51 protein-coding genes and 1 pseudogene (2 of these 52 running past the window's edge) are annotated in these 56,214 nt (G+C 73.6%); 32 read left to right on the top strand and 20 right to left on the bottom strand.

The window, feature by feature from the left end; genetic code table 11:
- A pseudogene (locus ACFVFS_RS00710) lies at positions 1-1,143 on the bottom strand (2-isopropylmalate synthase) (its annotated part extends 582 nt beyond the left edge of the window); the annotation flags it as partial.
- Between the two features lie 723 nt (positions 1,144-1,866).
- On the opposite strand from ACFVFS_RS00710, the gene ACFVFS_RS00705 reads away from it, so the two are divergent.
- From ACFVFS_RS00705 to ACFVFS_RS00685, 5 genes are read left to right on the top strand one after another with little or no spacing between them, the layout of a single operon-like run.
- Complete coding sequence (locus ACFVFS_RS00705) at positions 1,867-4,881, top strand: nitrate- and nitrite sensing domain-containing protein (RefSeq protein WP_380618559.1); 3,015 nt, start codon at positions 1,867-1,869, stop codon at positions 4,879-4,881.
- Positions 4,878-5,309, top strand: coding sequence for a roadblock/LC7 domain-containing protein (locus ACFVFS_RS00700; protein ID WP_380618557.1), 432 nt, complete (start codon positions 4,878-4,880; stop codon positions 5,307-5,309). The genes ACFVFS_RS00705 and ACFVFS_RS00700 overlap by 4 nt, the downstream gene beginning before the upstream one ends.
- A 7-nt stretch (positions 5,310-5,316) precedes the next feature.
- A complete protein-coding gene (locus ACFVFS_RS00695) occupies positions 5,317-5,748 on the top strand; it encodes a DUF742 domain-containing protein (protein WP_380618555.1) in 432 nt (143 codons plus the stop codon).
- 3 nt (positions 5,749-5,751) lie between these two features.
- A complete protein-coding gene (locus ACFVFS_RS00690; RefSeq protein WP_380618553.1) occupies positions 5,752-6,366 on the top strand; it encodes an ATP/GTP-binding protein in 615 nt (204 codons plus the stop codon).
- Positions 6,367-6,422: 56 nt separating this feature from the next.
- A complete protein-coding gene (locus ACFVFS_RS00685) occupies positions 6,423-7,556 on the top strand; it encodes an FAD-dependent monooxygenase (RefSeq protein ID WP_380618551.1) in 1,134 nt (377 codons plus the stop codon).
- A 167-nt stretch (positions 7,557-7,723) separates the two neighbouring features.
- On the opposite strand, the gene ACFVFS_RS00680 is transcribed toward ACFVFS_RS00685, so the two are convergent.
- Positions 7,724-8,512 carry a serine hydrolase gene (locus ACFVFS_RS00680; protein WP_380618549.1) on the bottom strand — a complete coding sequence of 263 codons (789 nt, stop codon included), beginning with the start codon at positions 8,510-8,512 and terminating at the stop codon, positions 7,724-7,726.
- A gap of 201 nt (positions 8,513-8,713) precedes the next feature.
- Between ACFVFS_RS00680 and ACFVFS_RS00675 the strand changes: the two genes are divergently transcribed.
- The 3 genes from ACFVFS_RS00675 to ACFVFS_RS00665 all read left to right on the top strand — a co-directional run bounded on the left by ACFVFS_RS00675 (position 8,714) and on the right by ACFVFS_RS00665 (position 16,357).
- Positions 8,714-11,095 (top strand): PKD domain-containing protein, encoded by a 2,382-nt coding sequence (locus tag ACFVFS_RS00675; RefSeq protein ID WP_380618547.1) that lies wholly within the window; start codon positions 8,714-8,716, stop codon positions 11,093-11,095.
- 213 nt (positions 11,096-11,308) lie between these two features.
- Positions 11,309-13,723: a PKD domain-containing protein gene (locus tag ACFVFS_RS00670; protein WP_380618545.1), complete on the top strand. Its 2,415-nt coding sequence runs from the start codon at positions 11,309-11,311 to the stop codon at positions 13,721-13,723.
- A 213-nt stretch (positions 13,724-13,936) separates the two neighbouring features.
- Positions 13,937-16,357 (top strand): PKD domain-containing protein, encoded by a 2,421-nt coding sequence (locus ACFVFS_RS00665; protein ID WP_380618543.1) that lies wholly within the window; start codon positions 13,937-13,939, stop codon positions 16,355-16,357.
- A gap of 81 nt (positions 16,358-16,438) precedes the next feature.
- Here the strand turns inward: ACFVFS_RS00665 and ACFVFS_RS00660 are convergent, their stop codons facing one another.
- Together ACFVFS_RS00660 and ACFVFS_RS00655 are read right to left on the bottom strand one after the other, a co-directional pair.
- Positions 16,439-17,302, bottom strand: a complete 864-nt coding sequence (locus ACFVFS_RS00660; RefSeq protein ID WP_380618541.1) for a leucyl/phenylalanyl-tRNA--protein transferase — start codon at positions 17,300-17,302, stop codon at positions 16,439-16,441.
- Positions 17,299-20,772 carry an amino acid adenylation domain-containing protein gene (locus ACFVFS_RS00655; RefSeq protein WP_380618539.1) on the bottom strand — a complete coding sequence of 1,158 codons (3,474 nt, stop codon included), beginning with the start codon at positions 20,770-20,772 and terminating at the stop codon, positions 17,299-17,301. The genes ACFVFS_RS00660 and ACFVFS_RS00655 overlap by 4 nt, the downstream gene beginning before the upstream one ends.
- Positions 20,773-21,006: 234 nt before the next feature.
- On the opposite strand from ACFVFS_RS00655, the gene ACFVFS_RS00650 reads away from it, so the two are divergent.
- A complete protein-coding gene (locus ACFVFS_RS00650) occupies positions 21,007-24,132 on the top strand; it encodes a putative bifunctional diguanylate cyclase/phosphodiesterase (RefSeq protein ID WP_380618537.1) in 3,126 nt (1,041 codons plus the stop codon).
- Here the strand turns inward: ACFVFS_RS00650 and ACFVFS_RS00645 are convergent.
- Entirely contained in the window at positions 24,129-24,500 is a 372-nt protein-coding gene (locus tag ACFVFS_RS00645) for a helix-turn-helix domain-containing protein (protein WP_380618535.1), read from the bottom strand. The two genes, ACFVFS_RS00650 and ACFVFS_RS00645, sit on opposite strands and share 4 nt — an antisense overlap.
- Before the next feature lie 97 nt (positions 24,501-24,597).
- Positions 24,598-25,260, bottom strand: a complete 663-nt coding sequence (locus tag ACFVFS_RS00640) for a TetR/AcrR family transcriptional regulator (protein ID WP_380618533.1) — start codon at positions 25,258-25,260, stop codon at positions 24,598-24,600.
- A gap of 93 nt (positions 25,261-25,353) precedes the next feature.
- On the opposite strand from ACFVFS_RS00640, the gene ACFVFS_RS00635 reads away from it, so the two are divergent.
- Together ACFVFS_RS00635 and ACFVFS_RS00630 are read left to right on the top strand one after the other, a co-directional pair.
- Positions 25,354-26,391, top strand: a complete 1,038-nt coding sequence (locus ACFVFS_RS00635; protein WP_380618531.1) for an aldo/keto reductase — start codon at positions 25,354-25,356, stop codon at positions 26,389-26,391.
- A gap of 100 nt (positions 26,392-26,491) precedes the next feature.
- Complete coding sequence (locus ACFVFS_RS00630; protein ID WP_380618716.1) at positions 26,492-26,983, top strand: GNAT family N-acetyltransferase; 492 nt, start codon at positions 26,492-26,494, stop codon at positions 26,981-26,983.
- Here the strand turns inward: ACFVFS_RS00630 and ACFVFS_RS00625 are convergent, their stop codons facing one another.
- Positions 26,984-27,217 carry a hypothetical protein gene (locus ACFVFS_RS00625; protein WP_380618530.1) on the bottom strand — a complete coding sequence of 78 codons (234 nt, stop codon included), beginning with the start codon at positions 27,215-27,217 and terminating at the stop codon, positions 26,984-26,986.
- A gap of 59 nt (positions 27,218-27,276) precedes the next feature.
- Complete coding sequence (locus ACFVFS_RS00620) at positions 27,277-27,909, bottom strand: TetR/AcrR family transcriptional regulator (protein WP_380618529.1); 633 nt, start codon at positions 27,907-27,909, stop codon at positions 27,277-27,279.
- A gap of 97 nt (positions 27,910-28,006) precedes the next feature.
- Between ACFVFS_RS00620 and ACFVFS_RS00615 the strand changes: the two genes are divergently transcribed.
- The 5 genes from ACFVFS_RS00615 to ACFVFS_RS00595 all read left to right on the top strand — a co-directional run bounded on the left by ACFVFS_RS00615 (position 28,007) and on the right by ACFVFS_RS00595 (position 32,349).
- Positions 28,007-28,903 (top strand): alpha/beta fold hydrolase, encoded by an 897-nt coding sequence (locus tag ACFVFS_RS00615; protein WP_380618528.1) that lies wholly within the window; start codon positions 28,007-28,009, stop codon positions 28,901-28,903.
- Between the two features lie 9 nt (positions 28,904-28,912).
- Entirely contained in the window at positions 28,913-29,560 is a 648-nt protein-coding gene (locus tag ACFVFS_RS00610; protein WP_380618526.1) for a hypothetical protein, read from the top strand.
- A 108-nt stretch (positions 29,561-29,668) separates the two neighbouring features.
- The gene (locus ACFVFS_RS00605; RefSeq protein ID WP_380618524.1) at positions 29,669-30,610 is read left to right on the top strand and encodes a metallophosphoesterase; all 942 of its coding nucleotides are present in this window, start codon (positions 29,669-29,671) and stop codon (positions 30,608-30,610) included.
- A gap of 51 nt (positions 30,611-30,661) precedes the next feature.
- Positions 30,662-31,024: a hypothetical protein gene (locus ACFVFS_RS00600; RefSeq protein ID WP_380618522.1), complete on the top strand. Its 363-nt coding sequence runs from the start codon at positions 30,662-30,664 to the stop codon at positions 31,022-31,024.
- Between the two features lie 233 nt (positions 31,025-31,257).
- On the top strand, positions 31,258-32,349 hold the full coding sequence (locus ACFVFS_RS00595) for a DNA gyrase subunit B (RefSeq protein WP_380618520.1): 1,092 nt from the start codon (positions 31,258-31,260) through the stop codon (positions 32,347-32,349).
- Positions 32,350-32,417: 68 nt separating this feature from the next.
- Here ACFVFS_RS00595 and ACFVFS_RS00590 read toward each other — a convergent pair whose 3' ends face one another.
- Entirely contained in the window at positions 32,418-33,398 is a 981-nt protein-coding gene (locus tag ACFVFS_RS00590; RefSeq protein ID WP_380618518.1) for a DUF4331 family protein, read from the bottom strand.
- A gap of 632 nt (positions 33,399-34,030) precedes the next feature.
- Here ACFVFS_RS00590 and ACFVFS_RS00585 point away from each other — a divergent pair.
- From ACFVFS_RS00585 to ACFVFS_RS00565, 5 genes are all read left to right on the top strand, one after another.
- Positions 34,031-34,420: a hypothetical protein gene (locus tag ACFVFS_RS00585; protein ID WP_380618516.1), complete on the top strand. Its 390-nt coding sequence runs from the start codon at positions 34,031-34,033 to the stop codon at positions 34,418-34,420.
- 42 nt (positions 34,421-34,462) lie between these two features.
- Positions 34,463-36,577, top strand: coding sequence for a HEAT repeat domain-containing protein (locus tag ACFVFS_RS00580; protein ID WP_380618514.1), 2,115 nt, complete (start codon positions 34,463-34,465; stop codon positions 36,575-36,577).
- Between the two features lie 331 nt (positions 36,578-36,908).
- A complete protein-coding gene (locus tag ACFVFS_RS00575; protein WP_380618512.1) occupies positions 36,909-37,151 on the top strand; it encodes a hypothetical protein in 243 nt (80 codons plus the stop codon).
- Between the two features lie 57 nt (positions 37,152-37,208).
- Entirely contained in the window at positions 37,209-37,739 is a 531-nt protein-coding gene (locus ACFVFS_RS00570) for a GNAT family N-acetyltransferase (RefSeq protein ID WP_380618510.1), read from the top strand.
- Between the two features lie 134 nt (positions 37,740-37,873).
- Positions 37,874-38,422: an isochorismatase family protein gene (locus tag ACFVFS_RS00565; protein WP_380618508.1), complete on the top strand. Its 549-nt coding sequence runs from the start codon at positions 37,874-37,876 to the stop codon at positions 38,420-38,422.
- Here ACFVFS_RS00565 and ACFVFS_RS00560 read toward each other — a convergent pair whose 3' ends face one another.
- Entirely contained in the window at positions 38,423-39,259 is an 837-nt protein-coding gene (locus tag ACFVFS_RS00560; protein ID WP_380618506.1) for a HEAT repeat domain-containing protein, read from the bottom strand.
- A gap of 150 nt (positions 39,260-39,409) precedes the next feature.
- On the opposite strand from ACFVFS_RS00560, the gene ACFVFS_RS00555 reads away from it, so the two are divergent.
- The 3 genes from ACFVFS_RS00555 (at position 39,410) to ACFVFS_RS00545 (ending at position 44,046) form a co-directional block, all read left to right on the top strand.
- Entirely contained in the window at positions 39,410-40,453 is a 1,044-nt protein-coding gene (locus ACFVFS_RS00555; RefSeq protein WP_380618504.1) for an SGNH/GDSL hydrolase family protein, read from the top strand.
- Positions 40,454-40,621: 168 nt separating this feature from the next.
- On the top strand, positions 40,622-42,217 hold the full coding sequence (locus ACFVFS_RS00550) for a M4 family metallopeptidase (RefSeq protein WP_380618502.1): 1,596 nt from the start codon (positions 40,622-40,624) through the stop codon (positions 42,215-42,217).
- 269 nt (positions 42,218-42,486) lie between these two features.
- Positions 42,487-44,046: a M4 family metallopeptidase gene (locus ACFVFS_RS00545; protein ID WP_380618714.1), complete on the top strand. Its 1,560-nt coding sequence runs from the start codon at positions 42,487-42,489 to the stop codon at positions 44,044-44,046.
- Between the two features lie 71 nt (positions 44,047-44,117).
- Here ACFVFS_RS00545 and ACFVFS_RS00540 read toward each other — a convergent pair whose 3' ends face one another.
- Together ACFVFS_RS00540 and ACFVFS_RS00535 are read right to left on the bottom strand one after the other, a co-directional pair.
- Positions 44,118-44,390 carry a hypothetical protein gene (locus ACFVFS_RS00540; RefSeq protein WP_380618500.1) on the bottom strand — a complete coding sequence of 91 codons (273 nt, stop codon included), beginning with the start codon at positions 44,388-44,390 and terminating at the stop codon, positions 44,118-44,120.
- Positions 44,391-44,399: 9 nt separating this feature from the next.
- On the bottom strand, positions 44,400-44,594 hold the full coding sequence (locus ACFVFS_RS00535; protein ID WP_380618498.1) for a hypothetical protein: 195 nt from the start codon (positions 44,592-44,594) through the stop codon (positions 44,400-44,402).
- Between the two features lie 489 nt (positions 44,595-45,083).
- On the opposite strand from ACFVFS_RS00535, the gene ACFVFS_RS00530 reads away from it, so the two are divergent.
- Positions 45,084-45,716 carry a hypothetical protein gene (locus ACFVFS_RS00530; protein ID WP_380618496.1) on the top strand — a complete coding sequence of 211 codons (633 nt, stop codon included), beginning with the start codon at positions 45,084-45,086 and terminating at the stop codon, positions 45,714-45,716.
- A gap of 146 nt (positions 45,717-45,862) precedes the next feature.
- Positions 45,863-46,468 (top strand): hypothetical protein, encoded by a 606-nt coding sequence (locus ACFVFS_RS00525; RefSeq protein ID WP_380618494.1) that lies wholly within the window; start codon positions 45,863-45,865, stop codon positions 46,466-46,468.
- A 325-nt stretch (positions 46,469-46,793) separates the two neighbouring features.
- Here the strand turns inward: ACFVFS_RS00525 and ACFVFS_RS00520 are convergent, their stop codons facing one another.
- Entirely contained in the window at positions 46,794-47,870 is a 1,077-nt protein-coding gene (locus ACFVFS_RS00520) for a hypothetical protein (protein ID WP_380618492.1), read from the bottom strand.
- Positions 47,871-48,446: 576 nt separating this feature from the next.
- Between ACFVFS_RS00520 and ACFVFS_RS00515 the strand changes: the two genes are divergently transcribed.
- Both ACFVFS_RS00515 and ACFVFS_RS00510 read left to right on the top strand, forming a co-directional pair.
- A complete protein-coding gene (locus ACFVFS_RS00515) occupies positions 48,447-48,905 on the top strand; it encodes a hypothetical protein (protein ID WP_380618490.1) in 459 nt (152 codons plus the stop codon).
- A gap of 104 nt (positions 48,906-49,009) precedes the next feature.
- Complete coding sequence (locus ACFVFS_RS00510) at positions 49,010-50,281, top strand: hypothetical protein (RefSeq protein ID WP_380618488.1); 1,272 nt, start codon at positions 49,010-49,012, stop codon at positions 50,279-50,281.
- A 146-nt stretch (positions 50,282-50,427) separates the two neighbouring features.
- Here the strand turns inward: ACFVFS_RS00510 and ACFVFS_RS00505 are convergent, their stop codons facing one another.
- The 5 genes from ACFVFS_RS00505 to ACFVFS_RS00485 form a co-directional block, all read right to left on the bottom strand.
- A complete protein-coding gene (locus ACFVFS_RS00505) occupies positions 50,428-50,664 on the bottom strand; it encodes a DUF397 domain-containing protein (protein WP_380618486.1) in 237 nt (78 codons plus the stop codon).
- A gap of 101 nt (positions 50,665-50,765) precedes the next feature.
- Positions 50,766-51,350, bottom strand: coding sequence for a DinB family protein (locus tag ACFVFS_RS00500; protein ID WP_380618484.1), 585 nt, complete (start codon positions 51,348-51,350; stop codon positions 50,766-50,768).
- Positions 51,351-51,440: 90 nt separating this feature from the next.
- Complete coding sequence (locus ACFVFS_RS00495) at positions 51,441-51,947, bottom strand: hypothetical protein (protein WP_380618482.1); 507 nt, start codon at positions 51,945-51,947, stop codon at positions 51,441-51,443.
- 161 nt (positions 51,948-52,108) lie between these two features.
- Positions 52,109-52,291, bottom strand: a complete 183-nt coding sequence (locus ACFVFS_RS00490) for a DUF397 domain-containing protein (RefSeq protein ID WP_380618480.1) — start codon at positions 52,289-52,291, stop codon at positions 52,109-52,111.
- Positions 52,288-53,175 carry a Scr1 family TA system antitoxin-like transcriptional regulator gene (locus ACFVFS_RS00485; RefSeq protein ID WP_380618478.1) on the bottom strand — a complete coding sequence of 296 codons (888 nt, stop codon included), beginning with the start codon at positions 53,173-53,175 and terminating at the stop codon, positions 52,288-52,290. Before ACFVFS_RS00485 ends, ACFVFS_RS00490 begins: the two co-directional genes overlap by 4 nt.
- A gap of 126 nt (positions 53,176-53,301) precedes the next feature.
- On the opposite strand from ACFVFS_RS00485, the gene ACFVFS_RS00480 reads away from it, so the two are divergent.
- Both ACFVFS_RS00480 and ACFVFS_RS00475 read left to right on the top strand, forming a co-directional pair.
- Positions 53,302-53,796: an ATP-binding protein gene (locus ACFVFS_RS00480; RefSeq protein ID WP_380618476.1), complete on the top strand. Its 495-nt coding sequence runs from the start codon at positions 53,302-53,304 to the stop codon at positions 53,794-53,796.
- A complete protein-coding gene (locus ACFVFS_RS00475) occupies positions 53,783-53,950 on the top strand; it encodes a hypothetical protein (RefSeq protein WP_380618474.1) in 168 nt (55 codons plus the stop codon). Before ACFVFS_RS00480 ends, ACFVFS_RS00475 begins: the two co-directional genes overlap by 14 nt.
- 40 nt (positions 53,951-53,990) lie before the next feature.
- Here ACFVFS_RS00475 and ACFVFS_RS00470 read toward each other — a convergent pair whose 3' ends face one another.
- Positions 53,991-54,383: a RidA family protein gene (locus ACFVFS_RS00470; RefSeq protein WP_380618472.1), complete on the bottom strand. Its 393-nt coding sequence runs from the start codon at positions 54,381-54,383 to the stop codon at positions 53,991-53,993.
- A gap of 72 nt (positions 54,384-54,455) precedes the next feature.
- Here ACFVFS_RS00470 and ACFVFS_RS00465 point away from each other — a divergent pair, with 72 nt between their 5' ends.
- Positions 54,456-55,385: a LysR family transcriptional regulator gene (locus ACFVFS_RS00465; protein WP_380618470.1), complete on the top strand. Its 930-nt coding sequence runs from the start codon at positions 54,456-54,458 to the stop codon at positions 55,383-55,385.
- Between the two features lie 21 nt (positions 55,386-55,406).
- Entirely contained in the window at positions 55,407-55,934 is a 528-nt protein-coding gene (locus ACFVFS_RS00460) for a hypothetical protein (RefSeq protein ID WP_380618468.1), read from the top strand.
- Positions 55,935-55,953: 19 nt separating this feature from the next.
- Here the strand turns inward: ACFVFS_RS00460 and ACFVFS_RS00455 are convergent, their stop codons facing one another.
- Positions 55,954-56,214, bottom strand: the final stretch of a protein-coding gene (locus ACFVFS_RS00455) for a TetR/AcrR family transcriptional regulator (protein WP_380618466.1). 318 nt of this gene lie beyond the right edge of the window; the window shows 261 of its 579 coding nt (coding positions 319-579); its start codon lies off the right edge, out of view; its stop codon occupies positions 55,954-55,956.

Here is a 56,214-nt window from a genome sequence, read left to right as displayed (position 1 = left end):
GAGGTCCGCCGGGTCGATCGGCAGGTACGGGACGTCCCAGGGCGCCTGCCCGGGCGGGACGCCGAGGCGTTCGGCGGTGGCGGCGTGGTGGGCCAGGCCCTTCCTGATGGCGTCCTGGTGGGTGCCGGAGAAGGCGGTGTGGACGAGGTCGCCGACGTAGGGGTGGCGCTCGGGGACGGGCAGCCGGTTGCAGTGCTCGACGGTGCGGCGGATCCCGTCGATGTCGGAGAAGTCGACCATCGGGTCGACGCCCTGGGTGTGGAGGTTCAGCGCGAGGGTCGCCAGGTCGACGTTGCCGGTCCGCTCGCCGTTGCCGAACAGGCAGCCCTCGACCCGCTGGGCGCCCGCCAGCAGGGCGAGTTCGGCGCAGGCGACGCCGGTGCCGCGGTCGTTGTGCGGGTGGACGGAGAGGATCACCGCGTCGCGCCGGGCCAGGTGCCGGTCCAGGTACTCGATCTGGTCGGCGTAGACGTTGGGGGTGGCGATCTCGACGGTGGCGGGCAGGTTGTGGATCACCGGGCGGTCCGGGCTCGCGTCCCACAGCGCGGTGAGGCCGTCGCACAGTTCCAGCACGTAGTCCGGCTCGGTCAGGTTGAACACCTCGGGCGAGAACTGGAAGCGGACGCCGGGGCGGTCGCCGGCCCGGCGGGCCATCAGCTCGGCAGCGGCGGTGACCAGCTCCCGCACCTGGGCCCGGTCGCGGCCGAGGACGAGTTCGCGCCAGGCGGGGGCGGTGGCCGTGTAGAGGTGGACGACGACCCGGGACAGGCCGGCGACGGCCTCGAAGGTGCGGTCGATCAGGTCGGCGCGGGCGGCGGTGAAGACGACCACGGTGACGTCCTCGGGCACCGCGCCGGGGGTGGTGGCGAGGTGGCGCACGAAGTCGAAGTCGGTGCGGCTGGCGGAGGGGTAGCCGACCTCGACCTCCTTGAAACCCATGGCGAGGAACAGGTCGAACATCCGGCGCTTGCGGTCCGGGTCCATCGGCTCGGCGAGCGCCTGGTTGCCGTCCCGCAGGTCGACCGGCACCCACAGCGGGGCCCGTTCGATCCGCCGGGCGGGCCAGCGGCGGCCGCCGGGCAGGGCGTCGACCGGCGGCAGCGGGACGCGGGCGTGGGCGGGGCGGTAGCGGTGGAACGGCATCGCGCTGCCGCGCTGGCGGTTCCAGGCGGGGGCGTCGGCCGGGACCGGTCCGGCGGGCGTCCGCAGGGTGGCGGAGAGCTTGACGTTCTGTGCGGATTCGGTGGAGCGCACGGGGTGCGGCGTCCTTCCCTGGTTCGGTGTCGAGGGGACGACGACCGGCAGCACGGCGACCCGCAGCGGGGTGCCGGTCTGTCAGACCCCGCTGCGGCCACCGAGAAGAAGGCTCCACGTCTGCATGATGCCGGGTACCGTAGCCGTGAACCGCCGGCCGGGACAACCTCGTTCCACTCCTCGGGACTTGCCGCTCCGCCGGGCGCGGGCGGGCGCGGGCCGGACGCCCGTCCGGAGCGGAGCGCTCCGCACCGGGCCCGGGGAATCCGGGCGGCGCGCGGATGCCGCCCTGGTGGGACCGTGAATACCGCCCTTCGGCGATGTCAAGGACTTGTGTGTGCACCGCCCGAAGATCGAACGCGCTTTCACTGCTAACACACCGTATGACTAGTATCGCCTCGTCATAAAGCCCGTGCCCCGGTCGGTGCAGCCCTCACCGGGCCGGCCGCCAGCCCCAAGGAGTCAGCTCTGCGCGCGCGTGCGAATCGGCGGCCCCCGACGCCGAAGGCCCCCCGCAGGCGTCGTCCGCGCCTGTCGCTGCGGACGGCACTGCTCGTCCTCGCCCTCGTCCCCAGCATCGCCCTGGCCGTCCTGTGGGCGGTCACCAGCGGTGTGACCTTCCTCGACTTCCTGCGTCAGGCGGACCAGGGCCTGCTCGCCCAGAAGGCGGGACAGCCGTCCAACATCGTCTACTACAACCTCCAGGAGGAGCGCCGGCTCAGCGCCGAGGCGCTCGCCCGGCCCGGCACCGCCGCCGTCACCGACCAGCTGAAGCGCCAGCGCCAGCTCACCGACGAGGCCGTGCAGAAGTTCCAGGCCCTCTCCAAGGAGACCGCCGACAGCGCGCCGTCCGAGGTGCTCACGGCCGTCGCCGAGGCCCGGCGCGCGATGGAGAAGCTGGGCGACCAGCGGGCCGCCGTCGACAAGGGCACCGCCGACCAGCAGGGCGTCTACACCTACTACACCGACCTGATCGCCGTGGACCTGCGGCTGTTCACCGCGCTCAGCCACGGCGACAACGGCGAGGTCACCTGGATCTCCAAGACCCTGGTCAACGCCTTCTGGGCGAAGGAGATGCTGGCCCGCGAGGACGCGATCCTGGCCCGCGGCTGGCCGTCCGGCAAGCTCAGCGCCTCCGACTACCAGCTCGTCCAGCAGGCGGTCGGCGCCCAGGAGCACCTCTTCACCGTCCAGGTCGTCCCCTACCTGCCGGAGGACGAGCGGGGCTCCTGGTCGGAGCTGCTGAGCGGCCCCGCCTGGCAGGCCAAGGCCTCCGTGGAGCAGGCGCTCACCCGCCCGGCCGCCGCCGACGCGACCGGCACCGTCCGGCTCCCGCAGCTGCAGGACCAGTGGCGCCAGGCCCTCGACCAGGTCAACCCGCAGCTGGTGAAGGTCCTGGAGACCCGAACCGACGGCGTGGTCGTGGTCGGCAAGGCCTCCTTCCTCTCGCTGTTCACCCGGGTCGTGCTGACCGCCGCGATCGGCCTGGTCGCGCTGATCGCGGTGGTCGTCACCAGCTGGCGGCTGACCCGCTCGCTGCGCCGCCGGATCAAGGAGCTGCACGACCAGGCGCAGGAGCTGGAGCGCACCCTGCCCGAGGTGGTCGAGCGCCTCGCCCGCGGCGAGCAGGTCGACGTCGAGGCCGAGAGCCGGGCGATCACCGCCGGCTCGCGCGCCCGCGGCGGCGACGAGCTGGCCGAGCTCGGCCAGGCGATGAACCTGGCCCGCACCTCCGCGCTGGAGACCGCCGTCCGGCAGGCCGAGCAGCACCGCGGCTTCGAGCGGCTGCTCCAGCGGATCGCCCGCCGCACCCAGCTGCTGATCGGCCAGCAGCTGCGCAAGCTGGACGCCCTGGAGCGCCGGCACGAGGACCCGGAGGTGCTGGAGGGCCTGTTCGACCTCGACCACCTGACCGCCCGCCTGCGCCGCTACGAGGAGAACCTCGTCATCATGGCCGGCGGCCAGCCGCAGCGGAAGTGGCGCAAGCCGGTGCCGCTGCTGGACGTGCTGCGCTCGGCGCAGGGCGAGGTGCAGGAGTACCGCCGGATCGTGCTGGACGTCGAGGGCCACCCGTGGCTCTCCGAGCGCGCGGTCGGACCGGTCGCCCACGTGGTCGCCGAACTGATGGAGAACGCGGCGAGCTTCTCGAAGCCGCCCACGCCGGTCGACGTGCGGGCAGCCGTCGTCGGGCGCGGGCTCGCGATCGAGATCGAGGACCGCGGCCTCGGCATGGACCTGGAGCAGTACGACGCGGCCAACGCGCTGATGGCCGCCGCGCTCGCCGACGACCCGCCGCGCACCGACATGCTCGCGCGCGGCGACGACATCCGCCTCGGCTTCCACGTGGTGGGCCGGCTGGCGGCCGCGATCGGCCTGCAGATCGAGTTCCGCCCGTCGGCCTTCGGCGGGACCAGGGTGGTCGTGCTCGTCCCCGGCGAGTACGTGCTGGACGGCGACGCCGGGCTGCCGGACGGCGCCGCGGTCACCCCGATCCCGCTCGCCCGGCGCCAGCGGCCCGAGCAGCGCGAGGAGACCGCGCCGCTCGCCTCGGTGACCGAGATGCCCTCGGCCGCGACCGTCCCGGCGTCCTCGCCGGTCGTCGCGGTGGACGAGGCGGAGGAGCGCGCGGCCCTGGCGGCCCCCGCGGCCGAGCCGGACCCGGCGGGCGGCGACTGGTTCACCCCCGGCGGCCAGCCGCCGCAGGCCCAGGCCTTCGCCCACGTCGAGTACGTGCCGCCCTCGGACGACGAGGTGCTCAAGGCCCCGGCCCGCGGCGGGTTCGACGGCTTCGAGGACGGCGCCTTCGAGGGCGCCTTCGACGGCGCCTTCGAGGACGGCTTCGCGCCCCGGGACGCCGACGGCTTCGCCCACGGCGACCCCGACGGCTACCTGCACCCGCTCCCCGAACCGGGCCGGCCCGCCGGGCACGACTCTCCCGCCGGCCCCTACGGCACCGGCCACACCACCGGCCCCGGCACCGGCTACGTCAGCGGCTCCGGCCCCGCGTACGGCGCCCCGGCGCACGGCGTGCCCGCCCAGCCCGGCCCGGCCGGCCCGCCGACCGGCTACGACGACCCCGCCTACCCGGACATCGCCTACGCGACGGTGACGCCCGCCGAGGCCCCGTACGCCGACGAGCAGTACCGGCCCGCCGACCACTACCGGCTGGCCGAGCGGCGCCGCGAGGACGGCGCGCCCGCGCCGTCGGCCTCGCTGCCCCCGCTGCCGCAGCGGGTCCGCCAGGCCAGCCTGGCCGCCGAACTGCGCGACCCCCCGCCGCCCCGGGCCCCCCGCCCCGCACGCCCCGGCGCCGACCCGGCCGCCGCGGGCCCGTTCCAGCGCGCACCGCGCCGCTCGGGCGCCACCGTCGGCGCCTTCCAGCGCCAGTCCCGGGCCGCCCGCGGCCAGGGCGGCGCCGATCCCGCCGCCACCGGGCCCGCGGAGCCCACCGGCCCCGCCGGCCCCGACCGCACCGCCGCGGACCACGCCGCGGACCACCGCGGCCTGCCCCCCGGCCCGGCCGCCCCCACGGCCGTCACCGGCCCCCCGACTCCCGCGCCGGGTCCCTCCCCCTGGGCCCTCCCGGCCGCGGACCCCCGAACCACGAGGACGGAAGAGCAGTCATGAACCGCACCATCGCCACCCACCAGGACCTCGACTGGCTGCTGGACGGACTCGTCGACGCGGTGCCCGGGACGAGAAGCGCCGTGCTGCTCTCCGACGACGGCCTGGTCGTCAGCCACTCGCGCTCGATCGACCGCGCCGACGCCGAGCGCCTGGCGGCCGTCGCCACCGGCCAGCAGAGCCTCGCCCGGGGCATCGGTCAGCTCTTCGACGGCGGCCCGGTGCACCAGGTGATCATCGAGCTGGCCGAGCTCTGGCTGTTCGTCATCGCCGCCGCCCAGGGCACCCACCTGGCGGTGGTCGCCGACCAGGAGGTGGACGCCGAGGTGATGTCGGTGGCCATGCACCAGCTCGTCCAGCAGGTCGGCCAGAAGCTCACCACGCCGGTCCGCAGCGAGTTCGACGCCTTCGCCGCCAGGAACCGGGGGTGACGCCCCGGTGAGGCCGCACTGGAGCGAGCTGCCCGACGAGGACGAGGACGAGGACTACGGCGCGGGCACCATGGTGCGCCCGTACACCATCACCCGCGGCCGGACGGCGCCGGAGCACGACCACCTCACCCTGATCACGCTGATGACCACGGTGGAGGAGCTCGCGGACCCGGTGCTGGCCGCCCGGTCGTCCGGCACCCGCGGGCTGCAGCCGGAGCACCGCCGGATCCTGGAGCGGTGCCGCCGGCCGGCCGCCGTCGCCGAGGTGGCGGCCGGGCTCGACCTTCCGGTCTCGGTGACCAAGATCCTCCTGGGCGACCTCATCGCCCAGGGGTTGCTGCGGGCCCGGGCGCCGATCTCGGTGGCCCGGGCCTCGGGGGACGGCGGCCTGGACCTCGGGCTGCTGACGGCCGTACGCGAAGGACTCCGGAGGCTCTGAACCATGGCACGACCCGTACCCCGCCCCTCCTCCCCCTCGTCCGCCCCCTCCGCCGCCGCCTCGGCCTCGGCCGTGAAGATCCTCATCGCCGGCGGCTTCGGGGTCGGCAAGACCACCCTGGTGGGCGCGGTCAGCGAGGTCGCCCCGCTGCGCACCGAGGAGTACCTGACCCGCGCCAGCGAGGGCGTCGACGACCTGTCGGGGGTGGACAGCAAGGAGACCACCACGGTCGCCCTGGACTTCGGGCGGATCACGGTCAGCCCGGAGCTGGTGGTCTACCTGTTCGGCACGCCCGGCCAGGAGCGCTTCTGGTTCATGTGGAACGACCTGGTGAACGGGGCGCTCGGCGGCATCGTGATCGCCGACACCCGCCGGCTGGACAGCAGCTTCGCCTCGATCGACTTCTTCGAGAGCCGGGGCATCCCGTTCGTGGTGGCGATCAACTGCTTCCACGGCGAGAACACCCGCACCGTCGCCGAGGTCCGGGCCGCGCTGGACCTCGACCCGCAGGTGCCGATGCTGGTCGGCGACGTGCGGGTGCGGGCGTTCGGCCGGGACCTGCTGCTCGCGCTGGTCGATCACCTGATGGAGCTGTCCACCGGCGCCCCGGTCCGCTGAAACGTTTCCCCACTCCTCCGATCCCCGCTTCCTCCCCCCTTTGGAGTACCACCACCATGACCCCACCCCTGCGCGTCCTCGTCCACGGCGCCGGCATCGGCGGCCTGACCGCCGCCACCGCGCTCGCCGGCCGCGGCCACCGGGTCGACGTCGTCGAGCTGCGCGACGCCCTGGAGGCGCTCGGCGTCGGCATCATCCAGCCCTCCAACGCGCTGCACGCGATGCGTGAGATCGGCGTGCTGGAGCAGTGCCTGGCGGTCGGCTTCGAGTGGGAGGTGCTCACCATCTGCGACCCGGCCGGCGGCGTCCTCGCGAAGATCCCGCAGCCCCGGATGGGCGACGCCCCGTCCAACAACGGCATCCCCCGCCCGGTGCTGGCCCGGGTGCTGGGCGAGGCCGCCACCGCCGCCGGCGCGACCCTGCGCTTCGGCACCACCATCGCCGAACTCGCCGACGAGGGCGAGGAGGTGGCGGTCACCCTGTCCGACGGCAGCAGCGCCCGCTACGACCTGGTGGTCGGCTTCGACGGCATCGGCTCGCCGCTGCGCCGGCGGCTCTACGGCGAGCGGTACGCGCCCGAGTACACCGGCTTCGCCAACTGGCGGGTCACCCTGCCGCGTTCGCCCGAGGTGCAGGGCGTGGTGATGTCCACCGGCAACCTCGCGGCCAAGGCGCTGCTGACCCCGATCAGCGACGACCTCATGTACCTGGGCTCGGTGTTCGCCGAGGCCGAGGACTTCCGCCCGGACCCGGAGCGCGCCCACGAGCAGCTGCGCGAGCGCCTGGCCGGCTTCGGCGGGCCGATCGCCGAGGCGCTGGCCCAGGTCACCGACCCGGCGGCGGTGGTGTACTCGCGGATCTCGCAGGTCACCGTCGAGGAGCCGTGGCACGTCGGCCGGGTGGTGCTGGCCGGCGACGCCGCACACGCCTCCACCCCGCACCTGGCGCAGGGCGCCGCGATGGCCGTCGAGGACGCCCTGGTGCTCGCCCAGAGCCTGGACGCCGCCGAGACGGTGCCCGCCGCGCTGGCCGCCTGGGAGGAGCGCCGCCGGCCGCGCGCCCTGTGGGTGCAGGCGCTGTCCCGGGCGATCCTCAAGCAGGAGACCGGCACGCCGACCACCCCGGAGGAGGACGAGCTGCTCAAGGTCGGCATCCCGGGCGCGGCGCACGTGCTCGTCAAGCCGTACTGACCCACCCGGCCCGGCGCGGACCCGGGTCCGCGCCGGGCCGCCGCCGACACCGGCTGCTTCCTGTTCGCCCGCCCCGCCGCCCGACCGCCCCGCCGCCCCGGCCGAGCGCCTGCCCGCCCCGGACGGCCGGTCCTCCCAACTCCCCGGCCGTCCCGGCCTCCTACGGGTCAACCCGCTGAACGAGCCGTCCCGGCACCGGCCCGGCTGATCGCGCGCCGCCGCTCCCAGACCGCCGCCGAGATCCGGGCCACCAGCCGGGCGGCCGGATCGGCCGCCGCCTCGTCGGCGCCCGAGGCGAGCGGACCGGTGTAGCAGACGGCCAGCAGGTACGGCGGGCAGTCGTCCGGACGGACCAGGCCGACGCAGTGCCGCACGCCGGGGAGCCAGCCGTTCTTGAACGCCACCCTGGTGCCCGGCGGCAGCCCGGCCGCGAGGTCGACCCGGAAGGCGTTGCGCTCCAGCAGCGCGAGCAACTCCGGTTCGCCGTCCAGGGACTGCAGCAGCCGGACGAGGTCGCGCGCGGTGACCCGGTTGTGCACCCCGGCCGCGCGCGCCGGGTGGTCCTCGATCCCGCGCGGACTGGCGCTGCGGGTCGCCCCGGCGCGCCGCCACACCTCGGCGACGGCCCCGTGTCCGGCCCGGGCCAGGCAGAGGTTGGTGGCGAGGTTGGAGGAGTGGGTGATCATCCGCTCGGTGAGCAGCCCCAGCGGCACGGTGGCGCCGAGCAGCGTCCAGGGCACCGGATCGCTGTCCCGGTCCGGATCGTTGGCGAACTCCCCGCCCGCCCGGGAGACGAAGGCGTTCACCACCGGCACCGGCGCACGAGGGTCCGCCCCGACCCGGTGCAGCGCGGCCAGCACGGCCACCTTCATCGTGCTCGCGGCGTCGTGCGGCTCGTCCCCGTTCCGCTCGAACACCGGTTCTGCGCCCCACGGGGCGACCACCACTGACAGCATGCCCGCCACCGTCCCCGCCCGGGGGCCCTCCGAAACCGCCGCCGCGGTCTCGAAGGGGATACCCCGTTGAGACGGCGTGAAGGGCTCGTGGATACTTGTGCCGCTCGCGCGGACGGTCCGTCTGCGAAGGGCTTCTGTCGGCGCGCCAGTTCACTTCCCGGCCCCGACCTCACACCGTGTCATTCCAGGGGGACCCCAGCCATGCCACTCTCCCGTCGTGTCGGCCTCGCCGTCGCGATAGCCGGCTCCGCGGTCGCCACCACCGTGCTGCCGTTCACCGCCCACGCCGAGAGCACCGTGCTCCACGTGGACAACCGGGCCAAGTGCTCCGACGAGGGCACCGGCACCCAGGCGCAGCCGTTCTGCACCATCCAGGCCGCGGCGGACGTCGTCGAGCCCGGCCAGACCGTCGACATCGCGCCGTACGGCTACTCCTACGGCCCGGTCACGATCAAGCGCTCCGGCGAGCCGGGCAAGCCGATCGTCATCAGGAGCGCCGTCCCCTACTACATGCCGATGACGAATGTCACCGCGTCGGCCCACGCCTTGGTCCTGAACGGCGTCCACGACGTCACCGTGTCCGGCCTCAACCTCGACGCTCAGCAGGAGGCCGTGCTCATCAAGGACTCCACCCGGATCGCTCTGGACCGCACCGAGGTGCGCGGCGGCCGGAGCGGCGCCGGCCCGGCGACCGCGAACATCCGGGTCACCGGGACCAGCGCCGACGTCACGGTGAGCCGCTCCCGGTTCTTCTCGCCGCCCGTCGCGGGCGTGGCGATCGACGCCGGGGTGACCGGCGCCGTCGTCACCACCAACATCATCGCCGAAGGCGTCGGCGGCGTACGGGTCACCGACGCCCCCGGCACGGTCGTGGTGGGCAACACCTTCGCCCGTAACTGCGGGGCCGACCTGGAACTCGCCGGGAACTCCGCCGGAGCGGTGGTCCAGAACAACATCATGACCAAGCGGCAGGCCTTCAGCTGTGGCGGCACACCCTCCACCGCGGCCCCGCTGACGGTGTCGGCTGGCTCGGTCCAGGGCACCAAGGCCGACTACAACTCCGTCGTCCCGCTCCGGACCTCGGCCTCCTATTCCTGGGGAGGCACCTCCTACGCCACACCCGAGGAGTTCCGGGCCACCGGCCAAGGCGCGCACGACAACGCCGCCGAGCCCGACTTCTACGACTCCATGATGTACGCCGTCCAGGGCCTGACGGACGCGGCCGACCCGACCGCGCCCGGCATGCTGGCCACCGACTTCTACGACAACGAACCGGCCGACAACCCCGATTTCGCCAACACCGGTGCCGGCGGCTACCGCGACCGCGGCGCCATCGAGGTACAGGACCCGCTGTGGGTCTCCATGAACGCCTCCCCATGGGCCATGGACGGCCACCCGCTCAACGCGCAGTTCCTGCTCAGTTACAACGCGAGTTGGACGCCAGGCACCGGCACCCTGGACTTCGGGGACGGCAGCGCGCCCGTCGTCCTCAAGCCCGGGCCCCAGGGCATCAACCACGACTACCCCGCGTTCGGCACGTACACCGCGACGCTCACCGGCACCAGCCTGACCGGACCGTCCCGTACGGAGACCGCCCAGCTGACCATCGAACCGGTCCCGGACCTCTCGGCGCAGTTCTCGTGGAAGCTCGACGACCGCTCGCGCGCCCGGATCACGGTGAGCGCCCCGGACACCAGCCCTTTCACGATCGAACGGCACACCGTCGACTTCGGTGACGGCACCGCGCCCGCGGTCAGCGTGGGCCACGGCGCGAACCTGAGCCTCACCCACGAGTACGGGGTCGGCGGCAGCTACACCGTCACCGAGACCTTGGTCGACAAGCACGGCCGCACCGCGAGCCACACCCGGACCATCGAGGTTCCCGGCCCGCAGGCCGGCGTACCGTTCACCGGCTACTTCGACGGCCCCACCAGCCACAACGGCCTCTTCGACAAGGGCACCTGGGCCCTGTCCTACAACAAGACCGACTCGGCGACCAGCAGCACCTGGGGCTTCGGCAACCCCGGCGACATCCCCGTCGTCGGCAACTGGGACTACACCTGCCAGTGCCAGCACGCCATCTACCGCCCCAGCACGGCCGCCTTCGACCTCAGCCGCGCCGACGGCTCCATCTCGCACGTCCCGTTCGGCAACCCCGGAGACCTTCCGGCGGTCGGCTCCTGGGACCGCAACGGACACGACCAGGTCGGCATCTACCGGCCCAGCACCGCCGAGTTCTGGGTCCGCCACGACGACGGCAGTTACGCCCCGCTCCACTTCGGCAACCCCGGCGACCAGCCGATCGTCGGCGACTGGGACGGCGTCGGACACTCCCAGTTCGGCGTCTACCGCCCCGCTGCCAGTCCCTGGGGACCCAACCTCTTCATCTTCCGCCACGACGACGGCAGCTACTCCACCGTCACCTACGGAAACCACGGCGACCTCCCCGTCGTCGGCGACTGGTCCGGCACCGGCCGCACCTCCTACGGCGTCTACCGCCCCGCCACCCACCAGTTCACCCTCGACAACAGCTACGCCGGCCGCCCCGACAACGTCTACACCATCTACAACAACATCGGCTGACACCGATCGCGCGGGCCGGGGCGGCGCTCGAACCGAGCGCCGCCCCGGCGGCGTTACCGGACCGTGCGACGGGACACCCCGTTGAGGGACCGTGAAGGGCTCATGGATACTTGTGCCGCTCTTCCTGACGGTCTGTCCGCGAAGGGCCGGGGCCGGCGCGCCAGTTCTGACGGCGCCGACCTCACACCGCGCCATTTCAGGGGGGATCCAGTCATGCCACTCTCCCGTCGTGCCGGCCTCGCCGTCGCGATAGCCGGCTCCGCGGTCGCCGCGACCGTGCTGCCGTTCACCGCCCACGCCGAGAGCACCGTGCTCTACGTGGACAACGCCGTCGCCGGCTGCTCCGACAAGGGCACCGGCACCCAGTCCCAGCCGTTCTGCACCGTCCAGGCCGCCGCCGACGTGGCCGAACCCGGCCAGACCGTCCGCCTCGCGGCGTTCCGGCAGTTCACCGGCCAGGTGACGGTCAAGCGCTCCGGCCAGCCGGGCAAGCCGATCGTCTTCGAGGGCGACACCACGTACGGTACGCCCAACACGACCGTGGACGCCTCGGGCCAGGGCTCGACCGGCCCCCACGCCTTCGTGCTGGACGGCGTCCACGACGTCACCGTGTCCGACCTGTCCATCGAGGCCCCGCAGGAGGCCGTGCTCGTCAAGGACTCCACCCGGATCGCCCTGGACCGCACCCACGTGAACGCCGGCGGGACCGCCACCGGCCCCGGGGCGGCCGCGAACATCCGGGTCACCGGGACCAGTTCCAACGTCACGGTCAGCCGCAACCGGGTCTACGCACCGCCCGTCGCGGGCGTCGCGATCGACGCCGGGGTGACCGGCGCCGTCGTCACCACCAACATCATCGCCGACGGCACCGGCCGCGGCGTGCTGGTCACCGACGCCCCCGGCACCGTCGTGGTGAGCAACACCATCGCCCGCAACTGCGGGAACGACCTCGAACTCGCCGGAATGTCCTCCAGGGCGACGGTCGAGAACAACATCCTGTCCAAGGACCCCGCACCGAGCGGCTGCGGCGTCCTGGTCCCCACCACGGTCCCGCTCGCGGTGTCGGCCGACTCGGTCCAGAGCACCAAGGTCGACTACAACACCGTCGTCTCGTTGGTCCGGAGCATGACCTCCTATTCCTGGGGCGGCACCTCCTACGCCACCCCGCAGGACTTCCGGGCCACCGGCCAGGGCGCGCACGACAACGCCGCCGAGCTCAGGTTCGTCAACGACAAGCCGGTCGCCGCCGAGGGCCTGACGGACGCGGCCGACCCGTTCGCACTCGGCCTGCTGTCCACCGACTTCTACGGCAAGGAGCCGGCCGACCACCCGGACATCGCCAACACCGCCCCCAGCGGCTACCGGGACCGCGGCGCCGTCGAGCTCCAGGACCCGCTGGCCGTCTACCTGAGCGGCGTCCCGTACTCCCAGGAGAACCACCCCCTCAACGCGCGGTTCACCGTCAACTACTACCCGGGTTGGGGGCGCGAGAGCGCCAAGCTGGACTTCGGGGACGGCAGCGCACCCGTCACGATCGCCCCCGGTGACCGGGTCATCGACCACGACTACCCCGCCGCCGGCAGCCACACCGCGACACTGACCGTCACCAGCCAGGCCGGCGAGGTCGGCAAGGCCACCGCCCCGGTGCACCTGAGCCCGGTCCCGCAGCCGAGTACCCGGGTCTGGTGGAACTACGGTGACCGCTCCCGCGCCCAGATCGTTCTGAACGCCCGGAGCGTCAGCCCCTGGCCGATCGTCCGGCACACCGTCGACTTCGGGGACGGCACCGCGCCCGTCGTCAGCGAGGGCCCGAACGCCAACCCGAGCATCCTCCACGAGTACGGCGTCGGCGGCAGCTACACCATCACCGCGACGGTGACGGACGACCACGGCCGCTCGGCGAGCTCCACCCAGACCTTCGGAATCCCCGGGCCGCAGGCCGGCGTGCCGTTCACCGGCTACTTCGGCGGCCCCAGCAGCCACAACGGCGTGTTCGACAACGGTCTGTGGACGCTCTCCTACAACAAGACCGACTCGCAGCCCGGCAGCACCTGGTACTTCGGCAACCCGGGCGACATTCCGGTAGTGGGCAACTGGGACTACACCTGCCAGTGCCAGCACGCCATCTACCGGCCCAGCACCGCCGCCTTCGACCTGAGCCGCCGTGACGGCTCGATCTCGCACGTGCCGTTCGGCAACCCGGGAGACCTGCCCGCCGTCGGCTCCTGGGACCGCAACGGACACGACCAGGTGGCCATCTACCGCCCCACCACCGCGGAGTTCTGGGTCCGCCACGACGACGGCACCTACAGCTCACTGCACTTCGGCAACCCCGGCGACGTTCCGATCGTCGGCGACTGGGACGGCGTCCACCACTCCCAGTTCGGCCTCTTCCGACCCGCCGCCAACCCCTGGGAGCCGAACCTCTTCATCTTCCGCCACGACGACGGCAGCTACTCCACCGTCACCTACGGAAACCAGGGCGACCTCCCCGTCGTCGGCGACTGGTCCGGCGCCGGCCGCACCTCCTACGGCATCTTCCGCCCCGGCAACCACCAGTTCACCCTGAACAACAGCTACGCCGGACGCCCCGACAACGTCTACACCATCTACAACAACTACAACTGACACCAACCCACCCACACCCCCCCGGGGCGGCGCTCGAACCGAGCACCGCCCCGGCAGCGTTCCCGGGGCGATACCCGGTTGAGCACGGGTGAAGGGCTCGTGGATACTTGTGCCGCTCACGCCGACGGTCCGTCTGCGAAGGGCCTCTGTCGGCATGCCCGTCCACTTCTCGGCGCCGGCCTCACACCGTGTCACTCCAGGGGGATCCCACCCATGCCACTCTCCCGTCGTGTCGGCCTCGCCGTCGCGATAGCCGGCTCCGCGGTCGCCACGACCGTGCTGCCGTTCACCGCCCAGGCGGAGAGCACCGTGCTCTACGTCGACCAACGCGCCACCACCTGCTCCGACAAGGGCCCCGGCACCCAGGCGCAGCCGTTCTGCACGATCCAGGGCGCCGCCGACGCGGTCGAGCCCGGCCAGACCGTCCGTCTGCCGGCGAACCGCCGGTTCACCGGCCAGGTGACGGTCAAGCGCTCCGGCCAGCCGGGCAAGCCGATCGTCTTCCAGGGCGACACCACCTACGGCGCGCCGAACACGACGGTGAACGCCTCGGGCGACGGCTCGACCGGCGTCCACGCCTTCGTGCTCGACGGCGTCCACGACGTCACCGTCTCCGGTCTGAGCCTCGGGGCCCCGCAGGAGGCCGTGCTCGTCAAGGACTCCGCCCGGATCACCCTGGACCGCGCCTACGTGGCCGGCGGTGGGGCCGTCGCCGACCCGGGGGCGACCGCGAACGTCCGGGTCACCGGGAGCAGCTCCGACGTCACGGTCAGCCGTATCCGGGTCTTCTCGCCGCCCGTCGCGGGCGTGGCGATCGACGCCGGGGTGACCGGCGCCGTCGTCACCACCAGTATGGTCACCGACGCCCCCGGCCGCGGCGTGCTGGTCACCGACGCCCCCGGCACCGTCGTGGTGGGCAACACCATCGCCGGCAACTGCGGGAACGACCTCGAACTCGCCGGGAACTCCTCCGGCGCGGTGGTCGAGAACAACATCCTCACCAAGCGCCCGGCCCCCCGCTGCGGCAGCACGGCCCCCGCCGCGGTTCCTCTGGTGGTGTCGGCCGGCTCGGTCCAGGGCACCAAGGCCGACTACAACACGGTCGTGTCGCCGGGCCCGGCCTCGGCCTCCTACTCCTGGGGCGGCACCGCCTACGCCACCCCCGAGGCGTTCCGGACGACCGGCCAGGGCGCGCACGACAACGCCGTCGACCCCGGGTTCGGCGACGACTACGCCTACGCGCCCGCCGCCGCCGAGGGCCTGACGGACGCGGCCGACCCGACCGCGCCCGGCGTGCCGCCCACCGACCTCTTCGGCAAGGAGCCGGCCGACCACCCGGGCATCGCCAACACCGCCCCCAGCGGCTACCGGGACCGCGGCGCCCTTGAGCTGCAGGACTCGCTGAGCGTCTCGCTGAGCGGCCTCCCGTACTCCCAGGAGAACCACCCGCTCAACGCGCGGTTCACCGTCGGCTACTCCGCCAGCTGGGTCCCCGGCAGTGCCAAGCTGGACTTCGGCGACGGCAGCACGCCCCTCACGATCGAGCCCGGGCAGCGGTTCGTCGACCACGACTACCCCGCCGCCGGCAGCTACACCGCGACGCTCACCGGCACCGGCCAGGCCGGCGGGGTGCGCAAGGCCACCGCCACGGTGCTCCTCAACCCGGTCGGGCAGCCCTGGACGCAGCTCTGGTGGAGCGCCGGTGACCGCTCCCGCGCGCAGATCACGCTGAACGCCCAGAGCTTCAGCCCGTGGCCGATCGCCCGGCACACCGTCGACTTCGGCGACGGCACCGCGCCCACGGTCAGCGAGGGCCCGAACGCCAACCCGAGCATCGTCCACGAGTACGGCGTCGGCGGCAGCTACACCGTCACCGCGACGGTGACGGACGACCACGGCCGCTCGGCGAGCTCCACCCGGACCGTCGGGGTCGCCGGTCCCCAGGCCGGAATTCCGTTCACCGGCTACTTCGGCGGCCCGACCAGCCACAACGGCCTCTTCGACAACGGGACCTGGGCCCTGTCCTACGACAAGTCCGACTCGCGGCTCAACAGCAGCTGGGGCTTCGGCAACCCCGGTGACATCCCGGTGGTCGGCAACTGGGACTACACCTGCCAGTGCCAGCACGCCATCTACCGGCCCAGCACCGCCGCCTTCGACCTCAGCCGCCGCGACGGATCCATCTCCCACGTGCCCTTCGGCAACCCCGGAGACCTCCCCGCGGTCGGCTCCTGGGACCGCAACGGACACGACCAGGTCGCCGTCTACCGCCCCAGCACCGCCACCCTCTGGATCCGCCACGACGACGGCGGCTACACCCCGCTCCACTTCGGCAACCCCGGGGACGTTCCGATCGTCGGCGACTGGGACGGCGTCCACCACTCCCAGTTCGGCGTCTTCCGCCCGGCCACCAACCCCTGGGAGCCCAACCTCTTCATCTTCCGCCACGACGACGGCAGCTACTCCACCGTCACCTACGGCAACTACGGCGACCTCCCCGTCGTCGGCGACTGGTCCGGCGCCGGCCGCACCTCCTACGGCATCTTCCGCCCCGGCAACCACCAGTTCACCCTGAACAACAGCTACGCCGGACGCCCCGACAACGTCTACACCATCTACAACAACTACAACTGACACCAACCCACCCACACCCCCCCGGGGCGGCGCTCGAACCGAGCACCGCCCCGGCGGCGTTCCCGGAACCCGTCGGGCCCCTCAGTCGCGGCGCGCGTTGCGGTACGGGTGCCGGTGGGCGCGGCGGTGGCCGTGCGGGCGCGGCTCGCGGGGCCGTTCGGGGGCCAGCCGGGCGGCCGGGAGGCGGGCGGTGTCCAGCGGCCCGACCGGCCCGGCGTCCTCGGCGAGCGCGGCGAGGTAGCGGGCCCGGGGCTGCGGAGCGGCGCCGAGCGAGCGCACGTGCGGGGAGTCCCACTGCGCGTCCAGCAGCCGGCCCCCGGCGGCGGCGAAGCGGGCGGCGAGGTCGGCGACGGCGACCCGGGCGGCGTCCGGGCGGCGATTGAACATCGAGTCCAGGCTGAGCACGGCCCCCGAGGCGATCCCGAACACCCCGCCGACCAGTTCCCCGTCCTCCCACACCTCCGCGCTGTGGGCCGCGCCGAGCCGGTGCAGCCCGATCAGCGCCTCCTGAAGCTCCGGCGTGAGCCAGGGCGGTTCGCGCCCCTCCGCGCAGGCGTCGAGGACGTCCTCGAAGGCCTGGTCGGCGGTGGTCCACCAGTCCAGGCGGTTGCGCAGCAGCCGGGAGAGCTTGCGGGCGAGCCGGACGCCGTCGGCGGCGAGCAGCGGGCGCGGGTCGGGCGACCACCAGGCGAGCGCGTACGGGTCCGCGCCGTGGTCGGGGCCCGGCAGCAGGGCGACCTCGCCGGACGCCACCGCCTCCTCGGCGCGGGCCTCGTTGAAGGCGCTCGCGTAGGCGTCGGCGGCGGGTAACGGGAACAGGCCGCGCCGGTAGGCGGCGAGCAGGGTGGCGGGCGCGAGGTCGGCGCCGAACGCGGCCGGTCCGTCGGCGGGCGCCCGGGCGACGTCGAGCGCCGCGAAGAGCTCCTCGGGGGCGGTGGCGGTCATCGCAGTGCCTCTCGCGACGGGGCCTGCCGCGGCGGGGCGAGGAAGCCCTCCGCGGTCAGCCGGTCGAGGTAGAAGTCGAGCAGGGTGTCGTCGACGGCGGGCAGTTCCACGCCGCTGCCGGCCAGCGCCCGGTCGGCGTTGGCCCGGTCGAAGCGCGGGAAGGTGGGGCGGAAGTACAGCTCGCTGATGGTCAGCCGGGTGCCGGGCACCCGGTCGACGAACAGCGGCACGAACGGGGTCATCGGGTGGGTGGGGTGCCCGGCGGCGAAGCGGACCAGTTCCCGCACCCAGCGGGGGTAGGGGACGGATTCGACGCGGTGGCCGCGGGCGCGCAGCCGTCCGGCGAGGTCGGCGAGGTCCGCGGGGTGCGGCGAGGTCAGGTGGTAGACCTCGCCCATCGCGGGGGCGTGGGCGACGACCTGGCAGATCGCCCGGCTGAACCGGTCGGCCGGGACGAAGTCGAGCGGCAGCCGGACGTCGGGGCAGCTCCCGCTCTCCGCGATGTACTTGATCAGCGCGCAGATCTCGGTGCCGGTGTTCATCACGCCGGTGCGCAGGTCCCCGGTGACGTCGTTGGTGCGCAGCACGGTGACCGGCAGTCCGCCGGCGGCGGCCTGGTGGAGCAGTTGCTCGGCGACCCATTTGCTCTCGACGTAGCCGACGGCGAGCCGGTCGGGGTGGGCGAGCGGGGTGCGTTCGGCGACCTCGGGGACGCCCGCCGGGCCGAAGCCGGCCAGGACGGCGAGGGTGGAGAGGTAGTGGACGGGGATGCCGCGCGAGTGTCCGGCGAGGCGGACCACCTCGCGGGTGCCGGCGACGTTGGCGGCGCGCAGCTGGTGGTAGGGGTAGATGAAGTTGACCTGGCCGCCGAGGTGGTGGATGGCGTCGAGGCTGCCGGCCAGCCGGTCGTAGTGGTGCGCGGTCAGGCCGAGGCGCGGTTCGGCGAGGTCGCCGACGAGGGGGACGACGCGGCGGTCGGCGAGGTCGTGGCGCAGGTAGCGCTGCTGGGCGGCGCGCAGGCGTTCGAGGGCGTGTTCCTCGTCGGGGGCGCGGACCAGGCAGTGGACGCGGGCGTCGGTGGTGTGCAGCAGGGCGTCCAGGAGGTGGGCGCCGCAGAAGCCGGTGGCGCCGGTGAGCAGGATCTCGGCGGGTTCGGCGCGGGAGGGCGCGGGGCTCCAGGACTGCCGCAGGGGGGTGTCGAGGCGGGCCTCGGCGGCCCAGTCGACGGCGGCCTCGGTGCTGTCGGTGCCGTCCGTGCCGTCGGTGCCTTCGGCGGTCCCCGGTCCTGCGGCGCCCCCCGCTGCTGCGGCGCCGTCGGGTCCGGCGGTGCGGCGGGCGGTGAGGGTGGCGGCGGCGAAGCCGCGCAGGGTGGCGTCGCGCAGCAGGGCGCGGGTGAGGAAGCGGATCCGGGTGACGTCGATGCCGAACATGATCCGGGCGCGGGCGAGCATCTCCATGGCGAGCAGGGAGTTGCCGCCGAGGTCGAAGAAGTCGTCGCCGGGGCCGGTGGCCTCGACGCCGAGCAGCTCGGACCAGAGCTGGGCCACGCCCGCCTCGACGGCGGAGAGGGCGCCGGTGCCGGTGCCGGTGCCGGTGTCGGCGCCGGTGCCCGGGCCGGCGGCGGTGGCGGTGGCCGGCGGGCCGTTCGGGGCGGCGTCGGGCCGCCCGCCGTCGCGCGGGCGCACCCGCCGCGGGGCGTCCGGCAGCCGGCGGCGGTCGATCTTCCCGGCCGGGGTGAGCGGCATGCTGTCGAGCAGCACGAAGTCGGCCGGGACCATGAAGTCGGGCAGCCGTTCGGCGAGGTGCGCGCGGATCCGGCCGCGCCGGGCGCGGGGGCCGGAGGCGGCCCGGTCGGTGAGCGTGTAGTAGGCGGTGAGGGCGCGGGTGTCGTCGCGGCCGTCGGTGACGGCGACCCGGGCCTGCCGGACGTCGGGGTGGGCGGCGAGCACCGACTCGACCTCGGCGGGGTCGACGCGGTGGCCGCGGATCTTCAGCTGGTCGTCGAAGCGGCCGAGGATCTCCAGGGTGCCGTCCGCCCGCCAGCGTCCGGCGTCTCCGGTGCGGTACATGCGCGCGCCGGGGGCAGGGGCGTAGGGGTCGGGCAGGAACGATTCGGCGGTCGGCCCGGGCGCCTTCCAGTAGCCGCGGGCCAGGCCGGGGCCGCCGAGGTGGATCTCGCCCTTCTCGCCGGGCCGGACGGGGCTGAGCCGGGCGTCCAGGACGTGCACCCGCACCCCCGGCAGCGGACGTCCGATCGGCACCGGCGTGCCGGGCCCGTGCGCGCCGGGTCCGGTGAGCAGCTCCGGGGTGACGTCGGCCAGGGTGGAGGTGACGGCCGCCTCGCTGACGCCGTAGGCGTTGACCAGCCGCACGCCCGGCAGCCGGTCCAGGCAGGCGCGGCAGTCGTCCTCGTGCACGGTGTCGCCGCCGACCACGATCAGCCGCAGCCCTTCGGGTGCCGGCCCGCCGGGCGGGAAGAGGCCGAGCAGGTGGTGCCAGTAGGCGGGTGTGAGGTCGGCGACGGTCAGCCGCACCTCGCGCATCCGGTGGGCGAGCTCGGTGGGCGCCCAGGTGCGGGCGCCGCCGAGGACGAGCGTGGCCCCGGCGGCGAGGGTGGCGAAGACCTGTTCCAGCGCGGTGTCGAATCCGAGTGCGGCGAGTTGCAGCACCCGGTCGCGCGGGGTGAGCCCGTAGGCGTGGATCACCCGGTCGAGGGTGAAGACCAGGGCGCGGTGGGTGACCGGCACGCCCTTGGGGGTGCCGGTGGTCCCCGAGGTGTAGATCAGGTACGCCAGGTCGTCCGGCGCGCCGGCGTCCGGCACCGGTCCCGCCGCCGGGGGGCCCTCGCCGGGCGTGACCGTCCGCACCTCCGGGAACCGCGTCCCCTGCTCCGCGACGACCAGGTGCGCGCCGCAGTCCGCGACCAGGGCGGCCAGCCTCCGGTGCGGGTGGGCCGGGTCCAGCGGCAGGAAGGCGCCGCCCGCCTTGAGCACGGCGAGCCAGGCGGTCACCAGGTCCGCGCCGCGCTCCAGGCACACCGGGACGATCCGCCCGGGCCCGGCGCCGAGGCCGCGCAGCGCGGCGGCCAGCCGGTCGCTGCGCGCGTCGAGTGCGCCGTAGTCGAGCGCCTCGCCGTCGGCGAGCACGGCGAGGGCGCGCGGGTCGTGCGCGGCGCGCGCCCGGACCAGGGCGTGCACGGTGTCGGGGTGACCCGCCCGGGCGACCCGTCCGTGCGGCCGGGCGGGTGCCGTCCCGGGTCCGAGCCCGAGCTCGGGGGACTGCCAGACGCGCTCCACGTGGCCGCGGCACTCCCCGTGCGGGGCGGGCCCGAACACGGTGCGCCAGCCGCTCGGGACCGGGAGTTCACCCGGCCAGATCGTGTACTGACCGTCCTCGTTGACCAGCACGGCGTGACGTCCGGAACGCGCTCCGGGACGTGCTCCCCGTGCGCTCTCTGCTGCATCGTCCACCGGCTTGACCTCGTGCTGTGGCGGCAGAATGCTGGGAGGTGCGACATTTCCGACTATACGCACTCAAGGCCCATTTCGAACGTCCGACCGGACCCTCCGGATCCGGGCCGGACGCTCGCGAGCCCCTGCCCGGACCACACCGCCCGCGCCCCCGGCCGGGCGTGGTGACGCCGAGGAGGAGGTAGCTCGTTGACACGTCGGCGCCAACGCCTGATGGTCTGTTACCTGGCATGGATGGTGCTGTTCACCGGCATCTACTACACCAACCCCTCCCAGCGGATCATCTGGTGGACGGGCATCGGCCTGGGCGGCGTCGCCGCCATCGTGGTCGGCGTCCGGCTCAACCGCCCCTCCCACGCCGTCTACTGGTACCTGCTGGCGCTCGCCAACCTCAGCTTCACCGCGGGCGAGGTCGTGCAGGTCGTCCAGATGCAGTTCCTGCACCTGGGCAGCCCCTTCCCGTCCATCGCCGACGGCTTCTACCTCGCCGAGTACCTGCTGTACGCGGCGGGCGTGTTGGGCTTCATCCGCTGGCGGACGGCGCATCAGGACCGGGCCAGCCTGCTGGACGCGCTCATCCTCACCATGGGCCTGGCGCTGCTCGCCTGGATCTACCTGATCCTGCCCTACGCCCGGAACCCGGACCTGGACTGGTTCCAGAAGGCCGTCTCGATCGCCTACCCGCTCGGCGACGTCGTCGTGCTCGCCCTGCTGCTGCGGCTGGTCGTACCGCGCGGCGGGGTCAGCCGCTCCCTGCAGCTGCTGGCCGCCGGAACGGTCGGCCTGCTGGTCTCCGACATCCTGTACGGGCTGATCCTGCTGCACGGCGACTGGCGCATCGGCACCCCCGTGGACCTCGGCTGGGCCGCCTTCTACACCGCCTGGGGCGCGGCCGCGCTGCACCCCTCGATGGTCGAGCTGACCAGGCCCATCCCCAGCCAGCAGCCGGACATCGGCCCCGGCCGGCTCGCCCTGCTCGCCGCCGCCTCGCTGATCGCGCCGACCATCCTGATGGTCGAGGCCGCCAACGGCAACACCAGCAACGCCGGGGTCATCGGCGCCTTCTCCGCCGTCCTCTACCTGCTGGTGCTGGCCCGGCTCGCGGTCGTGGTGCGCGCCCGGCGGCAGGCCGTCGCCCGCGAGCGGGCCCTGCGCGAGGCCGGCTCCGTGCTCACCGCGGCCGTCACCGTCGAGGAGGTCGCCGACGCCGTCCAGGCCGCCGCCTCCACCCTGATGCCCACCGAGCCCGGCCACGTCGCGCTGCTCGCCGTCACCGAGGGCGGCGTGCTGCACGTGCGGCACGCCGAGCGCGGCGCGGGCCGCCACCGCCTCGGCGCCGGCGGCGACTCCGACGAGGTGCTCGCCCTCGCCGCCTACCGGGAGACCCGGCTGCTGCCCGTCGAGGACATCGGCAGCGGCCTCGCCACCCGGCTCGACGGCATGCCGAGCGCCCTGCTCTGCCCGCTCACCCTCGCCGAGCGCCCCTCCGGCGACCCGCTGATCGGCGCGCTCATCGTCACCGGCACCGAACAGGAGCTGACCAGCCTCTGGGGCTCACTGGAGATCCTGGCCGCCCAGGCCGCGCTGGCCGTCGAGCGGGTCATGCTCAGCCAGGAGATCACCCGGCGCGACAGCGAGGCCTACTTCCGCACCCTGGTGCAGAGCGCCAGCGACGTCATCCTCATCCTCAACAACGACGACTCCGTACGCTACGCCTCGGCCTCCTCCGCCGGGCGCGTCCTCGGCTACCCCCGCCTCGACGGCACGCTGCTCACCGACCTCGTCCCGCCCGAGGACACCCGCGCGGTCGGCAAGGCGCTGGCCCGGATGCGCAGCCCCGCCGTCACCGGCGGCGCCCGCTCGGGCCTGGACACCCAGCGCGAGCACTGGCGGCTGCTGCGGGCCGACGGCTCCCCGATCGAGGCCGAGGTGCGCTGCAACGACCTGCGCGACGATCCGACGGTCGGCGGCCTGGTGCTCACCCTGCGCGACGTCACCGAGCAGCGGCAGATGGAGCGCGAGCTCACCCACCGGGCCTTCCACGACTCGCTGACCGGGCTGGCCAACCGGGTGCTCTTCCTGGACCGGGTCGGCCACGCGCTCTCCCGCAGCGAGCGCAGCGGGGCCGTGACCGGGGTGCTCTTCGTCGACCTGGACGACTTCAAGGTGGTCAACGACACCCAGGGGCACGCGGTCGGCGACGAGCTGCTGGTCGCCGTCTCGCTGCGGATCTCCACCGCGCTGCGGGCCTCCGACACGGCGGCCCGGCTCGGCGGCGACGAGTTCGCGGTGCTGGTGGAGGACGCGCTGGAGCCGGCCGACGTCGGGGCGATCGCGCAGGGCCTGCTGGCGGCGTTCGCGGAGCCGTTCAAGCTGCGCGCGGGCGCGGTGCGGGTGTCGGCGTCGGTCGGGGTGGCGACGACGGAGGACAGCGTGGACGCCACCGAGCTGCTCAGCCACGCCGACCTGGCGCTGTACTCGGCCAAGTCGGCGGGCAAGCGGCAGTGGTGCCTCTACCAGCCGGCGCTTCAGGCCGGGCTGATGGCGCGGCACGAGCTGAACGAGAACCTGGACACCGCGATCGCCGAGTCCGCCTTCCGCCTGTACTACCAGCCGATCGTCGATCTGCAGACCGGCGACCTGGTCGCCTTCGAGGCCCTGGTGCGGTGGCCGCACGACCGGCGCGGCATGGTGCTGCCCGACGAGTTCATCGCCCTGGCCGAGGAGAGCGGCCAGATCGTCCCGCTCGGCGCCTGGGTCCTGGAACGCGCCGCCCAGGAGGCGGCCGCCTGGCACGCCCTCAGCAGCCCCGCCCGCGCCGCCGCCGGCCTGCCCCCGCTGCGCGTCAACGTCAACGTCTCCGCCCGCCAGTTCCGCGACGCCGGCTTCGTCGACGTGGTCCGCGGCGCCCTGCGCTCCTCGGGCATCCCCCCGGAGTCCCTGGTCCTGGAGCTGACCGAGTCCGTCCTGATGCGCCGCGACGACCGCGTGCGCACCGACATGGGCACCCTCGGCGCCCTCGGCGTCGGCATCGCCATCGACGACTTCGGCACCGGCTACTCGTCCCTCTCCTACCTGCGCGAGTTCCCCATCTCCGTCCTGAAGATCGACAAGTCCTTCATCGACGGCCTGGGCCTGTCCCAGCAGCAGTACGCCCTCGTCGAGGGCATCACCCGGATCGCCGAGACCCTGGACGTCCAGGTCATCGCCGAGGGCATCGAACACCCCGAGCAGCGCGACCTCCTCGCCGCCATGGGCTGCCCCCTCGGCCAGGGCTACCTCTTCGCCCACCCTCTCACCGCCGGCCAGGCCCAGTCCTTCATCACCCACCACACCACCCCTCTGAACCACGGCCGTTAGGCGGCGGACCGCCCGGCCCCGGAGGTGCCGCCGTCCTGCGGCGGCCGGTCGTCGTGCGGCGAGAAGACGAAGGAGGAGGCGTCCCCGTCGAGATCGATGGTGAGCGCCGCGTCCAGCGCCCGCGCGAGCCGCCGGAGCAGCGGCAGCGTCGGCAGCGAATCACCGCCCTCGATCGTCGAGATCTGCGGCTGCGTCATGCCCGCCCGGCGCGCCAGTTCGGCCTGGGACAGCCCGAGCGCGATGCGCCGGTCGTACACCGCCTGCCCGAGCGCGAACGCGTACCCCGCCTCCACGTAGGCCGCGGACTCCTCGACCGCCTCCCCCAGGAGCTTCCTGGCCCGCCGGGTCTTCCACTCACCGTGGTTCACGGACTCTCCTCGCTGATCCGGTCGTACGCGTACTCGGCCGGACCGTACCGGGCCTCGCACTCCTTCTGCGCCTGGTGAGCCCGCTCGGCCTTGAAATCTATTTAGCGGCCGGCCCCGCCGGGCGGAAGGCGCCCGCCCTCGCTGCGGCCTCGGCGGCGTCGGCGGCGCGGTCGGCGGCGGCCTCGTCGAGGGGGTCGGGGGTGGTGAGCATGCGGTAGTAGAGGGGGGCGGAGACGGCGCGGATCACCTCGTGCGGGTCGGTGCCGGGCGGGAGGTCGCCGCGGTCGACGGCCTCCGTGACGCAGGGGGCCCACTCCTCGACGCGGGCCTGGTAGAAGCGGTGGAGGGCCTCGGCGGCGGAGGCGTCGCAGGTGGCGGCGACCAGGACGGCGCGGAACAGGGCGCCCTGGCGGGGGTCGGCGAGGGTGCGCCGGACGAGGCGGGCGTTGGCGCGCAGGTCCTCGCGCAGGGAGCCGGTGCGGCTGCGCGGGAGGGACTGCTCGGCCATGTCGGTGAGGACGTCGGCGAGCAGCGCACCGACCGAGCCCCAGCGCCGGTAGACGGTGGTGCGGCCGACCTCCGCCCGCCGGGCGATGTCGCCGAGGTCGAGTCCGGCGAAGCCGACCTCGACGAGGGCGTCCTCGGCGGCCCGGAGGACGGCGGTCCGGACGCGGGCCGTACGGCCGCCCGGCCGCTGCATGCCCGCAGTGCCCGGGGTTCCCTGGATGCCCTGGGTGCTCCGGGTGCCCGATGAAGTCATTAACGGGACTCCTGTTCCATTAGCGTCGCCGACGGTGCTAGGGTCGGAGCCATCTTAACGGCACAGCAGTCCCGTTAGCGAAGGGAATCTCCCATGGAGTACCGCCGCCTCGGCGCGTCCGGCCTCACCGTCCCCGCCCTCTCCCTCGGCACCGGCACCTTCGGCGGCCGCGGCCCGCTCTTCGGCGCCTGGGGCGACACCGGGGCCGACGACGCCCGGCGCCTGCTCGACATCGCCATCGACGCCGGCGTCACCCTCTTCGACACCGCCGACGTCTACTCCGACGGCGCCTCCGAGGAGGTCCTCGGCCGGGCGATCAAGGGCCGCCGCGACCAGGTGCTGATCTCCACCAAGGCCGGCCTGCCCGTCGGCGACGGCCCCAATGACGCGGGCACCTCCCGCGCCCGTCTGGTCACCGCCGTCGACACCGCCCTGCGCCGCCTCGGCACCGACCACCTCGACCTCTTCCAGCTGCACGCCTTCGACGCCGCCACCCCCGTCGAGGAGGTGCTCGCCACCCTCGACGACCTGGTCCGCGCCGGGAAGGTCCGCTACACCGGCGTCTCCAACTTCTCCGGCTGGCAGCTGATGAAGTCCCTCGCCGCCGCCGACCGCCACGGCCGCCCCCGCTACGCCGCCCACCAGGTCTACTACTCCCTCGTCGGCCGCGACTACGAGTGGGAGCTGATGCCGCTCGCCCAGGACCAGGGCGTCGGCGCCCTGGTCTGGAGCCCGCTCGGCTGGGGCCGCCTCACCGGCAGGATCCGCCGCGGCGCCCCGGTCCCGGCCGGCAGCCGCCTGCACGACACCGCCGACTACGGGCCGCCGGTCGACGACGAGCTGCTGTACGACGTGGTGGACGCGCTGGACGCGGTCGCCGGGGAGACCGGCCGCACCGTCCCCCAGGTGGCGATCAACTGGCTGCTGCGCCGCCCCACCGTCTCCTCGGTGATCATCGGCGCCCGCAACGAGGAGCAGCTGCGCCAGAACCTCGGCGCCGTGGGCTGGGAGCTGACCGCGGACCAGATCGCCCGGCTGGACGCCGCGAGCCTGCGCACCGCGCCGTACCCCTACTTCCCGTACCGCCGCCAGGAGGCCTTCGCCCGCCGCAACCCGCCGCTCGCGGGGTGAGCGGCGGACGCCCCCGGGTCCCGCCGAGTTCCAGGGGGTGTAAACCGCTTGTCACCGGGGCCGATGGCGGGGCATCGTCAACCGGGTGATCGAAAACGCCGTGATCGAGCTGCGCGAACTGACCGCCGACGACTGGCCGCTCTGGCGCGGGCTGCGCCTCGCCGCCCTGGCCGAGGCGCCGTACGCCTTCGGCTCCACGCTCGCCGCCTGGCAGGGCGAGGGCGACCGCGAGGAGCGCTGGCGCTCCCGGCTGGAGATCCCCGGCGCCCTCGACCTGGTCGCCTTCGTGGACGGCGAGCCCGCCGCGATGGCGACCGGCGTGCCGGAGGGCGGGCAGGCTGAGCTGATCTCGATGTGGGTCGGCCCCGCGGCGCGCGGCCGGGGCGTCGGCGCCCTGCTGATCGACGCGATCGCCCGGTGGGCCGCCCGGCAGGGCTTCCCGGCGCTCCGCCTCGCCGTGATGCCGCACAACGCCCACGCCATCGCCCTCTACGAGCGCGCCGGCTTCACCGACACCGGCGAGCCGGGCGACCTCCTGCCCGACGGCGTGAGCCGCGAGATCGTGATGGCCAAGCCGCTGCGGGCCGTCTGATCAGACGCCCCACAGGTACACGGTGAACGAGGTGACCGGGTCGCCGAGGTCCCACGACCGGCCCTCGGTGAACCCCCGCCGGCCGCCCTCCGGGGCGTCGGCCGCCGCGGCGTCCGCGGAGGAGGACGCGGAGGACGCCGGGCCCGCGCTCACCGCGGCGGTGAGGACGGACCGGGCCATCGTGGTCATCGCGGCGCCGCGCCGCGGCCGCAAGGGCTTCTCCGGATCGGTCATGCCGCCAGTCTCCCGGCCCCGCCACCCGGGCGCCGGACGTCCCGGCGGCGTTCACCCGATCAACGGAGCGGCCCGGATTCGGACTTGACGCCTCCGGGGAAGAGCCGGCCGAGGTGGTACCGCAGCACGGCCGTCGCGTCCTCGGCGGTGCGCTGGCCCAGCAGGACACTCAGGCCGAGACCGGCGGAGACCGCGAGCAGGACGACGGCCTCCTGCCGGGCGTCCAGGCGCGGGTCGGTGTCGCCGGCCTGCTGGGCGGCGGTCAGCTGGGCGACCAGGAAGCCCTCCATCTCGTCGGGCGCGGCGAGGTGGGAGCGGCCCGCGAGCGCCGGGTCGGTGACGGAGAGCACCGCGTACTCGGTGTAGACGAGGTGGAAGGTGCGGCTCTCGTCGTCCGTCGGGACGGCTTCGAGCAGGACCGCCTCGACGATGCCGCGCGGGTCCGTCGAGGATCCGGCCGCCCGCACGCGGTCGCGGACCCGCTCGCCCATCCGGGCGGCGAGGCGGCCGAGGGCGGCGAGCAGCAGCTGCTCCTTGGTGTCGAAGTAGTACTGCACCAGCCGCACCGAGACGCCCGCCTCGATCGCGACCGACCGCATGGTGACGGCGTGCAGGCCGTCGCTCGCCGCCGCCCGGAGCAGGGCGTCGATGATGTGGGCGCGCCGTTCCTCGTGGTCCACCAGCTTGGGCATCGGATTCCGGTTCCTCTCGGATTCTTTTATGGTACAAACATACCATCAAGAGCCGCTGTTCTGCCGGCCGCTTGCTCCGCGCTCCGGGAGGGGACCCATGACCAGGACCGCCATCGGACACTTCACCAGCGACGAGGCCCGCACCCGCTTCCTCGCCGCGTACGACCGCGCCATGGAGCTGTGGCCCGATCCGCGCGAGGAGTCGGACGTCGAGACCTCCTACGGCACCGTCCACGTCCACCGCCACGGCCGCCGCACCGGCGAGCCGGTCGTCCTGCTGCACGGCCACGCCGGGCACGCCTCCAACTGGTACCCGCAGGTCGCCGCCCTGGGCGAGCACCACCCGGTCTACGCGGTCGACACCCTCGACGACCCCGGCCGCAGCGTCCAGCGCGCCGTCGCGGCCGGCTCCGCGGAGAACGCCGCCTGGCTCGACGAGACCCTCGCCGGCCTCGGCCTGGACCGCGTCCACCTGGTCGGCGCCTCCTACGGCGGCTGGCTGGCCCTCAACCAGGCCGTCCACGCGCCCGGCCGCCTCGCCTCCGTCACCGTGCTGGACCCGGGCGGCATCGGCAAGGTCCCCGCCCGGTTCTACGCCCACATGGTCGGCGGCCTGTTCGGCATGCTCGCCCCCCGGCGCTGGCGCCCCGCCCTGGGCCGCCTGCTCGCCAACCCGGCGCTCGGCTCGCCGCCCGAGATGATCGCCCCCATGATGCTGGCGGTGCCCACCTACAAGCCCGGCAGCCGCCCGCCGGCCCGCCCGTTCACCGACGAGGAACTGCGCTCCGTCCGCCTGCCCGCGCTCGTCCTCCTCGGCCGGCGCAGCGCCCTGCTCCGCCCGGGCCCGGCCCTCGCCCGGGTCACCGCCCTGATCCCGGGCGTCCGGGCCGAGATCGTGGAACACGCCGGCCACGGCCTCAATCTGGACCGGCCCGAGGTCGTCAACGAGCATCTGCTGCGTTTCGTCAACGGCGCCGTCGGTGGGGCCCGCTAGCCTCCCGGCATGGCGAACTCTTCCTATCTCTGCGCCACCGACGTGGCCTCCCTCTACCCCTCCAGCCAGGTGCCGGGCTTCGAGCCGCGGGGCGGGGTCGTCGCCCACGACGTCTCCGGCGTCCCGCTGCTCTGGCTCGCCCTGTTCCGGCCCGCCGACCTCGTCACCGGCGTCTTCGCGATCGACGAGGACGACCTGGACGACGGCGAGGACCCCGAGGTGGAGGCGACCGCGCCGCTGGTGGCCAAGGAGCGCGCGCTCGCCCAACTCGACGCGGCGCTCCCGGTGCTGAACGCGCTGTTCGCCGCCGAGGGCCCGCTCGACGGCCACGCCGCCCTGCTGCGGCAGGCGGTCGAGAAGGCGCCGGGCGCCTTCGTGACCATCGAACTGGAGGAGATCGAGGGCGTGTGGGAGGAGGAGGGCGCCTTCCAGCCCACCCTCCGCGCCGCGCTGGCCTGCCTGGACGGCGGGACGGACCCGGCGGCCGACCGCGCCCGGCTGATCGCGCTGTCGCGTCTGCGGCCCGGCCGCCCGTTCCCGCCCGCCCGGCTGCTCCTCGACGGGCTGGAGCCGGCGGAGGACGACTACTGGAACCTCGTGCGACTGCTGGGCACGGCGTTCGACGCCGACGTGCCGTGGGAAACCGCAAGGAAGTGATCCACCGGAATTCACACAACTGCCATATGGCAGTACTGCCACTTTCCTAACGTGGGCGGGGCCCGGCCGCGGACCCGCGGCCGGGCCCCGCCCAGAGTGAGGCCGCGCATGAGCCACGACGACACCATCGGCATCGTCCAGATCTCCGACACCCACTTCCGCGCCGCCCCCGGTGCGCGGTCGTTCATCGCCCACGAGCCCGAGGACGGCCTGGCGGCGGTGCTCGCCGACGCGGCCGGCGCGATCGCGGACGCCGCGCTGGTGGTCGCCACCGGCGACCTCGCGGACCTCGGGGAGCCCGGCGCCTACGAGCGCCTGGGCGGGATGCTGGACCCGCTGCCCGCCCCCGTCTACTGCCTCGGCGGCAACCACGACCGCCAGGAGCCGATGCAGGCCTGCCTCCCCCGCCCCAATGTGCACCTCGAACCCGCCGTCCGGATCGGCGGCTGGCTGATGCTGTTCCTGGACACCAACGCCCACGGCCGCGAGGCCGCCGCCGACGGCACCTACCGCGACCTCGACGACCGGGTCCACCGGGCCGCCCAGCCGGGCCTCACCCCGGTCGAGGAGCAGCGCGCCCGCGCCATCCTCACCGCCACCGAGGCGGAGCACGTGTTCCTCTGGCTCCACCAGCCGCCGCTGCCCCGGACCGCCCCGGACACCGAGAGCTACCGCGAACTCACCCGGCTGGTCCGCGACTTCCCCAAGATCCGGGCGATCGGGGGCGGCCACCTGCACGGCGACCTCGCCGGCGAGTTCGAGGGCCGCCCGGTCCACGTCGCCCCGTCCAGCTACATGAGCATCGACATGGCCGCCGGTGCCTTCGAGGGCCCCGGCTACCGCACCTACCGGCTCCACCCCGACGGCCGCGTCGACAGCAAGGTCCACACCGTCCCCGGCCCCATGACCGACGCCATGCGCACCACCCCGCTGCCGCCCTTCCTCCTCGACATGATGACCGGCCGGATCACCGGCCGGGAGCTCAACGCCCTCACCGACGCGGAGTTCGAGGCCCGCTACGGCGAGCGCCGCCCCCTGGCCCGCCCGTAGCGCCGCCGCCGAGGGCGTCGGGTTGTCAGTGCCGGATGACAGGCTGCGCCCATGAGTTACGACCTTGCCGTGTGGGAAGGCGAGCGCCCCGTCGACGACGACGCCGCGAGCCAGTGCTTCAACGACCTGTACGACCGGTACATCGGCGCCGACGGCCCCGACGTCCCCCCGACCGAGCGCATCGCCGCCTTCGTCGCCGCCCTCCTCGCCCGTTGGCCCGACCTGACCGAGGACGAGGACGACACCTCCCCGTGGTCGACCGGCCCGCTGATCGGCGAGGCGGCCGGCCCGCTGATCTACTTCCCGATGCGCTGGAGCATGGCCACGGAGGCGGCCGTGTACGCGGCGCAGGTGGCCGCGTCGATGGGCCTCAACTGCTACGACCCGCAGAACCAGTGCCTCCTGCCCGAGTGATCGCGGAAAAATCCTGATCGCCGCCCTCACCGCGCCCCCGAAGGGGCCCCGTGCGCGGCCCCGGCGGGCGCCCCGCCGCGCTCCGCCAGGGGTCCGCGACCGATGGGCGCGGCCGCCTCCCGGAGGCCGCCCGCACCGCCTTCCAAGGCTTCGCCAAATATCCTCTGACCTGGTGTTCTTCGGGAATTCCCCTAGGCTGTGGAGCCTTGCCGGACACCGTCGGAGGGGACACCGTGAGCGAGAGATCCACCAGCTACGACACCGCCACCATCCAGGCACTGGAGGGGCGGGAGGCCGTTCGGAAGCGGCCCGGGATGTACCTCGGCTCGACCGGTGAACGCGGCCTCCGGAACCTCGTGCTCTTCGTGGCGGACCGGTCGGTGAACGACGTCCTCGCCGGCCGCGCCCGCCGCGTGGATGTCACGCTCACGGCCGACGGCGGCGTGAGCGTTGCCGACGACGGACCGGGCGACTCCGTCGACGACCTGCTGGCCCGTCTGCCGATCGGGCGGCGCTGCAACAGCCGCCACGACGTCGCCCGCGGCTACGGCGACATGTACCTCTTCGTCGCCAACGCCCTGTCTAGCCGTCTGACGGCCGAGGTCCGGCGGGACGGCGTCCGCCGGGTCCAGGAGCACGCACACGGCGTCGCCGTCTCCGCGCGCACCGGGGCCGACCGGGCGGCGGGGAACGGGACGGTCGTCACCTTCTGGCCGGACGCCGAGATCTTCGCGGCGGCCGAGCCCTCCTTCACGGCGCTGGCCGACCGCTTCCGGGAACTCGCCCTCCTCAACCGGGGCCTGGAGATCACGCTGACCGACCTCCGCTCCGCGCACGCGGCGCGCGAGGAGCGCTACCACTTCCCGGGCGGGGTCCGGGACTTCGTGGCCCTCCTCGACGACCACAGCGACAACGGCAGCGACAGCGGCGGCGAGCCGGACGACGTCCTCGCCTTCGAGCACGAGGACCCCCGGATGGCGGGCACGATGGAGGTGGCCCTGCGTTGGCGCGCCTCCGGCGAGGAACGGGTCCGGAGCTTCGCCAACAGCCACCCCACGGTCGGCGGAGGCACGCACGAGAACGGCTTCCGCCGGGGCGTCGCCGCCGCCCTGGGCACCGACCGGATCGGCCCGGGCCTGACGGCGGTGGTGTCGGTGAAGCTGGACGACCCGGTGTTCGCGGGGGCGACCCTGGACGTCCTGGGGACCACCGCCGCGTCCGCCTGCGTCGAGGAGGCCGTCCGGACCCGCCTCGGCGCGTGGCTCCGGACCCACCCGGACCGGGCCGCCGCCCTGGTCGCCCGACTGCGCGCCGGGGGCGCCTGACAGCCGGAAGGGCCTCGGGAGCGGGAGGCCGACCGGGCCCGTCTCCCGCTCCCTCCCGCTCCCGGCGGCTACCCGGCCGGGGGCACGGGGTGGGGATGGCCGAGGTGGGGGAAGGTGGGGAGCAGGTCGGTGTGCGGAGGGATGTGGTCGGTGGTGACCTTGCCGCCGGAGATCATGGTGAGGCGGGCGGAGGTCACGTCGTCGGTGAGGGTGCGGCCGTTGGGGTAGGCGGCGGGGCGGGAGCGGTCGTAGCGCAGGATGTCCGGCAGGACGAGCTTCAGCGTCTCGGTCGCGGCGTCGGTGGTGTAGTCCCCGGTGTGCTGCAGGACGGCCGTCCACGGCTCGCGGTACCGGTCCCAGTCGTCGGCCGGCTCACCCGTGTTGTACAGGTCCTTGACCTCCTCCGCGTTGAAGTACGCGGTCAGGGAGGGGTGGGCGCCGCGATCGACGGAGACGAGCTGCCCGTCCTGGTGGAGGCTGACCCTCGCCCACACGCCGATCGCCGGCTCCGGGCCGAGGTCGGCGTCCGGGACTTCGAGGGCGATGCCGAAGACGTTGGCCTGCGCCATCGCGTCCTTGCCGGTCCAGGAGAAGTTGTTGACGATCCCTTCGAGGTCGGCGAAGAAGGGGTCGCTGCGCAGCCCGACCGAGAGCCGGTACCCGCCGTAGGGCGAGGCGATGACGTGCGGTGCGGCGCCGAAGGACACCGGCGCGTCGGCGAAGACGACCTCCCCCGAGGCCTCGTGCTTCTGTGCCGCCTCCCCGGCGGCCCGGCGGACGGTGACGCTCTGGGCACCGCCGACCGGGGCCGAGAAGGTGAACGAGTAGGCGACGTCCGCACGGTTGTCGCCGTCGCTGTCGATGTTGATGCGATAGACGGCCTCCGGGTGGAACTCCGCGCCGCCGGTGGGGGCGTAGGGGTTCACGTTCATGATGAGGACGGTGCGGCCCAGGGCGTCGGGGGCCGGGAAGGCGAACAGGTCGGTGAGGTCCAGCCTGGCGTCGCCGAGGGGTGAGCGGAGGTTCGGTCCGCTGAGGTGATGGGACATGCCGTAGAGCTACCAGGGCCACCCGGACGGGCGCGGGAGGACACTCGGTCACGCGCCGACCGTCCGCCGAACGGCGGCCGTCGGCGGCCACCGGCGGCACGGCACAACGCCAGTGCCGCGCGGGCCCGTTGCCCGCTTCCCGTGGCCATTTCCCGGCGGTCGGTCCGCGAACCGTCCGGGAACGCGGTGATGCTGGGGCGACGGCTTGCCGGCTCGGCGAGGGAAGCGGCCCGGAGGGGACGGAGATGTCCGTGATGACGGAGTGCGCGACCGGGGACGACGGTCCACCAGCGTGTGTCCAACGACGGCTGGAGCTCGGCCCGGTGGCCCTGTCGGGACCGCTGTGCGCGCTGCGCCCGTCGTCCCCGCCGCCCCCGTCGGCGCGGCGGCCGAACGGGGACCTGTACCACCTCACGCTGCTCACCGCCGGTGCCCGGAGCGGGCCGACGGGCGCCGGAAACTCCTCGTCGACTGCCCGCACGCCTTCGACCTGTGGTGCTTCGGCCTCGGCCGACCCGCCCAGGAGGAGTTGCGGATCGCCCGGGAGATCACCTCGCCGGACGGCACCGCGCGACCGACCGGCTCACGGGAAAGCCACGGCCCGCCGGAGACCGGGGCGGTAGCGTGGAGTGATGGACGAGAGGCCGATGCCGGTGGCGGGGATGACCATCAGTGTGCGGACGCGGCGGGACGTGGTGGTCGTCGATCCGGAGCGCTTCATCGCCGCGGCGCGGGCCGCGTGTCGCGAGGACAGCCCCGAGATCAGCGAGGAGCGGGCGGCCGAGCTCATCGGCGATGTCTACGACGCCGTGTGGGCGCTGATCGACCGGTTCGGCCGCCTCGCCGCCGACGGGCCGGATTCCGGCGGGCTTCCCGGGCAGCGGATCGCGGGGCGTCCGGACGGGCTGTCCCCGGCGGGCGAGTTCCAGTGCATCGTGCTGAACGATCCGGTGCCGCTGCAGGATTACGGCTGCTTCATGCCCGAGGAGTACGACCCGTTCGCCGTCCCGCCGAAGGGGTGATCACACACCCGCCTGTCAGTGGCGGCGGGCAGAATGACGGTCGTGTTCGACGGAATCGACGACCTCGACTGGTCGCAGCTGCACCACGCCTACGGCACCGCCGAGGAGGTCCCCGGGCTGCTGCGCGCGTTCGCCTCGCCCGACGCGGAGGAGCGGGGCAGTGCGCTCGACCGCTTCTACGGCGCCGTCCACCACCAGGGCGACGTCTACCGGTGCACCGCCGCCGCCGTGCCGTTCCTCTTCGAGCTGGCGGGCGACGCCGCCGTGCCCGAGCGGGCGGAGCTGGTCGAGCTGCTGGTGAGCATCGGCAGGTCGGCCGTCGAGGTCGGTGGGACGGAGGAGGACGACGACGACCTCTCGGGCCACTTCAGGGCCGCGGGGGCGCTGCGGGAGCGGGCCGAGGCTTTCATCGGGTTCGCCGCGGACCCCGACCCGCTGGTGCGGCAGGCGGCGATCCCCGCGCTCGGGCTGTTCGTCGACGACGCGGAGCGCGCCGCCGCGGTGCTGCGCGAACGGTTCCCCGCCGAGCCCGGGGTGGCCGAACGGCTGCTGCTGGTCGAGGCGGCGGCCACCCTCGCCGTGCGCCGGCCGGGCGCGGCACCGGCCGCTCGAACCTGGCTCACCGCACTCGCCGACGACCCCGCGCCCGATCCGGCCGTCCGCCTGGCCGCCCTGGTCCACCGCGCCCGCTGCACACCGGGGTTCGACGCCGGGACGGCGGTCCGCCGCGCGATCGCCCTGCTGCGCGAGGGGGCGGCCCCGGCCGGCGACCGGCACGCCGCGGCCGCCCCGGCGCACCCGTTCGCGCCGGTCGGCGCACCGCCGCAGGTCCTCGCCGCGTTCGAGGAGCTCGCCCGGCAGTCGCGGGTCCCCTCGCCGGTCGCGGCGCTGCTGCACACCTTCCACGAGGTCCTGGGCGAGCGGGCCCCCGAGCGCACGGCGCTGGTGGCGGAACAGCTGCGCAGCGGCGACCCGGACGCCCGGGTGGACGCCCTGCGGACGGGCGCGGAGATCGTCAGGTCGCTGCCCGGCGACCACGGCGGCGACCACGGCGGCCACCTCGACCGTGCCGGGCTCGTCCTCCTGCTCGCCGACCGGCTCGCCGACCCGCACCCCGAGGTCGTCGCCGAGGCCGCGGCCGCCCTCGGCGCCTGCCACCCGTTCGTCGGAGCGGCCCGCCCGGCGCTGGCCGCCCTCGTCACCGCCCAGCGCGGGCAGCACGGCCCGGGGGTGTGGTCCTCCGCGCAGCCCCCGCTGCGCCGCGCCCACCAGGAGGCCGTCCTCGCGCTGGCGCGCCTCGGCGACGAGCTGGCGCTGCCCGGTCTGCTGACGGCCCTGGACGACGGGGTCGACACCTGGCGGGCGGTCCCGGTGCTGCGGTACCTGCCGGACGGGGTGGCGGGGCAGCTGGTGCCGAGGCTGGTCGACCGGCTGCGCGGCTCCGACCTGGAGCGGCCGCACATCACGTCGGAGGTGGTCCCGGTGGTGGCCGCGCTGGGGCACTTCGGGGGGACGCCGGCGCTCGGCGCGATCGAGGAGGTGCTGGACCGGGCCGTGCGGGGGAGGGAGTGGCAGATCGTCCGCTCGGCCCTGGGCGCGCTGCGGCAGTTCGGCCCGGCGGCGGCGCCCGCGCTGCCGGCGATCCGGGAACTCGCCGCCTCCGAGGCGGCGGTGGACGCCGGGGTGGTGCCCGTCGCGCTGGGCGCGCTCCTGGCGGCCGGGGCCGCCCCGGAGGAGGTGCTGCCGGTGGTCCTTCCCCTGCTGGACGACGGCGCGCCGTTCCGGGTGAGCGAGGCCGCCGAGGTCCTCGCCGCGATCGGCCCCGCGGCGGCGGCCGCGCTGCCGCGCCTGCGGGAGCTGCTGGGCCACGACCAGGACTGGGTGCGAGTGCACTGCGCGGCCGCGCTCTGGGCGGTCGGCGGCGGGCCCGAGGCGGCGGCCGTGCTCGGCGCCCTGCTCCCGGCCTGGCAGGAGAACCCCTACACCGCCAGGGTGGTGGTCCCCTGTCTGGACCGGATGGGCCCCGCCGCCGCCCCGGCCGTCCCCCTGCTCCGCGCCCACCTGGAACGCCCCGGCCAGGCCGCCGGCTCCGGAGGACTTGAGGAGGACGAGAAGCTGCGCTCCCGCTGCCGCACCCTCCTCACCCGCCTCGGCTGAGCCCCGGCACGCGGCGCGGGAAGTCGGCCGGTCCGACTTCCCGCGCCGCGCCCAACGCCTCGGGGCCGGCCTCCGGGCCCTGGGCGCTCGCGGGCGGCTCGGCGGGCGGTGGTGCCGGGGATCGTGCCGGGGTTGCGGGTCGTCAGGCCGAGGACGGCGGCGGTGGGGCGACGGCGGCCCGCGCCCTGGAGCGTCGGCGAGCGCTTCCGCGCCGGACGGGCCGTGCCGTGCCGTGCCGTGCCGCACCATGGGGCCTGTGATCGGTTGGGTGCGCAGGTGGCGGCGGCACAGGGCGGAGGCGCGGGATGCCGCCCTGGTGGAGGAGTCCGTCGTGGTGAGGGCCGACGGCGGGGAGCCGCTGACGGTGGTGTTCGAGCCGATGGGCAGCCTGTACGAGGTGCCCGCCGGCGAGCACCTGACGGTGAGGTTCAAGTCACCGCCGGGCAGGGGCGGCGCGGTCGCCCACCGGTCGGACTACGTCTCGATCTCTCCCGGGCTGTCGGGCGGCACGATGACCGCATGGACCGCCGTGGGGGCCGAGATCGACCTGATCACGGGCTGCCCCGAATGGTGACAAAGCCGGAACACTGACGCCCCCTCGGGCGATCCGACCGCCTGTTAGCGTGGCCGGATGGATGATCTTGGAGCAGTGTCCTGGCCGCCCGCGCCCATCAGGACCGAGCGGCTCGTACTCCGCGCACCCGAGGCGCGGGACCGTGCGGCGTTCGTCGCGCTGCTCACCTCGCCGGAGGTGAACGCCTACCTCGGCGGTCCCCGGGCGCGGGACGAGGTCGAGCGCGGGCTGCCCGCGGCGCCGGAGCAGTGGCCAGGGAGCTTCGCCGTCGAGTCGGACGGGGCGATGATCGGGCAGGTCCTGCTCAGGAGGGCGACGGGGCACCGCCGCCCCGCCGCCGCGGGGAAGCTCGACCTCGGCTACCTGTTCCTGCCGCAGGCCTGGGGGTTCGGGTACGCCGCCGAGGCGTGCGCGGCGGCGCTCGACTGGCTCGCCGGCGTGCTGCCCGGCGAGCCTGTGGTGCTCACCACCCAGAGCGCCAACGCCGCCTCGATGCGGCTCGCGGCGAAGCTGGGGTTCACCGAGGTGGAGCGCTTCGAGGCCTGGGACGCCGAGCAGTGGCTCGGCATGCGCTCCCCGGGCCGGTGAGACTCCAGGCCCCTTCTGACGTGATGTGAGGAAGGGTGAGGCCGCCGCGACCTCCCCGTCGCCGACGCCGACCACCCCGCCTCCGGCGCGTGGCGCTCGACGCAAGTCGGCGCAGCACGGCTACGGTGGCGACCATGGCGGACACCGCACTGCTCATCGTCGACCTGCAGAGCGCCCTGCTCATCGGGGCCCACGACGCCGAGGGCTGCCTGGCCCGCGTCGCCGAACTCGCCGGGCGCGCACGCGCGGCCGGCGTCCCGGTGGTCTACCTGCGCCAGCGGGTCGACCACCCCGACATCCCGGCCGAACTGCTGGAGATCCACCCGGCGGTGGCCCCGCGGCCGGGCGACACCGTGCTGGAGAAGGACAGCGCCGACGCCTTCCTGGGCACGCCCCTCGACGCCGTGCTGCGCGAACGCGGCGTGCGGCGCGTGGTCGTCACCGGCGCCGCCACCGAGTACTGCGTCGACTCCACCAGCCGCAGCGCGCTCTCGCACGGCTACGACCTGGTCCTCGTCGCCGACGGCCACACCACCCCGACGCGCCCCGCCGACAGCCCGCTGCCCGCCGCGGCCCAGGTGCTGGTCCACCACAACGCGGTCTTCGCGACCATCGTCTACCCCGGCCGCACGATCAGGGTCCTCCCGGCGGCGGCGGTGGACTTCACCGCCGCGCCGGCCTGATCACCGCGCCGCCCGTACCGCCCGCGCCGCCCGTTCCGAGCGCTCCTCCCGCACCGCCTCCCGGACGTCCGGGTGCGGGTCGTCGGCGAGCCGGTCCAGCAGCCCGTCCACGCCGGGGGTGGTCCAGGCCGCGACCGTCCGCACCAGGACCGCCCGGACGACGGGGTCGGGGTGGGCGGCGAGGCGGGCGAGTTCGTCGACCGGGCCCCGCCGGCGGCCGGGCATCCAGAACCAGTTCAGGGCCTCCCGCAGCACGACCGGGTCGCCCGGGTCGCCGGCCGCCGCGATCCTGGCGAGCAGCACCCGGGTCGGCGGCGGCGGCCCGTCCAGCGGGTGCGGGAGCCGCTCGCGCAGCCGCCGCGAACCGTACTCGCCGCGCACGCGGCACCCCTGGCAGGTGCAGGGGCGGGTGCCGTGCGCGTCCGGGTGGTACCGCCAGCCCACCACCTTCGGCGCGGCGCGGATCCGGTGCACCTCCCCCGCACCGATCGCCCGGGGCACGAACACCTCCCACCCGCGCGGGTCGTCCAGCGCCCCGATCCGCCGCACCGCCTCGGCCGCCGTGACGGTCCGCTGCCCGTGCCGCAGCCGCTCCCCGTACGGCCCGAGCAGCACCGGCTGCTCGTCGTCCAGCCGGACGTGGACGGCCACCTTCCCTCCCCGGCTGTCGAACCGGCCCAGCTCGCGCATCCACTGGTGGGTGAGGGTGTACGAGGGCAGCACCGGGAAGCAGTACACGCCCCGCGCGCCGTCCTGGCCGTGGCTCACCGCCCGGATCCCAGAGCGCCGGATGCGCGGCGCGTTCGCCGTCGACGTCAGGTGCACAAACATCGCCATGGTCGGCATGCTAGGCGCCCGCCCGGACAACGCAAATGATCTGACCATTTAGCCCGACCGGGGGTGGCCCGCCCGCGTCTGCGGAAGCGGCGGGGCGGCGGCGTGGACGATCTTGGCCGAAGTCCCTTCCGCCCAGCTCACGGAGGATCCATGCGCCACCCCGTCTCCCGCCTGCGCGCGGGCGCCCTGGCCGTCGGACTCGCGCTGACGGCGGCCGCGCTGCTGCCCTCGGGCCCCGCCGGCGCGGCCGACCAGTACGAGTGGGCCGCGCTCGGCGACTCGTTCACCGCCGGTCTCTTCGTCGGGGAGCCGAAACCAGCGCTGGGCGACGCCTCGCGGGACGGCTGCGACCGCACCACCGACGCCTATCCCTCCCTCGTCGACCGCGAGCTCGCCGAGTTCCCACCGGGCAAGCCCGTCCATCTGACCGACGCGGGTTGCGGCGCCGCCGCCATCCCTGAGATCGCCACGGCGAAGCAGACGCCGATCAGCCCGGTCGATCCCCCCGCGGGCGGCTGGCCCGCCGTGGAGCCGCAGACCCGGCGGACCCGGCTGGGAGACGGGACCGACGTCGTGACCATCGGCGTCGGCGCCAAGAGCCTGGGCCTCGGCGCCCTGCTCCTCAAGTGCCGCGAACTGGGCCACGGCGGCAAGTCCTGCCGCGACCACTTCACCAATCCTCCGGAGGGGACGGAGGGCATCGACGACAGGCTCGCCCGGATCCAGGACGAGTACATCGAGATGCTGGCCCACGTGCACCAGACGGCGCCCAACGCCAAGGTGATCACGGTCGGCTACCCGGCCCTCCTTCCGGAGAAGGGCAGCGCCTGCAACAGCGCCGACCCCACGCAACTCGGTTCGACCACCCCCGACGACGTCGACTGGCTCCGGGACGGCGTCCTCAGGCAGCTGAACTCCACGATCCAGCGGGTCACGGAGTTCTTCGGCGACCGCTTCGTCGACGTCTACGGCTCCAGCGTGGGCCACGACGCGTGCCAGCCCGCGGACACCAAGTGGGTCGAGGGGTTCTGCGGCGACGCCGCCGACTACTGGCCGTCCAGGCTTCCCGGCGGGCCGCTGGACTGCACCGCCATCGGCCGGCGCGCCACCCTGGTCCACCCCAATGCGGCGGGCCACGCCAACACCGCCTCCCACGTCGAGCGGGCCATCCGCATCGCCCTCCTCGAACGCTGAGGGTCAGCACCGCCGGGGTCGGCGCCGCAGCGCCGGCCCCGGCGGTCGACCGCCGTGACACGGCACGGGCTTCCGGCCCCTCCGGCCCGAACTGACGGTGCGCCGCCACTCTCGGCGGTCGCTCGTCTCCCCTCGTCCCCCCACCTCGCGACCGTCCCAGGAGTCAGAGTGGGCACCACCCCCTTCTCCCGCCGCCCCCTCGCGGCCGTGGCCTCGGCGGTCGTCGCCGCCCTCGCCGCCCTCACGATCCCGGCCGCCCCGGCCGCCGCCTCCACCACCCCCGGCACCCGGGACATCGCGATCGCCGACGCCCTCGCCAACGTCGCCGACCACGCGGAGGCGTTCGGCTTCGGCCCGAGCCAGGAACTCCTGGTCACGGACGTCGTCCTCGACGCCGACGGCGCCTCGCACGTGCGCTTCGACCGCACCTACCGCGGCCTGCCGGTGATCGGCGGCGACCTCGTCGTCCACCAGGACGCCCACGGCCGGTTCACGGACGCCAGCCGCGCGGCCGCCCACGACCCCACCGTGAAGTCCACCGCCCCCGCGGTGCCCGCCCAGGTCGGCGCCGCGAACGCGCTCTCCGCCACCCCCGGCATCCAGAACGCCGTCAGCAGCCCCGAACTCGTCGTCTGGGCCGCCGACGGCACCCCCCGCCTCGCCTGGCGCACCACCGTCCGGGGCACCGGGGAGCACGGCCAGCCGGCCGGGCGGATCGTCGTCAGCGACGCCGTCACCGGCGAGCAGATCGAGGCCTACGACGCCCATCGCCAGGTCTCCGGCACCGGCAACTCCGAGTACACCGGCAAGATCGACATCGATACCAGCCCGGTCAGCGGCGGCGGGTACACCCTCACCGACCCGGAGCGGGGCCACGTCACCCGGGACGCCCACAACGCCTTCGACCTCAACGCGAACTCGGGCACCACGTTCACCGACGCCGACAACGTCTGGGGCGACGGGAAGAAGTTCTCCTCCGACCGCGCCACCGCCGCCGTCGACGCCCACGCCAACACCGCCTGGACGTACGACTACTTCAAGAACGTCCACGGCCGCAACGGCATCAAGAACGACGGCAGGGGCGCCACCGTCTTCGTGCACGTCGGCACCGACTGGGACGACGCCCAGTGGTCCGACGAGTGCTTCTGCATGCTGACCGGGGACGGCGACGGCAAGAGCCACCCCGAGCAGGTCGACCTCGACACCATGGGCCACGAGATGACCCACGGCGTCACCAGCGCCACCGCCGGCCTGCAGTACAAGGGCGAGCCCGGCGGCCTGGACGAGGCCAGCAGCGACATCTTCGGCACCATGGTCGAGTGGTACGCCGACAACCCGATCGACACCCCCGACTACCTCTTCAGCGACCAGTCCACCCCGCCCTGGCTGCGCCGCTTCGACAAGCCCTCGCTCGACGGCCGCTCGGCGGACTGCTGGAGCGGCGCGATCAGCCACCTTGAGCCGCACGCCTCCTCGGGAGTCGGCCGGCACTGGTTCTACCTCGCCAGCGAGGGCAGCGGCAGCAAGACCGTCAACGGCGTGGCCTACAGCAGCGACACCTGCAACGACTACACCGTCTCCGGCATCGGCAACCAGCCGGTCGCCAAGATCTGGTTCCGCGCGCTGACCGTCTACCTGACCTCCACCAGCACCTACAAGGACGCCCACGCCGCCACCCTCAAGGCCGCCACCGACCTGTACGGGGCGGGCGGCACCGAGTTCCGGGCGGTCGACGTCGCCTGGACCGCCGTCGGCGTCGGCTGACCCGGCTGCACGAACCGGCCCCCGGCACTCGGCACTCGGTACTCGGTACTCGGTACTCGGCACGAGGAAAGCATGGATTGATTCATGACGTTCCATCACTTTCCAACACCTTGAACCTACGGATACGACTTCGCAACGTTATGTCCGTCGTTCTGGCGCGAACTGACGGGTAGTCGCCAACCTCGGTGGTAGCTCGTCTCCCCCACCGCGCTACCACCTCAGGAGTCAGAGTGGGCACCACCCCCTTCTCCCGCCGCCCCCTCGCGGCCATGGCCGCGGCGGTCGTCGCCGCCCTCGCCGCCCTCGCGATCCCGGCCGCCCCGGCCGCCGCCTCCACCACCCCCGGCACCCGGGACGCCGCGGTCGCCCAGGCCCTCGCCAACGTCGCCGACCACGCGGAGGCGTTCGGCTTCGGCCCGAGCCAGGAACTCCTGGTCAAGGACGTCGTCCTCGACGCCGACGGCGCCTCGCACGTCCGCTTCGACCGCACCTACCGCGGCCTGCCGGTGATCGGCGGCGACCTCGTCGTCCACCAGGACGCGCGCGGCCGGTTCACGGACGCCAGCCGGGCGGCCGCCGACGACCCCACCGTGAAGTCCACCGTCCCCGTGGTCCCGGCCCAGATCGGCGCCGCGAACGCGCTGTCCCTCTCCCCCGGCATCCAGAACGCCGTCAGCAGCCCCGAACTCGTCGTCTGGGCCGCCGACGGCACCCCCCGCCTCGCCTGGCGCACCACCGTCGAGGGCAGCGGCGAGCACGGTGAGCCCGCCGGGCGGATCGTCGTCAGCGACGCCGTCACCGGCGAGCAGATCGAGGCCTACGACGCCGCGCAGCAGGCCACCGGCACCGGCAACTCCGAGTACACCGGCCGGATCACCGTCGACACCACCCCGGTCACCGGTGGCTACACCCTCACCGACCCGGTCCGCGGCCACGTCACCAAGGACGCCAACAACGCCTCCTCCGGCACCATCAGCCCGAGCTCCGGGACCAGGTTCACCGACGCCGACAACGTCTGGGGCGACGGGAGGAAGTTCTCCACCGACCGGGCCACCGCCGCCGTCGACGCCCACGCCAACACCGCCTGGACGTACGACTACTACAGGAACGTCCACAGCCGCAACGGCATCAGGAACGACGGCGTGGCCCCCACCGTCTTCGTCCACGTCGGCACCCGGTGGGACAACGCCCAGTGGTCCCCCAGCTGCTTCTGCATGCTGAGCGGGGACGGCAACGGCACCAAGGACCCCGAGCAGGTCGACCTCGACACCATGGGCCACGAGATGACCCACGGCGTCACCGGCGCCACCGCCGGCCTGATCTACCGGGGCGAGTCCGGCGGGCTCAACGAGTCCACCAGCGACATCCTCGGCACGATGGTCGAGTGGTACGCCAACAACTCGATCGACACCCCCGACTACCTCTTCAGCGACCAGTCCACCCCGCCCTGGCTGCGCCGCTTCGACAAGCCCTCGCTGGACGGCGGCTCGGCGGACTGCTGGAGCAGCACGGTCGGCAACCTCGACGTGCACTACTCCTCGGGCGTCGGCAACCACTGGTTCTACCTCGCAAGTGAGGGCAGCGGCAGCAAGACCGTCAACGGCGTCGCCTACAACAGCCCGACCTGCAACGGCTCGACGGTCACCGGCATCGGCAACCAGAAGGCCGCCAGGATCTGGTACCGCGCGCTGACCGTCTACATGACCTCCACCACCAACTACAAGGCCGCCCGCACCGCCACCCTCAACGCCGCCGCCGACCTGTACAAGGCGGACAGCCCCGAGTACCGGACCGTCGCCGCGGCCTGGTCCGCCGTCGGCGTCGCCTGACCCCGCCACCCCCGAACCGGCTTCCGGCCGCTGCCGGAGGCCGGTTCACGCGCGGGTCGCGGCGGGGCGGCCTACGGGTACCACGGAGGGCCGAAGGTGAACGGGTTCCACGGGGTCCAGCCGCCGTTCACGTCGCGGATCCGCGCCCAGTACCCGCCGTCGGAGCCGCGTCCGCCGATGAGCAGGTTGCCGCGGCCGTCCCACTTCTGGAAGATGCCCCCGCTGAGGACGCCGCCGAGCGACACCCAGGTGCTCACCGTGCCGTTCGGGTTCATCCACCGGGTCCACAGGGCGTAGTCGGTCCCCACCGCGAACGCCTGGAACGTCCCGTCGTCGAACATCACGTACTGCGGCTACCCGAACTGGCCCCCGCACCTGATCGACCCCCCGAACCCGGGAAGGCCCCTGACCTCCTCGGTCGACGAGCTGCACACGAGCTTCTCCGGGTACGTGACGGCGTGCGCCGTGCCCGCCGCCCCCACCGCGCCGCCGGCCGCCAGCGCCATGGCGGCCACCGCCATGGCGGCGGCCTTCCTGATCCTCCGCATGCCCAACTCCGGTCGACGATCCGCACCGCCCCGCCGGACGGCGGAGCAGGACGGCCGCACCCCGACCGCCCCAGCACCGCGACCGGGGTGCCGGCCTCGCCGAGAACCCTCGGCGCGGACCCGATGCCGGTCAATCACCCTGCGGGGTCCTGGCACCGGAGGCCGCGGTCGTCTGCCCCAACGCGCACGACCTCCGCGCCGCGACAACCCCGCGCCCCCGCCGACCGGTCGTCACGAGAAGGCGCGCGGTGCGGTGTCCGGCGATCTGAGTCCGCGTACTCATGCCCGGCCGGCGGACCCGTCGATCGGCCGGGCGATCCTCCCGTGGGCGGCGCGCCCGCGATCCCCGAGTGTGAGCACGCCCGCGACGCACCGTCATTCGCGCACGGCCGAAAATCTGTCCGATTTCCACATGGCACAGGAGTGCCGCATGCCATTTCATGACGTACACAAAGCAGTTGGTTCAGGCATCGGAAAGGGAACGTCATCATGCGATTCCGCGCACTGGCCGCCGTCTCGGCGCTCACCGCCCTCACGCTCCTCGGGGCGGTCCCGACGGCGCAGGCGGCCGCCCCGTCCGCCCCCGCGACGACCTCCGGGGCCAAGCTCCAGAAGCTGACCCCGGAGACGGCCGCCGCGGTGGACGCGGCGCGCGCGGGAACGGCCGCGGCCGACTCCCCCACCGGAGTCACGCCGCACTACGTGTGCTTCCAGGCTCACTCGCGGACCACGGGGTGGACCAATCTGGTGTGCAGCGACGGCCCGGGCTTCACCGGGACGGAGAACAAGAACGACCCGATCGACTCCGTCGTCTTCACGGTGGGCGGCGGCTTCGACTTCCGCGCGCAGGTGCACTTCGCGAACACCGGCACCACGGGCGAGGTCCACGTGCCGTCGGGCTCCCAGTACCAGTTCTACAACGACGGCAACGCGGTCGAGGCGATCCACCTGCGGAGCCTCAACCACTCCATGAAGGCCGCCGCCCACGTGCAGAACGTCGGCTGGAAGGGCACGAACACCTGGGAGCGCGACCAGTGGATCGGCAGCATCGGCGAGGCCCGCTGGATGGAGGCGTTCTGGATCGACCTCCCGACCGGTCTGGAGACGCTGACCGGCCAGTGAGACCGGGAGCGGCCGCGCGGTAGGCGCGGTAGGCGCGGTAGGCACGGCCGGAAATGTGTCCGGTTCCGACGTGGTCGCGACGCACCGCTTTCCAGCTCTTAGAGTGCGCAAGGCAGTTGACCCGGCACACGAACGGAGATCTGATCATGCGATTCCGCGCACTGACCGCCGTCTCGGCGCTCACCGCCCTCACGTTCCTCGGCACGGTCCCGATGGCGCAGGCGGCCGACTCGTCGGCCCCCGCGTCGAACACCGGGGTCAAGATCCGGAAGCCGACCCCGGAGCTGGCCCGCGCGATCGACGCGGCGCGCACGAAGGCGGCCGGGTCCGGCCCGGCCCTCCAGACCGCGCACGTCCTGTGCTACCAGGCCCACACGCGGAACGCCGGCTGGAGCGCCATCCTGTGCACCGACGGTGCTCCGGGCTTCACGGGCACCACGGGCCACAACGACCCGATCGACCGCGTCGTCTTCTGGGTGGGCGGCGGCCTGGACTTCAACACGCAGCTGCACTGGGCGAACGACGGCACGAGCCAGGGGTTCCATGTGGCCTCGGGCGACGGCCTGGAGCTGTGGAACACCCACGGCAACGCCCTTGAGGCGATCCGCCTGTGGAGCAGCAACGACCTCATGAAGGCCGCCGCCCACGTGCAGAACGTCGGCTGGAAGGGCACCGACCGGTGGTCGCCCGACCAGTGGATCGGCAGCATCGGCGAGGCCCGCTGGATGGAGGCGTTCTGGGTCGCCGTCTGACCCCGCTCCGCGGTGGCGCCCGCGCGGTGTGAACCGCGCGGGCGCTCCGGGCGTCGGTCGGCTCCGGCGGCGGGCGGGCCGGACCCACTCACCGTGGCCGTCCACCGGGGGTGGACGGCCACGGGAGGGGTCGGGCGGACCGGGCGGCTACCCGAGCCGGTGGCGGAGCCGGGCGCGCCCGTGGGCGCTCAGCGCGTCCCACCGGAGGCCGGGCGCATCCCCCGGCCCACCCGTCGAGCCGGCGGTCACCGGCACTCCCGGACCGGGCAGGCCGGCTCGTTGCCGGGTCGACCGGACGACCACCTGATCACCACATCGCACAGCCCTAGTTGATCCGCTTCGCGACGGCCGCGTTGTCGGGGAAGGCCGTGCTCCGGGCTCCGTTCCAGCGCACGTTGAGGGTCCACGAGGTGTTCGAGGGCGAGACCGACGGTGTCGAGGAGGACGGCGCGAGGGTGCCGGCCGGGTGGCGCCACCCGTCGAACGTCCGCCCGCCGTCGGACGACTGGCTCTCCCAGACGTAGCCGTCGTTTCCGACGCAGGCGAGCAGGACGCGCTGCTGCTCGGCGTATCCCGCCTGGCCCGGCCCGACCAGGGTGGTCTGGTTACCCAGCCGTGCCGCGCCCACCCCGCTGGCGCATTCGGCCCCGCCGTTCACCTCGCGCAGGGACAGCACGCTGCCGTTCTGCACGGATCGGGTCTCGCTCCAGACGCGGCGGTCCGTTCCCGTGAAGAACATCCGGCGCACGTACTGGTTGTACTCCGTACCGTATTCGGTGACCTGGCTGTTCCCCTCGATGTCCGTGGAGTTCGTGCCGAGGAGCGCGTAGTGGTCGATCTCCCAGTGATCGTTCGGCAGCATCTGGCCGTTCCGGTAGTAGACCAGCAGGGAGTTGATCTGCCGGTTGGCGTTCGGTGCGTCGATGTGCAGCGTTCCCGTGGTCGACACGGTGACCAGGGGGCTGCCGATCGCCCGCGCGCCGGCGGCGAAGCGGGTCCAGGCCGTCCAGAAGTTCGCCGATCCGCTGTTCACCTGGCTGTACCAGATCTCCCCGTCCAGGCCCCTGATGATCACCATCGCGCGGCCCGGGGGGAACTCGACGATGCGCGGCGGTGAGCTGGTGCGGCTCGCGAGGTCCCCGCCGAGGGGATGCCAGGTGCCGCCGTTGTAGCGGAACCAGATGTTGCTGTCCGTACCCCGGGCGACGTCGTAGGTCGCGCCGCCGATCGTTGCGGAGTAGACGGCGGACAGGACGCGCGCCTGGTTGCCGTCGAAGCTGCCCCAATTCGTCTCGGCGGCCTGTGCGGGGCTCTGCGCGCCGGCCAGCACCAGCACGCTCCCGATCAGTGTGGCGACGGCCGCGCGCCAAGCACGGGTCACTCGTTTGCGACGGATTTCCATGAAAGTCCCCTCCGAAGTCGGTTCTGCTCATGGAAGCCTCCAGCAGAAACGGTCGGCCGGGTGTGTCACAGGTGCACGGCGATTGACCGTCCACGCACTCCCGAGGCCCCGGCAACCAACGCTGTCCGGAGACCCACAGCCCGCGGCAGCACCAGCATGATCCGCCAACTCCATCAGTCACACCCGCGACCGCCGGGCCGCGCCACCCCGCGAGGGGCGCGCCGCACACGGAGGAATGGCACAACGGGCAACAACCGCCGCCGCCGTACGCCCGCCCCGGCCCTGCCGCGCCGATCCGCCGCACCTCATCGAGCACGTCGACCCGTCCACCGACGCTCCGGCCGCGCTTCCGGGTTGCCGGGCACGCGGGTAGACCCGCGACGCCCGTCGGGGCAGCCCGGTCCTCGCGCGCGGGCACGACCCGCCGATCGGAGCTGACGTTACGTCACGACCGTTGCAAAGCTTGGCCCGAGAGCCCGGCGCCAGCGATTCTCCCGCCGGTCTGCGGTGGTCCGGGCCTCATGGGTCGCCCGCTGTCCGGCGGGCGGACCCGGCTACTGGTCGGGAGGCCGAGTGATGGAGATGAAGAGGCTCGCACGGGTGGCCGTGGTCGCCGCCGCGGTCGCGGGGACCGTTCTCGGGGCGTCCGGAACGGCCGGCGCCAACGGGGTGCTCAAGCCGGTGGACAACACCCTCTGCGCGAAGCCGACCCTGACGAACGAACCGCTCGCGAACGGGTTGTTCCCCTGCGGGCACGGCTTCAACAGGTACATGCCGAAGGTGCTCTTCAGCGACGGCACGATCCAGGTGTTCGGCATCGGGACGGACTTCGGTGTGTGGACCCGGTGGTGGGGCGGACCCAACGGCGGGTCGAGCAACTGGGTCTCGCTCGGCGGCCTCGCGTCCACCGGCTCCGTCATGGTGAACGCGTTCACCGACAGCGTCCTGCAACTGGAGATCATCGGCACGAACAACGGCAGGCACATGTTCAACAACCGCAACGCCCACGGGACATGGAGCGGCTGGTTCCGGTAGGCGCGGACGGGCGCGCTTCCGTGCGGAGGCCTCGCCCGGCCGTGACCCCCAGCGGGCGAATCAGTGCTGAACAATCCCAACTACACACAGGGGAATGTACGTTGATGAAGAAGAACGCACGTGGACTGGCCGCCCTCCTCAGTGCGGCGTCGTTGCTGCTGTCCGCCCCGCTGATGTCGGCGCCCGCCTCGGCCGCCTCCCCGGCAGGACCGGCGGCCGGCCCCACCACCGGCCTCGCGGCGGCGGCCCTCGCCACCCAGGAGCGGATCACCCTGGCCGCGGAGGAGATCCGCAGGCAGGCCCACCAGGACCCCGCCACCGGATATGCGGGCATCACCCTGTCACCGGAGGGCAACGGCTACACCCTGCGCTGGAAGGGCGAGGTGCCCCAGGGCGTCAACGACCTGATCGCCGCACAGCGCGACCGGGGCCTTTCCGTGACGGTCGCGGCCTCCGCCTACAGCAGCTCGGAGCTGCGGGAACGGGCACGGGCGATCATCGAGTCGGGAGCGCGCGTCGGCGGCGCCCGGCTGACCGGCGCGGGGCCCAGCGAGGACGGTAACTCGCTGACCGTCGGCGTCGAGGCGACCTCGGCCTCCGCCCGATCCGGCGACCTGCAGTCCCTGGGCGACGCGCTCCCCGAGGACCTCACCCACGGCATTCCCGTCACCCTCGTCCCCGAGGAAGGGTCCACGACTCTGGCCGACCGGGAGGGGGACAATTCCCCCTACTTCGGCGGATCGCTCATCAAGGTACCCGGCGGTGCCCTGTGCTCCTCCGCCTTCGGCGCCAAGCCGCAGGGAGCCGACAACTACCTCCTGCTCACCGCCGAGCACTGCGGCAAGAGGGGGGACACCATCAGGACCGGTAAGAGCTCTGTGATCGGAACGGTGAGTTCGGCCAACGGGCGCCACGATGTCGCACTGATCGACGTTCCCCGGTCGTCGTCGTACGTCTACGCCAAGGGACCTGTCGGGGCGAAGGTGGAGACGCTCAAGGTCTACGGGTACGTCGGCGCCTTCAAGAACCAGCTCCTCTGCGCGGACGGAGCGCTCATGGGACAGGTGTGCGACGGCAAGGTCGTCAGGACGGACTGGGTCCTGGAGCTCGGCGGCACGGTCCGCGAGGTGTACGAGATCGACCAGAAGGCCGGCAGGAACATGGCGGGCAAGGGCGACAGCGGAGGCCCTGTCTTCCAGTACACCCCTGGCGGCGATGTGTACGCCGCCGGCATCATCTCCGGCAGCAAGGGCGGGGAGAAGTGCAAGAGCCCGCTGGGCGGGACGCGCCCCGGCTGCTCGCCCAACCTCTACATCACGGACATGGCGAAGATCGCCGAGGACGTCTACCCCGGCCTGCGGCTCTACGCGTTCTAGCCGTTCAGGCAGGGCGGCCGCCGCGTGCTCGTCCGCGCACGCGGCGGCCGACGGCTCCGACCAGGTCGACGACCGGGTCTGCGAGGTCGCCCGCGGCCGGCATGAGCTGGTCGCGGGCGGCGGACAGCACGACGGCGAGACTGCCGTCAGACCGACTGGGCGAAGTCGAGGAAGGACCGCCAGGCGGCCGAGGTGAAGGCGAGGTGGGGGCCGGACTTGTCCTTGGAGTCACGGACGAGGACGGCGGACATCGCCTCGGCGACCTCGACGCAGTTGCCGCCCTCGTTGCCGCTGTGGCTGCTCTTGCGCCAGGCGACCTCGACGCAGGCGAAGGCTTCTTCCCCGCAATGGCTGCTCTTGAACCACACCAGGTCGCTACTCATGGCTCTCCCTCGGAAGTGGGGCTGCTGAAGCGCGCGTTCAGGATACGGAGCGCCGCCCCGGGCGGCCATGGCACAGCCCAAGCCCGTGTCGATGGCCCCCTCTACGCCTTGCCCTGCGCCGCCGACCTGGCGGCCCGCTCGATCTTCGCGCAGTAGGCCGCACGGGCTTCCGCGTCGATCTGCCTCTCGTGTTCGGCGCGCAGCCCGGTCCGGCCGTCGAGGCCCTCGCGCAGGATGTCGGCGTGCCCGGCATGCCGGACGGACTCGCTGAGGACGTGGACCATGACGGCGAACAGGTTCGTGTTGGGACCGGGCCCCGACCACCACGGCACGTGGCCGGGGGCGTCGAGGGCAAGCTCGCTGATCGTCGCGTCCGAGTGTTCCCAGGTGCGCCGGTAGAACCCGATGATCTGATCGCGGGTCTCGTCCTCGGCCGCCCACTGGTCGCTGCCGTCGTGGTCCTGCCACCGGCACAGCGGTTCCGGCGAAGGCCGGTCGAAGACCTCGCCGAAGTACCTGGCCTCGACAGTGGCCACGTGCTTGACCAGGCCCAGGAGGTTGGTCCCGGTCGCCGTCAAAGGCCGACGGGCGTCGTACTCGGACAAGCCGTCGAGCTTCCAGAGCAGCGCCTCACGGTCCCGCCGCAGTCTGCTGTGCAGGTCGTTCTTCGCGAATTCGTCGATCATGCGGAACGAGCCTGCCATGGGCTGCCCCTGGCTTCAAGATCCACACAGGGTCCGCAACGGCAGGCGGAGCCGAGGCCGGGCCCCGACCTCCTACTCCGAGTCGCCGGAGACCCAGTCCGCTACCTCGGCGGCGACCTCGGCGGGACTCCGGCCGACGGTGGTGAACCGCCTGTCCACCACGGACCGGAGTTCTTCGGCGTCCTTGATCGCCTCCTCGATCCGCTCCGGATCCCACCCTCGGGCGGCAAGGCGGGCACGCCTGTCCGCGTCGGCGCAGTCGAGGTGCGCCCAGGCGACGCGTGGCGGCTGCGCGAAGTCCGCAGCCGCGCTTGCCCATTCGCTCGGCGCCAGGGGGCAGAGGATCACCACGGGCCCGCCGGTCCTGAGCATCATGGACGCGATCTTCACCCAGAGCCTGTTGTAGGCCGGCCATACGGGGCTCGCCGAGGGCGTGGTGATGTCGATACCCAGGAGCCTGCCGTCCGCCTCCGGCAGCTCATCGAAGTCGACGCTGCCGAACGGGTACGCCGCCAGGTGCGGGAGGAGAGTGGACTTTCCGGCTCCCGGTGCGCCAGTGATGACGTGTAGCTTCGGCAACCGGCCTTCCTCCCTTGGTTTGTTGCGCTCTCCAGGGTACGGAGCTTCGCCCGGGGGCGGCCATGGCGCAGCCCCCACAGCAAGGCGGCCACACCCACACAGAAAGCGACCGTCCACCGGTGGGTGGACGGTCGCGAGGCACCGAGCGGGGAGACTGGTCGTCAGACCGACTGCGCGAACTCGACGAAGGACTGCCAGGCCTCCGGCGAGAAGGTGAGACGGGGACCGGACTTGTCCTTGGAGTCACGCACCAGCACGGTCGACGTCGCGTCCGCGACCTCGACGCACTCCCCACCATCCGGCCCGCTGTAGCTGCTCTTGAACCACACCAGTTCGCTGCTCATCGCTCTCCCAGAATCTTCTCGATCAACGACAGGGACTCCTGCGGAGTGTGCGCCTGCGCCCTGAGGGCGCCGTATCGAGCGTTCATGATGCGAACCTCCTCCTGGGCCGTGATCAGCCTACTGCTCGTCTGCACCTCGATGTAGGCCATCTGCGGACGCCCCTTTGGGGTGATCAAGATGAACGGCCCGCCCGTCCCGGCGCTCTCGGTACGGTCCAGCGGCATGACCTGGATCGGCATCCCGCGCATGCTTCCAACCTTCAGCAAGTGACGCAGCTGCTGCTCGTGGACGTCCCATCCGCCAAGGGGCCGCCGGAGAACGCTCTCGTCGATCACCCAGCTGAACACCGCCCGAGGCCAGCTCGCGAGAATCTCTTGCCGTGCCATGCGAGCCGCAACACGGGTCTCGATGACCTCCTCGGAGAGGAGCGGCTGACTCATCGAGAAGACCGCACGCGCATGGGCCTCGGTTTGCAGCAGCCCCGGGACGCTGTACAGGCTGACGCAGTGCAGTTCCTCGGCGACGGCCTCAAGCCCCGCGTAGCCCCGGAACCACTCGGGGTGCCGCACGCGGGCCTTGGCCTTCGCCCGCTCGATGTCGTCCGCGATGACGAGCAGCAGGCCGCCGGCGTCGAGGACCCGCTCCGCCGCCACCAGCAGCTCCCGCTGCGGTGTCCGCTTCCCCTGCTCCACCGCGCCGATCAGGCTCTCGGTGTAGCCGACCTCCTTGGCGAACTCCTTCTGCGTCAGCCCCGCCCGCTCGCGCAGCAGCTTGATCTGCTTACCGACCGCCCGAAGGAAGTCCGACACCTCGGACAGGTCCTCGTCGAGCTGCGGCCGCGCCACGTCGCCGCTGTCTCCGCCGGTGCCCCGAACTTCGGTCATTACGACCTCCCCATTTTCCTGTCACGGCCGACCGCCGCCACGCGACACTTTCCGCGCACACACAGGCACTCACCGTGCCCGCCGGATGCGTCGTCAGCCTAAGCCCGGGGGGGCAGGCTTTTCCCCATGAAGTCCGAAATCCCCCTCGACGAACCCGAGCCGCGCGCCCACACCGCGCTCCTCACATGCACCCCCAAGGGAGCCGCCGTCGGCCGCCGGATCGCCCGGCAGCAACTGACCGCCTGGGAGCTCAACTCCCTTTGGCCAGAGGCCTTTCACCACGCGCTGATCATCGTCGCCGAGCTGGCCGCCAACGCCTCCACCCACGGGCGCACCCCGGGGCGCGGGTTCGAGCTGTGCCTCTCGCTCACCACCGCGCGCCGGGCGCGCACCACCGTGCTCCGGATCGCGGTCTCGGACTGCCGAGGGGACCGCCGGCCCGTCTTCCCGTCACCCGCCTGTCCGGCGGACGCCCAGTCGGGGCGCGGGCTCACCCTCGTCGACGCGCTCGCCGACCGCTGGGGCACCCTGCCCCGGGACCCCGGCGCCAAAACGGTCTGGGCCGAACTCGACCTCCCCCTCGCCGAGTTCAAGGCCGGTTCCGACGATGCCGCCGCCTGACCAGCCCCCGCACAGCCCGGCCGCCGCCGCGGCCTGCACCGTCCTCCTCCTCACCCTCCTCCTCGCGCTGGCCGCCTGGGTCCACCCCGTCCTCAAGCACCACCACCCCGCCCCACGCCCCGTCCCGGACGCCACGGCGACCGCAACCCCTTGACCGCCGAACCAGGAAGTCGGCCCCGCCGACTTCCTGCTCCTCACTCCCCCACCGGCCGCCGCGCGTCGACCTCGATCTCGATCCTCATCCGGGGGTCGGCGAGACCGCACACCATCATCGTGGCCGCCGGCCGCACCTCCCCGAAGTACCGCCGCAGCACGGGCCAGCAGGGCTCGAACTCCTCACGTTCCGGCAGCAGATAGCGCACCCGCACCACGTCCGCGAAGGCGCAGCCGGCGTCCGCCAGGGCCTCGCCGATGTTGCGCAGACACTGCTCGGCCTGCTCCACCACGCCGTCGGCGATCGTCATCGTCCGGTAGTCGAATCCGGTGGTCCCGGAGACGAAGACCTCGTCGCCGACGACCACCGCCCTCGCATAGCCGATCTGCTCCTCGAAGGTGGAACCGCTGAGAATGGCGCGTCGCTCTGTCATGCGGCGAACGCTAAGCGAGCTGCGGCGATACGTCTAATACCTCGAAAACCATCGCCTGATATCTCTAGGAATATGGACCGCCCCGAACTCCCGCTCCCCCAGTTGCACGCTTTCGCCGTCCTCGCCGAGGAACTGCACTTCGGACACGCCGCGGCGCGCCTCGGTATCGCGCAACCCCCGCTCAGCCAGCAGATCGCCCGTCTGGAGGCGAGGGTCGGGCACCGCCTCTTCGTCCGCCCACCGGGGCAGGTCGCGCTCACTCCGGCCGGGCGGGAGCTGCTGCCGGCGGCCCGGCGGGCGCTCGCCGACCTCGCCGACGGGCTGGCCGCCGCGCGGGCGGTCGGCAGTGGTCGGGCGGGGCGGCTGCGGATCGGGTTCTCGGCCTCCCTCGCGCTGACCGTCCTGTCGGGGCTGCTCGGCACCTTCCGCGCGCGCTACCCGGACGTCGACCTGGACATCCGCGAGATGACCAGCGCCCCGCAGCTCGCCGCCCTCCGGGAGGGGACGATCGACATCGGGCTGCTGCGCGAGCCCCCGGACGCCGAGGCCGGGCCGCTCGGCTTCCGCACCGTCCTCACCGAGCCGTTCGTCGCCGTCCTCCCGGCCGGTCACCCCCTCGCCGACCAACGAGCGGTCGACGTCGCCCAGTTGGCCGACTCGCCGTTCGTCCTCCTCCCCCGCCCGGTCGGGCCGGAGCTGTACGACCGGATAGCCGGGCTGTGCGCGGCGGCGGGGTTCGCCCCGCGGATCGTGCAGCACGCGGTGGAGTGGCAGACGGTGTGCGCGCTCGTCGGCGCGGGGCTCGGGGTCTCGCTCGCCCCGGCGAGCATCCGGCGGCTCGGCCTCCGGGAGGTCGCCTTCCGACCCCTCGAACCGCGCAGCGCCCGCACCCGGGTGGCCGTCGCCTGGCGGCGGGAGGACCCGAGCCCCCTGGTGGCCAACCTGCTGGCGGCCGTCGACGGGACCGGCGGGGACGGGGCGGGCCGGGCGGTGGACCAGTAGAGTGCGGCCGGGGAGGGTGCCGTGCTGGTCGGGTCGCGGGCCGGGTTCGGTCTGGAGTTCCACGTCGAGCGGGACCTTGGTCTGCTCTGCGTCGACGTCTTCGTCGGCGGGCTCCACGTGAACACCTGGGACAACGCCTTCTACCCGCCGCTGCTGGTCAAGAAGCTGAAGGACGAACTCGGGCGCTTCCGCACGCCCGCCGCACGGCCGGAGGGGTTCACCTCACCGGCGGATTCCTTCCGCACGGCCGAGCACCGGATGTACGACGACACCTTCACCGCCCCCGGGGAGGCGCTCGCGCGGTGCGCGTTCCTGGAGTGGGGGGAGTGCACCGACGGCGTGACGGCGTTCGCCTTCCCCGACGGGGAGCTGGTGCACCTCGCCTGCCGGGTGCGCGAGGGCGGCGGTCCCGCCTGGGGCACCGAGGCCCGCGAGGAGCCGACGGTGGCGTCGGTGAGCCGGGCGGCGCTCGTCGCGGCGCTGGAGGGCGGCCTCGCCGTCGCCGAACGCGAGTGGGCCGTCCGGCTCGCCGCCCTCCTGGACCGCTGAGCGCGGTCCTGTCGGCACGTCAGAGCACGGCGAGCCGGTCCACCAGCAGGTCCACCCGCCACCCGGCGTGCTCCGCCGGCAGCCGCCCGGCCCGGGTCAGGGTGGCCAGGCCGTGCAGGGCCGCCCAGAACGTCTCGGTGAACAGGCCCGGGTGGACACCCTCCCCGGCGACCTCGGCGAGGCTCTCCAGCAGGGCGGCGAAGGCGTTCTTCAGCGGCTCCGGGGTGTCCTCCTGCGCGAACGCCAGGCCGCCGTCGAGCTGGAACATGGCGTCGTAGAC

The sequence above is a fragment of the Kitasatospora sp. NPDC057692 genome (assembly GCF_042799475.1).
GTDB lineage: Bacteria > Actinomycetota > Actinomycetes > Streptomycetales > Streptomycetaceae > Kitasatospora.
This window is presented reverse-complemented; position numbering and strand designations above follow the sequence as displayed.

Coding starts and splice junctions, on each gene's coding strand:
- ACFVFS_RS00690 (WP_380618553.1), top strand. CDS start 5,752: ATGGCACGACCCGTACCCCGCCCCTCCTCCCCCTCGTCCGCCCCCTCC.
- ACFVFS_RS00525 (WP_380618494.1), top strand. CDS start 45,863: ATGCGATTCCGCGCACTGACCGCCGTCTCGGCGCTCACCGCCCTCACG.
- ACFVFS_RS00640 (WP_380618533.1), bottom strand. CDS start 25,260: ATGACTTCATCGGGCACCCGGAGCACCCAGGGCATCCAGGGAACCCCG.
- ACFVFS_RS00625 (WP_380618530.1), bottom strand. CDS start 27,217: ATGACCGATCCGGAGAAGCCCTTGCGGCCGCGGCGCGGCGCCGCGATG.
- ACFVFS_RS00700 (WP_380618557.1), top strand. CDS start 4,878: ATGAACCGCACCATCGCCACCCACCAGGACCTCGACTGGCTGCTGGAC.
- ACFVFS_RS00515 (WP_380618490.1), top strand. CDS start 48,447: ATGGAGATGAAGAGGCTCGCACGGGTGGCCGTGGTCGCCGCCGCGGTC.
- ACFVFS_RS00490 (WP_380618480.1), bottom strand. CDS start 52,291: ATGAGCAGCGAACTGGTGTGGTTCAAGAGCAGCTACAGCGGGCCGGAT.
- ACFVFS_RS00605 (WP_380618524.1), top strand. CDS start 29,669: ATGAGCCACGACGACACCATCGGCATCGTCCAGATCTCCGACACCCAC.
- ACFVFS_RS00505 (WP_380618486.1), bottom strand. CDS start 50,664: ATGAGTAGCGACCTGGTGTGGTTCAAGAGCAGCCATTGCGGGGAAGAA.
- ACFVFS_RS00590 (WP_380618518.1), bottom strand. CDS start 33,398: ATGTCCCATCACCTCAGCGGACCGAACCTCCGCTCACCCCTCGGCGAC.
- ACFVFS_RS00555 (WP_380618504.1), top strand. CDS start 39,410: ATGCGCCACCCCGTCTCCCGCCTGCGCGCGGGCGCCCTGGCCGTCGGA.
- ACFVFS_RS00680 (WP_380618549.1), bottom strand. CDS start 8,512: ATGCTGTCAGTGGTGGTCGCCCCGTGGGGCGCAGAACCGGTGTTCGAG.
- ACFVFS_RS00585 (WP_380618516.1), top strand. CDS start 34,031: ATGGACGAGAGGCCGATGCCGGTGGCGGGGATGACCATCAGTGTGCGG.
- ACFVFS_RS00665 (WP_380618543.1), top strand. CDS start 13,937: ATGCCACTCTCCCGTCGTGTCGGCCTCGCCGTCGCGATAGCCGGCTCC.
- ACFVFS_RS00535 (WP_380618498.1), bottom strand. CDS start 44,594: ATGCGGAGGATCAGGAAGGCCGCCGCCATGGCGGTGGCCGCCATGGCG.
- ACFVFS_RS00530 (WP_380618496.1), top strand. CDS start 45,084: ATGCGATTCCGCGCACTGGCCGCCGTCTCGGCGCTCACCGCCCTCACG.
- ACFVFS_RS00615 (WP_380618528.1), top strand. CDS start 28,007: ATGACCAGGACCGCCATCGGACACTTCACCAGCGACGAGGCCCGCACC.
- ACFVFS_RS00685 (WP_380618551.1), top strand. CDS start 6,423: ATGACCCCACCCCTGCGCGTCCTCGTCCACGGCGCCGGCATCGGCGGC.
- ACFVFS_RS00610 (WP_380618526.1), top strand. CDS start 28,913: ATGGCGAACTCTTCCTATCTCTGCGCCACCGACGTGGCCTCCCTCTAC.
- ACFVFS_RS00465 (WP_380618470.1), top strand. CDS start 54,456: ATGGACCGCCCCGAACTCCCGCTCCCCCAGTTGCACGCTTTCGCCGTC.
- ACFVFS_RS00560 (WP_380618506.1), bottom strand. CDS start 39,259: ATGGCGATGTTTGTGCACCTGACGTCGACGGCGAACGCGCCGCGCATC.
- ACFVFS_RS00635 (WP_380618531.1), top strand. CDS start 25,354: ATGGAGTACCGCCGCCTCGGCGCGTCCGGCCTCACCGTCCCCGCCCTC.
- ACFVFS_RS00675 (WP_380618547.1), top strand. CDS start 8,714: ATGCCACTCTCCCGTCGTGTCGGCCTCGCCGTCGCGATAGCCGGCTCC.
- ACFVFS_RS00500 (WP_380618484.1), bottom strand. CDS start 51,350: ATGATCGACGAATTCGCGAAGAACGACCTGCACAGCAGACTGCGGCGG.
- ACFVFS_RS00620 (WP_380618529.1), bottom strand. CDS start 27,909: ATGCCCAAGCTGGTGGACCACGAGGAACGGCGCGCCCACATCATCGAC.
- ACFVFS_RS00480 (WP_380618476.1), top strand. CDS start 53,302: ATGAAGTCCGAAATCCCCCTCGACGAACCCGAGCCGCGCGCCCACACC.
- ACFVFS_RS00670 (WP_380618545.1), top strand. CDS start 11,309: ATGCCACTCTCCCGTCGTGCCGGCCTCGCCGTCGCGATAGCCGGCTCC.
- ACFVFS_RS00570 (WP_380618510.1), top strand. CDS start 37,209: ATGGATGATCTTGGAGCAGTGTCCTGGCCGCCCGCGCCCATCAGGACC.
- ACFVFS_RS00660 (WP_380618541.1), bottom strand. CDS start 17,302: ATGACCGCCACCGCCCCCGAGGAGCTCTTCGCGGCGCTCGACGTCGCC.
- ACFVFS_RS00510 (WP_380618488.1), top strand. CDS start 49,010: ATGAAGAAGAACGCACGTGGACTGGCCGCCCTCCTCAGTGCGGCGTCG.
- ACFVFS_RS00565 (WP_380618508.1), top strand. CDS start 37,874: ATGGCGGACACCGCACTGCTCATCGTCGACCTGCAGAGCGCCCTGCTC.
- ACFVFS_RS00650 (WP_380618537.1), top strand. CDS start 21,007: ATGGTGCTGTTCACCGGCATCTACTACACCAACCCCTCCCAGCGGATC.
- ACFVFS_RS00520 (WP_380618492.1), bottom strand. CDS start 47,870: ATGGAAATCCGTCGCAAACGAGTGACCCGTGCTTGGCGCGCGGCCGTC.
- ACFVFS_RS00475 (WP_380618474.1), top strand. CDS start 53,783: ATGCCGCCGCCTGACCAGCCCCCGCACAGCCCGGCCGCCGCCGCGGCC.
- ACFVFS_RS00485 (WP_380618478.1), bottom strand. CDS start 53,175: ATGACCGAAGTTCGGGGCACCGGCGGAGACAGCGGCGACGTGGCGCGG.
- ACFVFS_RS00600 (WP_380618522.1), top strand. CDS start 30,662: ATGAGTTACGACCTTGCCGTGTGGGAAGGCGAGCGCCCCGTCGACGAC.
- ACFVFS_RS00545 (WP_380618714.1), top strand. CDS start 42,487: ATGGCCGCGGCGGTCGTCGCCGCCCTCGCCGCCCTCGCGATCCCGGCC.
- ACFVFS_RS00470 (WP_380618472.1), bottom strand. CDS start 54,383: ATGACAGAGCGACGCGCCATTCTCAGCGGTTCCACCTTCGAGGAGCAG.